Origin of the sequence: Fodinibius salicampi, from assembly GCF_039545095.1 — a bacterium.
Classification (GTDB): domain Bacteria; phylum Bacteroidota; class Rhodothermia; order Balneolales; family Balneolaceae; genus Fodinibius; species Fodinibius salicampi.
Genome location: NZ_BAABRS010000003.1, coordinates 173015 through 230685, shown reverse-complemented (window position 1 = coordinate 230685; position 57671 = coordinate 173015). Strand labels below are relative to the sequence as shown.

Here is a 57671-nt window from a genome sequence, read left to right as displayed (position 1 = left end):
AGGAAGGGTATTTTTTTGTTAGCTAATCAAAAGTGGTAATAATTGCTATTTGGATAGCGTTTAAAAATAAACCATAGATAGAAAGACTTTTTTAGTATGAATATAGGAATCGTATGTTATCCTACCTTTGGTGGGAGTGGGGTTGTGGCAACAGAACTGGCGAAGGGATTAGCCCAGCGAGGGCATAGCGTACATATTTTGAGCTATGACCGTCCGGCGCGTCTGGATACTTTTCAGACCAATATTTCCTACCACGAAGTGAATATGAACACCTATCCGCTTTTTGAATATCCCCCCTACGATTTAGCCTTGGCAAATCAGATGGCCAATCTCATTGAATATGAAAAGATTGATGTGTTGCATGTCCACTATGCGATTCCTCATGCTACCAGTGCTTATTTGGCAAAGCAGATATTAGGTGAAAAAGCGGCTCACGTACCTCTCATTACTACGCTACACGGTACGGATATCACTATTGTGGGCAGCGATCCCAGCTATAAAAGCGTAGTTGACTTCTCAATTAATCAGAGCGATGGCGTTACTGCAGTATCTAAATATCTACGGGATGAAACCTACGAACGATTCGATATTAAGAAAGAAATTGAGGTTATTCCGAATTTTATTGATCTCGACCGTTTTAAAAAGTCCAATAAAAATCATTTTAAAAGAGCTATTTGTCCCAATGGAGAAAAGGTAGTGGTGCATGTATCTAACTTCAGGGAAGTAAAGCGTGTCCCCGAAGTGGTTACTACATTTGATTATATTCTCAAAAATGATATAGATGCAAAGCTGCTGTTGGTAGGTGATGGCCCCGACCGTCAGCGTGCTGAGCAACGATGTCGTGAGTTAGGAATATGTAATCACGTTCGATTTTTGGGTAAACAGGATCAGGTGGAAGAAGTGCTTTCTATTGCAGACCTTTTCCTGATTCCATCCGGTTCTGAGACTTTCGGGCTGGCGGCGCTTGAAGCCATGAGTTGTTCGGTACCGGTAGTCAGTTCCAATATTGGTGGGCTTCCAGAAGTGAATATACACGGAGAAACTGGTTATCTGTGCGCCTTGGATGACACTGAATGTATGGGACGCTATTCTGTCGATATTTTATCGAATCCAAAATTGCACAAAAGGATGGCTAAAAATGCACGGAAAAGGGCTGAACAATTTGAGATGAGCACGATTATAGAAACTTACGAGGAATATTACGAGAAATGTAAAAAGGAACTTCAGGCTCAATTGGCTTAGCTGAATATCCATTCTTCGCACTTCTTTTAAATGGGAAACAATACCTCGTTACACGCATTTGCTTATATTATTTTGGGTGCAACCCTGGTAAGCTTCACTTCCGTTTTGGTGGAGCTCGCTCACACGGGACCTACAGTATCTGCTTTTTACCGCATGTTTTTTGGTGGGATTATACTACTGGGTATTTCTCTTTTTCGACAAGATCGTCTCTGGATCAGTTTCAAAGGGTTAGGCATTCCTTTTCTGTGTGCTCTCTTTTTCAGTATGGATCTGTTTTTCTGGCACCGCAGTATTATTTACGTGGGACCGGGTTTGGCGACTATTCTGGGAAATATGCAGGTGTTCTTTGTGGCCTTATTTGCGGTCTGGCTGCTAAAGGAAAAACTTAGCTGGCAATTGATGGCTGCGATACCGACCGCCGTTGTTGGATTATTCCTAATTGTACGAACTGGTTGGGGGCAGCAGGACGGGGCGATTAAGTTAGGAGTCCTTTATGGAATATTGACGGCTCTTTGTTATGCCTTGTATATTCTCACTTTGCGGAAGTCCCGCTCGGATGGCAATGAGAATCTTTTCTCTATATTTTCCAATATGAGCTGGATCTGTTTGCTATCGGCGCTGTTACTGGGAATTACAGTGGTAGTTGAACCGGGAGCCGGCTTTGCAATTCCTGATTTACAGACGTGGGGCGCGTTGCTGGGACTCGGAATTGTAGGACAGGTTTTTGGATGGGTTCTAATATCCAAAGGATTGCCTGATGTAAATGCTTCTGTTGCCGGACTGGCTATCTTGCTCCAGCCAGCTTTGGCCTTTATATGGGATATTCTCTTTTTTGATCGTCCTACAACAACTCTGGAATATGTAGGGGCAGTCATTGTGTTGGCAGGTATCTACATCGGGTTTACGGGACGGAAGGAGTAGGGAAATTCAACCGTTTAATAAATGAAGGTTAGTGATATTCTAATTCCCATACCATAAGCAGCTTCCCTATTGGAATTCATAATTCACAGCAAGATATGGCAAGAAGGGGAGCTGATTAAACTGCTGATGATTGTACACATCATAGTAGAAGAGGTTGGTTTGATTATAGGTATTTATTGCTCCTCCTCTAAGAGTGAGCTGGTTGTTTTGAAAGTGAAAACTACGCTTCAGGGAAAGATCAAGGCGGTGGAAGGAAGGCATGCGCGCGTTGTTGGGCTTTTCGATAATAACGCGGGTTGTACCGTGTTCTCGTTTGACATCGGGTAGTTTTTCTTCGAATCTAAGGAGTTCGTCAAATCCCATCGGACTACTGAAGGGAAGTCCGCTACCGAATTGCCAGTTAATAGCTGCCGAAAAGGAGTTTATATCGAGATTTAGCTGGGCAGTAAGCTGATGGCGCCGGTCGTGGCTCGGATGATACTTTTGAGAAGAGGTACCAAACCAGTATTCAAATTGTTCTTGCCTTGTCTCGTACTCTGTATGGGAATACCCGTATCCGATAAAAGCGTGCAAGGAATTTCTGGCGTATTCCAGTCGAAGATCGCTGCCATACGAAACGCCATCTGCCATGGCTAAATCAGTGGTGAAACGGGCAAAATTACTCCAAACGGATACCGGTAGCCGATCTAATTTCTTATAATAAGCTTCCGCAGAAATATTGAGTCCATTTTGCCATGATTGGTTCCACCCTGCCAAGAAATGAATAGCCTCCATTTGGGCATTGCCTACCGGGGATGGCATCCATGCTGTAAATATTGAGCCGGCATCCCGCCGCCCCGTAACACCTGTAATTGGTTGTAAATAACGTCCAACTGCGGCATGAAACGATTGCTCCTCGTTTCCCCAAGGCTGCCACGAAAGCCGAAATCGTGGCTCCAGGCTTACGGGATAGTTATGTCTGTGATAAGACAGAACCAGGCCGGGTTTGGCTTCAACGTTATTGCCGATGGGGATGGTAGATTGTACAAAAGTCCCTAAACTCGGGAATAGTTCAGAACCGGTTTGCGGCCCTCCAAACTGCTCACTCATATCATAGTTGAGCGAATTAACATGCAAGAATCCACCATAATCAAATCGAATAGAACCAGAATATTGCGTGAGTTTTATATCGAGATTAAAGCGGGTAGCTTTGGCGAAGCGTTCCGGATTCTCCGCGCTTCCGGCTCCATTTGCTATATGAGAAATTCCTGCATTCATATCAAAAAGGAGGTCTGACTCTTCAGGAAGTACCACGCATCGTCCTCCAAACACCATGTTTCGCCAGTTGAAAATGTCATCTTCAACCGGATCGAGTTTGCCCCGGTCGTAGGTATGCATACCCATCATAGAACAGCGGGAGTTACCTTCACCGAAGAAGCTCATTTTTAGGTATTGGCTTTCAAAATGAAGGGGTTGTTCTTCGCCAAGGAGTGTAGGACTCGTTTGCTCGATAAGCGAGCGGCGTGTGGAGGCAATCCAGGAAGACTTGCCTTTTTTGAGTGGTCCTTCAACAACTATTTCTCCCAAAAGAGGACTCAGAGATGCCGATCCTTTGGTGTTATTTCGGTCACCATCTTTCATTTTAACATCTATAACTGAGGAGATACGTCCGGCATATTGTGACCCAAACCCACCGGCATAAAAGTCAGCTCCCGAGACCAATTTTTCTGGGAAGACAGAGAAGAAACCGAGTATATGAAAAGGTTTGTAGATTAGCGTTCCATCTACCAGAACCATGTTTTGGGTCGGAGTGCCACCCCGTATAAACAATTGTCCTCCGCGGTCCCCGGTGGATACAACGCCCGGAAGCGTCTGGATGTAGCTGGCCAGATCTCCACTACCCGCGGGAGTCGGAACTCGTCCTAAATCGCTTGCGGATAGTTGTTGCCGCCCTGCTTCTACCTGTGTGGTTTGCTCAAGTGAGACAACCACTTCCTCTAGCTCTTCGGTATCCGGCTGCAAGCTGATGTTTATATTTTGGCGATCGTTTTCTTTTAGGGAAAGAGTATCTTCATAGGGCATGTGTCCTACAAAAGTAATGCGGAGCAGGTAGGTATCGGGATGAATATTACCGATTTGATAGAAACCATTACCGTCGGTTGCTATTCCATGGAGGGTTTCATCTGAAAGGTTTTTCAGGAGAATATTTGCACCTTCAAGCGGCTGTCCGCTGGCAGAATCAGTTATGATACCCTGTATGGAAGCTTGTTGTGCCTTTACATTTGGTATACCCCAAAGGGTAAGGTAGAAGATAATCAGAATAAAAAATATTCCTGACTTAGCAGTCCTTCCCCTTTGTTGATTACAATACCCAGTACTCAGTATATACTTTAGCTTGGTCATGTGCATTTATTTAATCAGGGGACAAGGAGTGCGTTTTAGGTTGTTGTTAAAGCAACTTCGATAAGGGATTGTTTTGCTGACTATGCCAGCCACATAACCTACTCCATTTTCTACATTAGATACTCCCCCCGGAAAGGTGATAGTTATTTCATCTATGGTTGCAAAATCCGGAAATTCATTGGTTGCAGCAGCTACAAATATTTTTAGATCTTCATTGGGGATTGCATCGAGGGTTGTCCCGATAGATTCATAATTTATCCACGGTTGAATGAGTACTTGATAGGATCTATCAGGGACTACAACGGTATCTTTTATGAAATTTATAGTGGAGCGTTGATCTTGGGTTTGATGAATAACCTGAGCATCCACCAATTTTTCAATATCTTTAATATCTATTCTATCGGGAGTGAAATCGTCCGGTTCCCAGATATAGGCAATGGGAGTGGGATAGTCTGTGGGCAAAGTGATGGTGGTATGGCTTGCTGCACCATCGGATCGTTCTGCTTTTAGGCGATACGTTCTAGACGGCTCCAGTGGCTGGGTTGTCCAGAAATTATGGGCATATCGATTATTGGAAAAGTGAAAAAGAGAGTCGTTCAGTGTTATAGTTTTCCCGGTTTCTAGCTCTTCCAATGTAACGGTGGCATCTATTTCGTGCGGCTGGTGCAGCAGAGAATCCCGCACGGGCATTATGCGAACCCATTGAGTATCGGCAGAGGCATCAAGATAACCGAACATGGAGAAGTAATAGCGACTATTCTCTTGGTGAGGCTCAAAAGATGAATCGCATCCTGAGAGTAATAATAGAGCCCCCAACAGGCAGTAGACCAATCGAATATATATGGAGGAAAAAAATTTCAAAGGGTATTACATTGTTATTAGGGCATTAGATGAATTAAAAAAAGAAGTTACTAATTGCAAATGAAAGGAAATAAAAAAGGGACGCGATTTATCGCGTCCCTTGGGTGTAAATAAGAAGGATTGTTTGGATTACGCCGCCAGCACCTTGGAAACTTCTTCCGCAGCATCTTTAAGCAGCACGGCAGAGATGACATTCAAGTCTGAATTGTCAATGATCTCCTTCGCTTCCTCGGCATTGGTTCCCTGCAGGCGGACGATAATGGGTACATCCTGAACCTTCTCTGCGATTTCAGGATCTTTGACCGCTTCAATGACTCCATTTGCTACACGGTCGCATCGTACAATTCCACCAAAAATATTAATCAAAATCGCTTTCACGTTTTTATCTTCAAGGATAATACGGAAGCCGTTTTTCACGGTTTCCACATTGGCGCTTCCGCCCACATCCAGGAAGTTAGCCGGATCGCCGCCGGAAAGCTTGATGATATCCATGGTCGCCATGGCAAGTCCCGCACCGTTGACCATACAACCAACATTACCGTCGAGCTTAATATAATTCAGCCCGTATTCGGAAGCTTCAAGCTCTACCGGATTTTCTTCCGATTTATCACGCAGTTCCTCAATTTCCGGGTGGCGGAAGAGCGCGTTGTCATCAAAAGTCATCTTGGCATCGAGGGCCATCACATCGCCAGAGGGAGTGAGTACCAGCGGGTTGATTTCGACCATATTTGCATCGGTTTCTTCATAGCACTTATACAATGCCATGATAAATTTCACGGCTTTTTTAAAGGCATCGCCTTCGAGCCCGAGGGCAAAAGCGAGACGGCGTGCCTGGTTGTGTTGCAGGTCCATACCCGGTTCTATCCATTCCTTGATAATTTTGTCGGGTGTTTCTTCAGCAACTTTTTCGATTTCCACTCCGCCTTCGGTAGATACCATAATTACATTCTTGCTCTTTGAGCGGTCGAGCAGAATACCGAGATAGAACTCCTGCTCAATATCGACGCCATCAGTTACATAAATACGCTGAACCTTCTGACCCTCTTCTCCGGTTTGTTTGGTAACCAGTACATCACCAAGCAGCGATTCGGCGGCATCACGGACTTCATCAATGGTATCGCAGAGAATAACACCGCTGACTCCACTGTTTTTCGTTTTCCCTTTGCCGCGTCCACCGGCATGGATTTGGGCTTTTACGACAAATAGTGTAGCGCCATCCGCTTTCATTTCTTCAGCAGCTTTTACGGCCTCATCTGCCGAGGTTGCCGAAACGCCTGCTGGCACGGCTACATCATATTTTTTTAGTAAATCCTTCGCTTGATACTCATGAATTTTCATAACGACAATCTGTATGGTTAAATGTTACTGCAAGGTTTTAAAGTGGTCAACTGTAATCCGAAGTCCGACCGATGATAAATATAGTACGGTATAATTCGATCGCTTAATATAACAAATGAATGGCAAGAAATTCAGCCGGATATATAATTAGTAATTTAGTTATACCGGAAAGGTCTTGAATTATGAACTATTGGTATCGGTTGATTTTTATTTTTCTCAAATCTGTTCCGTCTTTGTTCATGATATAGATTTCATCCGGACCGGAACGATCGGAACAAAACAGAATTTCTTGTCCGTTGGGCGACCAAGAAGCGTAGTAATCTTTTGCAGAATGAGCAGTAAGCTGCTTCATGGTTTTATTCCTAATATCGATAGTGAAAAGATCGAAGCTTCCGAAGCGATTGGAGGTAAAAAGGAGAGTGTGTCCATCCGGCGCCCATTGCGGTCCGAGATCAAAATGAGGATCGGTTGTAAGTTGCCTTTGATTTGAACCGTCTTTATCCATGACATACAGGTCAAAGTTGTCATTGCGATCAGAAGAAAAGGCGATTTTTTCACCATCAGGTGACCAGACCGGATCTACTTCATAGGAATGGGGAGAGTAGGTGAGTCGTGTTTGATTACGCCCGTCGGGTTCCATAGTATAAATTTCGAAATTGCCATCCCGGTCTGTTAAGAATAAAATATCTTTACCGCTGGGCGAAAAGAAGGGGTAAACATCGGTCGCTTCATTGGAGGTCAGTTTTCGTATATCCTTTGCTCTGTAGTTGCGGAGATAGATTTCCATATCACCGTCTTCACTGGAATGATAAAGCAGATTCTGGCTATCCGGCGACCATGAAGGCAGGTCTCCATCACGTGCCGAACTGATGGGAAACTGCTCCGATTTCTTGCTGGCATGGCGCATATCATAATACTGCTCCCGCTCTCTTTCTGAGAAATAGGCGATATAATTACCATTGGGTGACCAGGCCGGATAGTAATCATTGGCAGGATGGGAGCTCACCTGCCGGATTTCCTTCCTGCGTAAGTTGATTGAAAAAATATCAAAATTGTCTTCAATTGCTGTTGCAAAAGCGATGTGTTGTCCGTCGGGTGACCAGTATGGGTGGATATACGAGAGCGTGTCCGAATTTTGCGGCTGGCACACTGCTGCTTTACTACTTAACAGCAAGAAGATGAGAACTACGAGTGATTGTTTCATATTTGCCTCCCCTACTTTTATTACTTTAAGAGTAATAAAAAAGAGAGATTAAATCACTTTTTATAGGGGATAACAGACTCTTGGCCGCTTTATAAACAAATTTGGTGTTTGAAAGCCAGAAGAAAAGACTGTTTCCCATACAGAATGTCTTAAATATCATTTCTTGTAGACATTCTGCAGAAGCTTAGTCAAGAGTCTGGATAGCATCAAAGAGCGTGTTGTGTCGGACAAGGTTGTGTTTCTCGAGCCATCGCCCATCCTGATTGGCTTCGTGGCGGGAGCGTATAAAGAAGGGAGTCATTCCCAGCTCAATAGCCGGTTTGAGATCTGTTATTTTATCTCCGGCCATATATGATTTACTAAAATCGATATTATGCTTTTGGGCGGCTTTTTCAAACATGCCCGTACCGGGTTTGCGGTCTTCGGGCGCATATTCCTTGTCGGGGTCGTGCGTGGGATGGTGAGGAGCATAATACCAGCCGTCAATGGAGATATTTTGTTCAGCAAGTTGTTTATCGGCCCATTTGTGCAAGCTTTGAACCTGTTCTTCGGTATACCTGCCCCGGGCAATACCCGACTGATTAGTGACGACAATAATCTTATAGCTGTGGTTCTGTATCCATTGCAAAGCTTTAATTGCATTATCGCACCAGGTCCATTCTTCGGGACGGTGTACATAGTTATAGTCTACATTAATGGTTCCGTCGCGATCCAGAAAAAAAGCTTTATTCATGTCAGAAAAATCAATTAACCATAAGTAAGCCTAAAGAAACATATTTACGATTAACCCCGCAATTACTTTTTGTGGATACGATATTTGAGGGGTAGTGAATACTGTTTTAAAAATGAAAAGGCCGTTGCAGACCCTCCAATTAAGGAGGAAGCAACGACCTTTTCCGGCTATCATCCGGCTATCAGATGAAATTGTATGAAGTTTAAAATCCTACCTGAAGGATAGCCAAAAAGTTTGAGTATTCGATACTATCGTTGGTTGGTAATACGTAATTTAGCTTTAGCTTTGTAAAGCTGTTGGGGGTATGGTTGAAGCCAACAAGAATCTGCTCTGTATCCTGAGTTAAATTATCTCCTTCAAAAGCATCCCATCGAATCAACAGGCGGCTGCTGTCTGTGACTAAATATCCTGCTGTGAAATAATAGCCATAGGGATTACTATCGGGACCAACGTCTGGATTTCGCCATCCGTGAATAAACTCACCGTCCAGCAGTAGCTTATTCTGGGTAAGGCTGGCGTATGTTGTAAGAAGAGTTTGTTTTCCTATATACCCCGTGGACAAGTTCCCGGCTCCCGGTGCGTCTTTTGTCTCATGTGCAATGCTGACTCCAAGTTTTGTTTGGTTGCTGTCGTCGCCCAGATAGCTTTCGATTCGACCAACGTATAGAAATTTATTGTCATCATTGCTATTGCCACTGTAATTATTGCCATTAAAAATACCGCCCGTAAAACGGAATGTTTTTTCGGAAGTATAGGTATCGATCTGAAAACCTACCTGTCGCTTGGTCCCCAATTGATTAACTACGGTAGATCGGCTTGCAAAGAGAATTGATCCCGCTCCGGTCAGGTATTCATGCGTAAAGGGCGATTTAAAAATTCCGCCTTTGATTGAGAAGTTAACCGTTGGTTTGTAATAAACGTTTGCATCCAGGATAGAAGGACTCTTCAACATAGTTGCCTGGAGGTTATACCCAAACTGGTTGTCAAATATGCCAGATATTTTAAATCGACCTTTGGATGCCTTGAATCCATTATAACCGGCCATTCTTTCCGGTTGAAAGTCTGCCAGGCCCTGCACTAACAGACCAAAAGAAAAATAATCGTTTTTAAGGTTTTCCTGCAGCTGCTTAAGCTGACCATCTTGGGATTTATGTTCCTGAGCATAGCTCAATGCTGTGAGAGCAAAAGTAAATAGAGCTACTGAAAAAAGATGTCTCAAAAGGTATTTCAAGGTATGCATGATGTAGCGTAGTTAAATGTATTTAAAATTACAGGTAGAATAATTGACCCTTGGTTTGTATTGCTATTTGTCACCATGCTTATCGTATAGAATGGATAATTCTTAAGTATGAACTTTCACAAAGTTAGGGGTGGCTACGTAAAATAGAGAAGCTGGGAATCCATTAGTCTAATTGGAATTGAATTTTGGATAGATCTGTAAACAGCTGTAAGCAAAATGAAAAGAAGTTAGAAGGAAATGAAAGGGATTATTAAAAAAAGGGGAACAAAAAGGAGTGACCTCAATTTAAAAGGATACTCTATAGGGCATATAGAATAACAAATCAATTATTATTAAATAGGAGAAAAGTATCATGATGAATATATCAAATCTTAAATCTACAGTACCCCGTGTTTTAAAAGGGCTATTTGCATTTGCACTGATAGTCTCAGTAGCAGTTTCTTGCAATGATGTGAATTTTGGTGGAGCGGAAAATGGAAAGGCACATATGAAGGTAAAACTCACTGATGCACCCGGTGATTATCAGGAAGTGAATATAGATGTGCAGGCCATGCGCATACACTATACTCCATTTAGCAGCGATACCGCAAGTGATCCCTCTGGTGAATGGATAGATTTACCGGTAGAGCCAATGAAGGTTGATTTATTAGAACTGACAAATGGAGTCGATACCCTTTTGGCTGACGCTGAATTGGATCCTGGACATTATAAAGAGCTGCGACTGATCCTCGGAAGTGATAATACCGTTATGGTAGATAGTATGCTTAAGGATTTAAAAGTACCAAGTGGACAACAATCCGGTTACAAAATTAAATTCAAGACAGAGCTTGAAGCTGGTGAAAATATCGATGTAGTAGTTGACTTTGATGCTGGCCGGTCCGTACATAAAGCCGGTAAGAGTGGAAAGTATATCCTTAAACCCGTACTCAAGGCTTTTGTAGAAAGTGGAGAGGAAGTTGAAGTAGGATCAATATCCGGAGCAGTAGAGCCTTCCGAGTCTACCCCCAATATTTTTGCGATTGTGGGTGAAGATACTAGCGCCACTACTCAGGCAGATGAGGACGGTGAATTCTTACTGCAGGGATTAGAGAGCGGTCAATATGATTTGAGTATTGAACCAACCAATGATCAGTATGCTGACACGACCTTGTTTGATGTCATGGTCGAAGAAGGTGAACAAACGGAAGTGGGCGTTATCACCTTAGAAGAAGTTGAATAAGTTTTTTAAAATCCTCGTTTGTGTATAGTAACACACGTTAACGTAACGTATCAAGCCCGGCTGCATCTTATTGCAGCCGGGCTTTTTTGTTATTAGGGGCGAATAAGTAAATATTATCTTTTCTGGGTTACCGCAATTGAGAAAGGCGATAGCGAAGAGCAAAGGCTATTCCCAAATGGTTTTTATCATTTTTATAGATATAATGATCATTAAGTTCCCGCCGATAGGTAAAGCCAATCTCCGTTTCTATCTGTTTGTAAAAATAGGTATAGGAAGCACCGAATCGGAATTCAATATTATGTAACCAGTATTTTGGATTATCGGGGCTTTGTATGTTTGCATTGAGCATAGCATCTGACTGGTAGAGGAAGTCGTTATTTTGGGCTACACGCTGCCCAAAAACTTTTAACCGTCCCCTATCAAAGTATAACGTTCCATCAAGATATTGACTGCTGGATCCGGGTCCAATTGAAGCTCCCAGCAGTTGTCCCCGGTTGGTATACCCTTGCCGGGCAGTTCCGTGGACATAAAAAGTCGGGTCTGGCCTAAAATGTCCTGTTTTGCTTGATTCAAGTTGAGTTAATTCCCCGTTTATAGACAATATCCTATTATTACTTAAGGATATTGTTTTTTCAAGACCAAGAGTATATCCACGACTGTGCTCCGGTTCCGTAAAAAAATCACGCCAATTCCAGCTGTGGTCGGTCCGTGCCCATTCTCCATAAATTTCTAAGCCGCTCTCCGGAAATCGCCATTGCCCAAATAAAGATAAGAGTTGGTCTGATTGGTCATTGCCACCCGCATTGGAATTGTTGGCAAAGTTGATTTTTGTGAGAGCTTCGAAAATCTTAAAGAGATCACCTACAGGTATTCCTTCGGGAGGGATCGTTTCATAAAAGATTCTGTTAATACCCAGCTTTAGACCCGGAGCGGGCTTGGGAGAAATCGATAAAGTAAGGCCGGTTATGTAACGCTTATTATTGAATTGATTATTATCAAAATAGTCCGACTCTTTTAGTCTTCCCCAGAATAGTTTGGTTTGCAATTCGCCTATATAGATATCCTTAGGTTTGGAAGTGCCGATAAAGAAGTGTCGGAATCCCGGGGCGTTACTGTCCAGAAGAAGTGCATTTTTCCGAGCCGGCCCCCATCGCATGAGTTCATTGGATATGCCTGTCATCCATCCATTGTAATCAGCGCGGATATAGGAATTTCCGGGATATAAGCTCCAGTAGCTGCTATTTCCAAAGCGTTGTGGCCAGTCAATATTTCCCAGCGGATAGGAATACTCAGATCTGTTTGGGTTTGTGGAATAGGGAGAAAGCGTAAAACTTTTATTTTGAGTAAAAATAACATGAGGTCTGATAGATGCCGAAAAGATTCCATAGCTGGCAAAAAAGCCTGCCGAAAGATCATTTGTAAAACCTCTTCCCTGCCAAACAGGGCCATCCTGATTGCCGCTTGGCTCGAGAGACTGCCAATAGTTGCGAATAATGGGATCATGGGGAATAAAAACAAGGGAGCCGGATGAATTATCGTGGGCTAAAGTTTCCGGTGGCAAATTATTCCAGGGATGAGGTCCCAAACGATTAAGAACAGTGATTAGAGAATCTGCATTGGTATAAGGATCAGAGTACTCTCCTGAGGATGAAAATGTACCACTGATTTGCAGTGTACACAGGTAATCCTGGTAAATGTCATTTATCGGAATTTGTTGGGCATATAAAGAGGATGGGCGAACAGTCATGAAACTTACGCAAAAGAATAAAGAAAAGATGAGCAGGTGCAGTTTCCTGCGGATTGTATACCGCGATAATCTTATTTTATACATTATTTTTATACCCTAAAGAGTGGAATATTTGTGATGGCTACAAGTGATATGGAAATATAGGAGCTTTGTTCCGGGATTGACGGCGTAAAATTAGACTTACAGGGAGTATGATTATAGAAACGCCGTAGTTTAATATTATAAAACAGCTAAGTCCTAAGACGATTCTTAATAAAAAGAATTGGCTGTAAGAGAAGTACAGATAGTATTCATCAACTTATTGTAACTTCCTGCCCCTTTTTGAACAACCGCATCAACATATTTATCCGAGAGTTTGCGCTCTTTCTTAGATAACTTTTTACCGGTATAAATAATAATAGGGATATCTGAATATCCCGTCTTCTTTCTCAAATATTTTGCCACATCTATCCCACTTTGATCAGCTAAAACTAAATCGAGGACAATACAATCTACCGATTGTTCCTGGAGAATGCTGTAAGCCTCATTAGTAGAGCTGGCAGTAAAGCAATGGTTTATCTTATAGCTTAAAAATTCTTTGATAGCCAGGTTATGCATCCTACTGTCGTCTACAACCAGAACCGTATTATCTAATTTTTCTACAGACCCAGGCAGTATAGAGTGCTCATTTTTCCGAGAAATTTTGGGTTTTTCTGGATGAGGTGATAGGTAGCCGGCCGGTAGGTAGAGCGTGAATGTGCTACCGGTGCCGACTTCACTTTCTATATGCAGCTCTCCTTCTAATATATTTGTTAACTGTTGACAAATATCTAATCCAAGGCCATGGCCCATAGTCTCTTGGTTTTCTGATTGGCTTCCCCGGTTGTATCGGTTAAATATTTGTTTTTGTTGTTTTTCGGGAATGCCTATTCCAGTATCATTTACTTGAAAGGCAACAATATTGTTGGATTCTTGTTTAATTTTGGCATCTGGTGAATAGGTATTAAAAGTTACGTTGCCCTTTTGTGTATATTTAAACGCATTTGATAAAATATTGGTTAAAATACGTTCCAAATAAATAGCATTTGTTTGGATTTGGGAGGGGCAGTGCTTTCCTATCTTATATTCAAACTGGATGTCCTTTTCTTTGGCAATAGGTAAGAATATTTGATACATATTCTTGCAAAATGAATGGAGATCAATGGTATTTAGGTTTTCTTTTGTGGCATAGACCCCACCATCATCTTCGGGTTCTAAAAATGATTCAATATATCGGAGCAAATGATGACCGGAGTGGTATATCGCATTTGTAAACTTACGCTGCTCTAGTTTTAAATCATCATGGTCATGTTCAATCAGTAATTTACTTGATAAAATAATTGAATTTATGCCGGTACGCATGTCATGAGCGGCATTAGCGAGATAGTCGGTTTTCCGTTTATTTTTTAATTCCCTTTTAGCAACAGGTAATAATCGTTCTATATGTTCTTTTGATACACAATCATTTGCTCCTTTCTCCATCGCAGATATAGCGACCCTCTTATAATTTTCTTGCTCTGTTAGGGTTATAACAGGAACCTTTCTATTCTGCTTTTTAATAAGCTCAAGTATAGAAAAGTTGTCGGCGGGAGGTTTTGCAGAAAGGAGAATTAAATCCCATCGCCCCTCTTTTTCTATAGCCTGTAGTATTTCTGCTTGTTTTTCAAGGGAGGTGTATTGAAACTCCATCCCATCCTGCTGTAGAATTTCGAGAGCTGCAGAAATATAGTCCTCAGAAGTATTGATGAAAAGAAATTCAATAGCTTTTTGCATAGAAATGAACTCCTTCCTCTATGGCTAGTTGAGCAAATCACTGGGAGAGAATTGGAAACCAGCAGAGGGTAAATTAAAAGATGATATATAGTTCTTTTGAAATAATTTAACTAAAAGTAAGCTATCCATTTTTAATACTTGCGACTATAATTTTATAAAATATAATTAAAGGTCTGCTGCACACTTAATCAATATTTATATTAATTATTTCTAATATTAGAATTATTTAATATATTTAAGACAGGGTTGTCCGATAAGATCCTAAACGTTGGCTAAAAATATCATTTACAATTGCTTTAATCTTATCTGGCATAAGTGTTCATGTTCATTAGACCGTTAAAGTATGATGGGTGTTACAGACGATACATTTGTTGCATTGGTTAGTAAAAATGAAGGAGACTCAAAAAAAAGGGAGGAGGATAACGGATGGGAAGGGGAACATCCCATAATAAAGCGAATGGCCATAGCAGATGAGTTCCAAAAGTTGAGGCCTGCTCTTGAATTGAGGGATAAGATGGTAAGAGAATATATGCATAATGCTATGTCTCCCATTAGTGCTATTTCAGGATACTTGGAACTCATGCAGATGTTTCTTCAGGATGAGGTTGATGCTGAACGGGTAGAAAAATATAGGTCAAAAATTCAAAAAGGGATAAGTGAGCTGAGTGACATTATTGAAGACCTCTATGATGAGTGTGATAACGAAAAAGAATTGCCAGAAAACAGTTCGGCTTCAATTGAGAATAAAAGGAATCGTCGGGCAAGTTAAATCTTCTTTAAGAAGAAGGTTTTTTTCAAATTAAAATCAAGGGAGACCAGTTGGTAAATTTTATCCAGCCAAAGTATGAGGCTATTTATTTGGGATAGCAAGGAATGTCAAATTCTTGAGCTGTGATTATTTCCTTTCGACATATTGAAAAGCAGCATTTGAAGCTGATAGTAATGTCGGCGAAGTGCCTGAACCTTTTGATTATCAATATCGCCTAAGACAAGAGCAGAATGATTATTGGGATCTTTAGGTTTTCGTATTTTCGTTTGAAGCATCAGGAGTTGCTTATGTCCTAAAACAAAAAAACGATTAAAGAGTTCTTGAAAATTTTTCCGGGGAACGAGGAGTTCTAAATCCGGGCTGTCGTTACTGGGGGATTGTCCCTGTGCTTCTTTTTCTGAAGAAGAACTGTGATCTTTCCCATGACTTCCCTTTTCCTCTTCAATAGATGGGAAGTCTGTGGGTGCATGTACGTCGGAGAGGTATTCTTGTACGTATTGAACTTTACCAGGCGATTGTACTGCAGAGGAGGATTTTATTTTGGATGAACGTGATAGCATGTACCCGGATTACTGTACTAAATATTATAGTTATATAATGCCTTCCCTTTTTTATCGACCCCCAAAGAGTAAGCTTTAAAAAAAGTTTTCGGTAGATTTATTCCTGCTCTGACTTCTAATATCTCAATTAGAAAAAGCTATATCAAAATAATAATGGAGATCTCAGCGACGAATGAAGAAATCCCCAATAAAATAGTTTAAGAATTTGTCACTTCAACCGATAAATAAACCCGAAAGGTAAAATTAATATCAGTTGGCAACTTTTGGGTCAGTTAAAGTATTCAGCCGTCAATAGTTAATGTTGATGGTTGAACCAGCACAAAATGTTGTTCCGAATTATCATTGATATCTAAACTCAAAGTTTAATGGAGTAAGTAATGGCTAAAATAAAGGCATTAGTAGTAGATGATTCCAAGATTATGAGAAGTGCTGTAAAGAGAGCACTTAACCAATTAATGCTTGCGGATTTTGAATATATAGAGGCCAAGGATGGAGAAGATGCACTAAGTAAGTTCAATGACGATATAGAAATCTTATTCGTTGATTGGAATATGCCCAATATGACGGGCGTAGAGTTCGCAAGAGCAGTACGCGACCAAGGGAGGAAAAACATTCCAATAATTATGGTCACCGCTGAAAAGTCGATGGGCAAAGTTGATAAAGCCTTAAATGAAGGTGGGGCTAATGAATATGTTACCAAACCCTTCACAGCAGATAAAATGCATAAGGCCATCAGCAATTATTTTGACGATGATGGAAACATAGCTGTTGGTGAGGACGAAGATGATGGAGATAAAAGCTTCTTTAAAGGTATTCTCAATTCTTAAAACGACATAGATAATAGATAAATGAATTTAGATAATTTCGATGAGTTAAATGAAATTCCTGAAGATATTGTAAAAAAGGTTCGGGAATCTGTTGTTAATACGTTTGGATCCATGCTGGGTGAAGAACCATCTTATATTCCGGGTAGCAACGGTAATGATCCCCTTAACGGAATTGTGGGGAATGTGACGGTATTTAATTCCAGCCATACCCTTTCATTAATGCTTGCAATACCCAAGGAAACGGCTGTGTACCTTTCAGAGGCTTTCATTGGTATGGAGCTACCATTTGAGAGCGATGATATGGGGGATCTTATCGGAGAGGTTTCAAACATCTTGGCCGGTGATGTAGCCGCTAATGTCGAAAAAGTAGGATTTCGGGGCCAGTCGTCTCTGCCAACGGCTACGCGGGGGAGTGATCTCACCTTATTTATGCCAAATAAGCCTCCCACCAAAAGGATGAAATTTACGAGTGCAAATACAGAGTTTTGGCTTACCATGGTATTAAGTGAATCTAAATAAAATGGCGGGATTAGAATGAGTAGCATAAAGAATGAAAGAATAGAAGATCTTGAAGGCATAATTCGTGCCCTGGCTGATGTATGGCCGGCTGACAGAGAAAATGTAGCCGTTGCAGGAGCGGAGTTTGAGGAATTTATCTCCGGCTTTGATGAAAATATCGGGCAGCTACAAAAACTTATTGATATTTCTTGGGAAGGTTTTAAGTACCTCTTCGAGAAGGACGAGTACTTTATGAGTGTAAAAACAGCTACTATGCAGGCTGTTAATACAATACGGGAATACATCGTCAATGACGGAGATATAGAGGTCAAAGACTTTGAGAAGGCTTATGATGATCTCTACGATGCACTGGCCGGGGAGAAAGAATCTGCCGATACTCTCATTGAGCTTGAAGATGAAGCTACTGAAACTTCTGATCCTGAAACAAGCGAAACGGGTACAAATGACAATATTGAACTAGAAGGAAAAACGCTGGATGATTTAGCGGCGTATATTATGGCGCTGGATGAGAGTGATATTTCAGATGAAGAGGTACGGGAGCTAAGCAAGCTGTTAGCGATCGGCATTGATCAATCTGATGAGAAGGTTTCTTCTGTATTAGAAGATGCTTTGGATCTAGTAGAAAATGCTGAATCAGGAGGTCAGTCACAGCTAAAAACGGGATTGCCTGAAATTGCAAGAATCGTTGAAGAAGCGATTACTATTGAGTCTGAGGCTCAATGGTCGGAAGGAATTTCCGACGACAATGAACTGACAGAAACTCAGATCGCGGACGATGAAATAGCCCGATCACAGGGGACAAATGATGTGGTTTTTTTCATCCCCGAGGAGATCGATGTCGTAATGGTAGGGGAATTTGTGACGGAATGTACCGAGCTGCTGGATATGGCGGAAGGAGCACTGCTTGAGCTCGAGGAAAATCCGAACGACGATGAGCTTATCAACAAGGTATTTAGAGCATTCCATACCATTAAAGGGACCTCTGCCTTTATGGGGTTACCGCCTATTTCGGATTTTACGCATCTGTTGGAAACGATGTTGAGCATGGTTCGGGATGATGAAATTGGATTTGATACCGCTTGTGCAGATATATCCCTGGAAGCCATTGATATTATCAACAATATGCTCGATGTGATAGAGGTTTCAGAAGGTGGAGACCGCCTGCCCAAACCTTTGAATTATGATCGCCTGATTATAGTCTTGGAGAGAATTGCCAGCGAGGCCATTGCCCCTGAAAAAGCACTTGCCGAGGAGGGTGGGATTCAATATAACGCTCCGGTAGAATCTAATGAAGAAGTGCTTGAAAATGGAGAGGCAAAGGCCAACGGTACGGTTAAGAATCCGTCGGATGATTCACAAACGGAAGCATCGGTACGGGTTAATATAAGTCGACTCGATCAGCTTATTGATATGATCGGCGAGCTTGTAATCGCCCATTCGGTTGTGGCACAGGATGAGAGTATCCCGGATCATTCTAAATTGCAGAAGAAAATAAATCATACCAGCAAGATTTTGCGTGAGCTGCAGGATACAAGTTTGACTCTGCGTATGGTACCGCTAAAGGGCACCTTCCATAAGATGAATAGGCTCGTTCGGGACCTGTCCAAAAAAGCCGGAAAAGAAGTTAAATTATCAACCTTTGGCGAGGATACTGAGATTGACCGGAATATGGTGGATATTATCAATGAGCCGTTGGTTCATATGGTGCGAAATGCTATTGATCATGGTATAGAGACCCCGGAAGAACGGAAGAGAAGCGGCAAGCCCGAGCAGGCCACGGTATGGCTGCGGGCCTCGCAGGAAGGCGGTAAGGTTGTGATAGAAATTGAAGATGACGGCCGGGGTATCAATAAGAAGAAAGTGTTGGAAAAAGCGGTAAATAAAGGCCTGGTAGATGCTGAGGCAAACCTGACAGATAAAGAAATTCATAATCTTATTTTCCTTCCCGGATTTTCTTCTACTGATGAAGTGACGGACTTATCAGGTCGGGGTGTAGGTATGGATGTGGTTCGAAGATCGATAGAGAATTTAAAGGGTAAAGTAGATATTGAATCAGAGGAAGGCCACGGAACAAAGATAATTATTGAACTGCCTTTTACGCTTGCTATTACGGATGGAATGCTGGTGAGAGTTGGTGGACAACGCTTTATTGTTCCAATTTTAAATATCGACCGGGCATTTAGAGCTAAGAAGAAGGATATATTTACCGTAATGGGTAATTCGGAAAAAGTTTCTATCCGGGGAGAGACCGTTCCGGTAATTCGCTTGCACGATCACTTTGGTATCACGGAGGGCACGGAAAGTCTAACGGATGGAACACTTTTGGCTATCAGAAATGCCAATAAAAAATATGCGCTCTTAGTGGATGAAGTAATCGGTCAGCAGCAGCTTGTTGGTAAATCGATCAATATGGTAAATGAAATGAAGCATATCTCCGGTGGGGCGATCCTCGGAGATGGGACCGTGGGGCTTATCCTGGATACTGCTGCATTAATGAGAAATTAATATAAGTCATTACCAGGTAAATACTTATTGGGGTAATTTTTTTAAAAAAAGAGAGCATATCCTTTGCATCAGGAATGACTCAGGATAGAGTGAGTTAGGTTTTAGCTTTAATTTAGCACCGCATTTGTGGACGGCACTATAATAAAAGGATTACTATGAGATTAGAACAGTCTGAATTCGAGAAAATACGTGAGAAGATTTATGACTATTGTGGCATAAATCTGCATGAAGGCAAACAGGCTCTCGTCCGGGCACGAGTAATGAAGCGAATCCGGAAGCTGGGGTTAAGCGGCTTTCCACAATACCTAAATTATTTACAGAAAGATAAAAGCGGACGGGAATTTCTTTCGCTCGTTGATGTTCTTACAACGAATAAAACCAGCTTCTTCAGAGAAAGTCAGCATTTCGACTTTATCAGGGATAACGTTATCCCCGCGATGAAAGGACGCCGCGTTAAGTGGTGGTCTGCGGGCTGTTCTACGGGTGAAGAGCCGGTAAGCTGTGCAATAGCTCTTCTTGAACAAAAAGTATCTTCCCGGAATGTAAAGATACTGGGTACGGATCTTTCGCGGCAAGTATTGCAGGTCGCTAAAAAGTCAATTTATTCTGCTAAGAATATGGAAAATATTTCGCCATCCCTTAAGAAAAAATATTTTCAGAAGGTTGATGAGGGATGGTATGCCGTTGATGATGAAATACGACAGATGATTACGTACGGCCGATTGAATCTTAAGACCTCCTGGCCCCTAAAAGGACCTTTCCATGTAATTATGTGTCGAAACGTGATGATCTATTTTAATCGCAGGACCCAGCAAGAACTCGTATCGCGTTTTTGTGATATCCTGGAACCGGGAGGGTATCTTTTTCTGGGTCACTCGGAAAGTGTAGCCGGAGCCAATCGCGGATTTAAAAATATTCGTCCCGCGGTTTACCAGAAGATTTAAAATTGGTGACTTTGCATGAAAACAGTTGTAGGTGTAAGTGATTTACGCATCTCCTCTAATATAAACGAGGTAATTATTACCTATGCCCTCGGAAGTTGCCTGGGTATCGCAGTCTATGATCCCATAGTAAGAGTGGGAGGGTTACTCCATGTTATGCTTCCTCTTTCTAAAGCCGATCCGGAAAAGGCACGACGAAAACCGGCTATGTATGTGGATTCTGGATTAAACTTGATGTTGAATGGAGTGTATGACCTGGGAGCGAAAAAGAATAATTTAGTTATCTCAGTAGCTGGAGGAGCAAGCATGAAGCGAAAAACAGCAGATGATTATTTCAAGATAGGAAAGAGGAACTTCACAGTTTTTAGAAAAATATTGTGGAAAAATGGATTTATGATTACCAACCAGGATGTAGGAGGTGCAATATCCCGTACGATGGCTCTTCGATTGTCAGACGGAGCCGTTACTATAAATAATAAACCAATAAGATCAAACGGCCAATCAAAATAAGAACAGATGTTAAAAGTCATCAATAATTGAAATAGATATTAAATATTTGGTCGGCATAACCGATAACAAAGAAGCTATCCAGCGACAAAAAGATTAGAACTATGAGTACAAGGTTAAAAGATAAAATATATGATATAGCAGTAAATGCCTTTGAGGTCACCTGTTTTATGTTCTCTCTTGAGGAACAGGAGATAGACGAGCCGCCAAAAATTTCTGAAAATATAAAGCGTGCTGCGGTTGACTTTAATGGCGCCGCGGAAGGTAGAATGGTTATACATCCTTCTGAAGAATTGTTGACGGCAGTAGCTGCAAATATGTTGGGAGTAGAAAATCCGAATGAGGAAGAGAAATCAGGCGCTCTCTGTGAAATTGCTAATATCATATGTGGCAATATTGTACCATTATTCGCCGATGATGATGCTATTTGCTATGTGGAGCCGCCAATTATTATAGAAGAAAATACGGCCGGTCTAAAGGATAAAGGAGATAAAGAAACAGAGAGAGTACAAATTTATTTAGATGAGGGGACTGTAGAAATATCAGTTTATTATTCAATTGAGGTGAAGCTATGATTAAGGTATTGGTAGTTGATGACTCGGCGCTGGTAAGAAAACTGTTAACGAAAGAGCTAAATAAACAGAAAGATATAGAGGTCGTGGGTACAGCCCTGAATCCTTATATAGCACGGGAAAAAATTGCCAAGCTTAAACCTGATGTTTTAACGCTCGATCTGGAAATGCCGCGGATGGACGGGCTTTCGTTTTTATCCAAATTAATGAAACATCATCCTATGCCGGTGGTGGTTGTGAGTTCATTAACTCCCCAAAATAGCGAAAATGCGTTGGAAGCTCTCCGGTTGGGCGCAGTGGACGTGATTTGTAAGCCCGGATCAGCTTATTCAACACAAAATATATCCCGGGAAATTATTCAGGCAGTACGGGCTGCTTCAGTAGCAAGATTTGATCATAATGTTAGCGTTCCGGCTCCCAAACAGGTGAGCGTCAATATTAATAATAATGACAGCTATTCATCCCAGGCCCGTCTTAAGGAAACCACAAAGAAAATTGTAGCTATTGGCGCCTCCACTGGGGGAACAAAGGCACTGGAAGTAGTGCTCCCGGCTCTGCCTTATAATCTTCCTGGTATAGTAATTGTCCAGCATATGCCTCCGGTTTTTACCAAAAGTTTCGCTGATCGTCTGGATACCATATGTAAAGTAAGTGTTAAGGAGGCGGAAGATGGAGACTGGATACGGCCGGGACAGGTACTGATTGCGCCCGGAAATTACCATATGCTTGTAGAGAAAAAGGGAGCCAAATACTATACCAAAATTAAGCAAGGGCCGCCGGTACACCATCACCGTCCCAGTGTGGATGTTATGTTTAATTCTGTCGCCAAGGCTGCCGGAATGAATGCAACGGGTGTTATTTTGACCGGGATGGGAGCGGATGGGGCAAAGGGATTATTAGCGATGAAGAAAGAGGGAGCACATACGATTGGGCAAGATGAAGATAGCTGTGTAGTATATGGAATGCCCAAGGTTGCTCATGAAGTCGGAGCAGTATTAGAAACACAGCCATTATCAAAAATTGCAGAAGCTATTATTGCAAGGACAAAAGAGAAAGTCATATAAAGTCTGGATATTCTGCCAAATTCAAAAGAAAAATTATGTCCTTTAAAATACTTGTTGTTGACGACTGTGCTGTTATGCGTAAAGTGATTGAAAAAACAATTCACATTTGTGGTCTTGATTGTGGCTCTATATTCGAGGCGAGTAATGGAGAAGAAGGACTTTCCATATTGAGTGAAAATGAGATAGACTTGCTGCTGATTGACATCAATATGCCGGTTATGGATGGAATGAAGATGTTAAGAGAGGTAAGGGAAAGGGATTATGTGAAGGATTTTCCTGTCTTAATAGTATCGGCCGAAAGCAATGAGGAACGTATTGAGGAAGTTAACCGCCAGGGAGCCGTATTTATACATAAGCCATTTACGCCAGAGAAGCTCCGTGGAAAGTTGCTGGACCTTATTGAGAATAGATGAGACAATACTATAACAACAAATGTTATTGATTTTAAATATTAAAAAAGCTTAAGAAAAGCCACTTCCCTCCGATAACAGCAATACATCGACTAAAGTTAGGGTTCATGTCTGAAGCTAATACACTTAATAAGATATGGAGAGGTCTGTGTAATCCAGAAACTGGATGTCTAAATACTAAATGATGAAAATAAGAATAGAACTATGAGTGAAACAGCAACGAAACAAATAGAACAACAGGGAGGACCAGATATAGAAGGAGGGAAATTTTTAACCTTCTTTTTAGGCGACGAAGAATACGCAATAGAAATTCTGAAGGTCCAGGAAATCATAGGTTTAATGAGTATTACACCTGTACCAAAGATGCCTCCGTATATAAGGGGAGTGTTAAATTTGAGGGGAAAAATTGTCCCCGTCATGAATCTTCGTACTCGTTTTGGTCTTGAAGAAGTCGAAGACACCGATGAGACCTGTATTATCGTTATTCAGAATAAAGAATATCTGATGGGGATCTTGGTCGATAAGGTTTCGGAAGTCGTAGATATAGAATCAGCTGAAATAGAAGAGGTGCCTTCCGTGGGTGTCGCTGAACAGAGCGAATATCTGGCGGGTATAGGAAAAGTGAATGATTCAGTAAAAATGATTTTAGAAGTACAGAAAGTACTTTTTGACGTGCCTCAGAAGGTATTGGAAAATACCGCCGGAGAATAGGGTAAAAAATAAAACAACAAGGCTCAGTAATAATAAAATCGACAGAATAACTATATGAACTTTTTTAAAAAACTTACAAACGGACTAGGTTCATCCGCAGGAAATAGTGATTGGACCATTGCAAAAAGAATTATGAGTTTAACGACAGGAGCTGTTACGATCACGCTTCTCCTCGGTGCTCTTGCGATATATGCCTTCAATATAATTGATGAATATGCAGCAGAACTTAATGCGGTAAATTTGCCGGAATGGGGAAGTTCACAGGCTTTGGATCAAGCAGTAAGAAATGCCAATACGGAGTATTTGAAATATAGCCAAACTAATGATAATAAAATATATGAGCAGGCTATAGCTCGTTTTGAGAAGATGAATGGAGAAATTCAAGAATTACAGGTTCTTACCGATAATAATGATCTTCCTGTATTGGAAGAAAAAATTCCTGGTTTAAAAGAAGAGGTCTCAGCTTTCCAAGCCAGCATTGAAAATTATAAAGAGGCTGCCGAAACTATGAAAACTAACAGGACTGAAATAGAGAACGCCTCAAAAAATGTTATTTCTTCATTGACCAGTTATGTCGAGGAGCCTGGCGCAACAGATATTTTAGATGTTGCAGTTCTTAGAATGATTATTGTTGATAACAATCGTCAGATATGGCAGGCGGCGGCAGAAAATGTTGAAGCTGATTGGCAGAATATTACTAATACCTACACAGATGTTCGTGAACAATTGGTTACCCTCCGTAACGAAATCGAGAATGGAACTAACGGAAGGGAATATATCGGCAATGCTTTGACAGCACTTGATCAGAATATTAAAGCTGTTGGGGTTATGGAACAAGCCAATAAAGTCTTAAAAACAGCAGAGTCGAATACTACTGCGTCTTATCAGAACTTAACAGAAGATGTTATGATGGTTGCTGAAGCGGCTGAAAATAGTGCACGTGAGAAGGCAACATTTACAGCGGCTACTTCTGCTCGATATATGTGGATCATAGGTATTGGTGTTATAGTGGCAGTCATTGGCGCTCTTTTGTTTGGGTTATATGTAGGAAAAACTATTAATGATGCTCTAAAGAATATGATTGTACGACTTAGTGGAGGAGCAAGCCAGGTAGATGCTTCAGCTGGTCAGCTTTCAGGAGCCAGCCAGGAACTGGCGGAAAGTGCCAGCGAACAGGCCGCGAGCCTCGAGGAAACGACCTCCTCGCTTGAAGAAATTTCTTCCCAGCTGAAGCAAACCGATGAGAATTCAGCTGAGGCCGAAACGGCCATGAATGAGGCCAAGCCTATGGTAGAAGAAGGAGTTGAAGCCATGAATCGCATGAAAAATGCCATGGAAGATATTAAGGAATCGGCTGATCAAACCTCCAAGATTATTGAGACCATTGATGATATAGCCTTCCAGACAAACCTGCTGGCTTTAAATGCAGCTGTTGAGGCCGCCCGGGCCGGGGAGGCCGGAAAGGGTTTTGCGGTTGTAGCCGAGGAAGTACGAAACTTAGCCCAGCGAAGTGCTGAAGCGGCTCAAAATACTTCAGCGCTTATAGAGAGTTCCCAGGAAAGTTCCAAACGGGGAGCCAGGGTAGCTGATGAAGTATCTAAGAATCTAGAGAAGATTGAAAAAAGTGTGAATGATGTTAGTACGTTGGTAGTGGAAATTTCTGCCGCCTCGCAGGAACAGTCAAGCGGCGTACAGCAGATTAACGCCGCAATGTCTGAAATGGATGAGGCTGTACAGGGCAATGCCTCGTCTTCTGAAGAAGCAGCCAGTTCTGCTGAAGAACTTTCCTCCCAGGCAGCTGAGCTTAACATTATAGTGAAAGAGCTGAGCCGTTTGGTTGGTGGTTTAGAAGATTCAGAGAGGCAAGAGTATCATAGCAATTCATGGAAAGCTGAAACAACGAAGCAAAACGGGCACAGTCGAAATCGGAATGGATATTCCAATGGACAGAAGAGTAGCTTATTAAATAATAAATATAATAAGAGCCAGTCTAATGGTAATGGTAGCAGTAATGGAAATGGCCGTGAGCTGATTCCTTTTGACGAGGATGATTTCAGCGATTTTTGATTACGTCTGACCTGTAAAAATAACTTATCGGTTTACTCTATTAAGGGGAATATCTTACTATAAGATGTTCCCTTTTTAGATAAATTGATTCTCAAGAGGAGCATGAAGTTATTAATTAAGGTTGCCGCAATTCAGTCGATAACAACAACAGTTGTAGAATTAAAAAAACAAAAATAAAGGTGGCCAACGGCTAAAAGTGAAGGGCTAAAAAATAATAGTAGCAAAAAATATTAATAACAAGCGAAAAGCATGGGTATCAAACAGAGTATTCGATCGGTAAAGAATTGGACGATAAAGAAGCGCCTTATTGTTATGACTATTTCATTATTAGTTATAACTGGTCTTCTTGTAACGGGTGTTACTATTTTTACGGCCAATAGTAGTTTGGAGGAACTCGCCGATCATACCTTGGACATGAAGCTGAATGGTGATATTAATGCTTTGGAAGTTTATGCGGATAATCATTTTGGAGGAGTACAGTTGTCTGATGGGGAACTGGTAGATACAAATCAGGTTCCCATTGCCGGGCGTTTTGATATTATTGACGAGTTTGCGAGCAGGCATGGAGTGACTGCCACTATTTTTCAGCGCGACGGCAATGATTTTACACGAGTTATAACCAGTATTCGAAAAGAAAATGGTCAAAGAGCAGTGGGAACCCAGCTTGGAACAGGGAGCGATGCCTACGAACCCGTTATGAATCAGTCATTATATGTTGGCCACGCCGAAATACTTGGAATTCCCTACTTAACGGCATATGATCCCATAATTAATGAAGAAAATGATATAATCGGGATTTATTATGTTGGAATTCCAATGACTGATGTAAATGCGATTATTTCTGAGTCTGAGGCTCTTATTTGGCGTAATGCCGGAATCTTTCTTCTGCTTGTGGTATTAGCTGGTTCTTTTATTGCCTGGATTTTTAGCAATTCTATCAATAAAACATTGACCCGTATCATAGAGCGTCTTTCTAATGGCGCAGACCAAGTTCATTCTTCCTCTTCTCAGCTTTCGGGTGCCAGCCAGGAGCTGGCGGAAAGTGCCAGTGAACAGGCCGCAAGCCTCGAGGAAACGACCTCTTCACTCGAAGAGATATCTTCCCAGATAAAACAATCTTCAGAAAATTCGAGCGAGGCGGAGAGCGTAATGAAAGAAACGCAACCTTTGGTTGAAAAAGGAGTAGAGGCAATGGACCGTATGCAGGGAGCAATGGATGATATTAAAGAATCTTCTGATGAGACATCAAAGATTATTAAAACCATTGATGATATTGCCTTTCAAACGAATTTATTAGCATTAAATGCAGCTGTTGAGGCCGCCCGGGCCGGAGAAGCCGGAAAGGGTTTCGCCGTTGTGGCCGAGGAAGTACGGAATTTAGCCCAGCGTAGTGCCGAAGCGGCAAATAATACTTCGGGGCTTATTGAGGCTTCTCAGGAAAATTCTGAAAAAGGGTCCAAAGTGGCCCAGGAAGTTTCACATTATTTAAAGCAGATTGAAGATAAGGTTGTTGAGGTAAGCACTTTGGTAGTAGAAATTTCTGCCGCTTCCCAGGAGCAGGCGACTGGAGTGCAGCAGATAAATTCTGCCATGTCCGAAATGGATGAGGCCGTTCAGGGCAATGCCTCAGCCTCAGAAGAGTCGGCCAGTTCTGCTGAAGAGCTTTCTTTCCAAGCTGCGGAGCTTAATAATATTGTGAGTCAATTAAACCGCTTGGTAGGCGGACTTGATATTAATAGCAGTAGTAAGGCAGTTAAGAATAATTCGGGAAAAGCCAAATCAAAGAAAAATAGCTATATGGCTAACGGGGGTAAGAGGAATGGACATTCCAATGGACAGAAGAATAAATCATTTAATAATGAATTCAATAAAGAGAGTCAGTCTAATGGCAATGGCCGTGAGTTGATTCCTTTTGACGAGGATGAGGATGATTTCGGCGATTTTTAAAAATAAATGGGAGACAGGATGGAAAGTATACCAACAGATTTAGAAATACTCGAAGAAATTTACGATCGGTATTACGATGAATTTCGAAAGTATGCCAAGAAGGAACCGGATCGTATCGCACGCATCCGGGTTCCTATAGAGGTTGAAAAGATAGCAGTAGCTTGCGGTGTTGGAGAAGATATGATTTTTGGTCGTATCTTTTACCACTTTAATAAAAAGTACAGTTATAAAGATCAAAAAGGAGAGGTAACTACTTTTTTTACTACTGAAAAGTTTGAAGGACTTAGCGTAAATTTTCCTTTGGTAGCTTCAGTTTTAGCCGACAAATACGCCGAAAAGAAAAAAATGGATACCTATATAGGATTAGCAGCCACTTCCGTTGGTATTTCTGTCTTAGCTCTTTTGGTTGCTTTCTTTATATAGATAAGAAAGAACGTGTGATTCATAAATTGTAAACGATCAAAAAGATATAAGAATGAAGATTAATGTACTAATTGTTGAGGATGACCCAACAATGCGTGTGGTTTTAAAAAACACGGTTCTATCTATTGGCATGGGAGTCGAGATAGGTAAGATATATGAAGCTGAAAATGGTGAAGAGGGAATAGAGATACTTAAGCAATACAAAGTGGATTTAATGCTCGTGGATATTTATATGCCGGTAATGGATGGAATGGATATGCTCGATCACGTGCATGATCATCCCGATTTTGATGAAATACCCGCCGTAGTAGTATCTACAGAAAATGATGAAGAACGTATAGATGCTATTATGCGTAAGGGGTTAGGATTTGTTCCCAAGCCGTTAACCCATGAACTGTTGGAAGACGAAGTTAAAAAGATGCTTGAGAAAGAAGCTGATGTATAATGACCTTCTCTGGGCTTCATCCTGGATCGGATAGAGGATAGGAGTATTTTAGAGCTCACTTTACCACTCATTAAATAAAAATACCGATCGATAAATTATAAAAAAGTAGGCGAAGACAATGAGGGCGGCAGACAGAACGTAAAGGATACGCCCCGGAATGGACTGTTATCTGTCAGAAAGATTGATCCCTTATATCTTTTGGCATAAAGCATCGCCATTGTTAGACCAATACCTAATTTAGTGGCTTTTCCAGTTACAAATGGAAAGAATAGTTGCTGAGCAATTGATTTTGGGATCGGATTCCCGTTATGTGAGACCTTTACCGCATTTGCAGAAGGCAATTCGATAGTTATTTGGTTATCCTCATTTACGGGAGCATGTTCAATAGCATTATCAATTAAGACGGAAAGAATGCGTTTAAGGTCCCCGGGGCTGCACCGCAAAAGATGGGGATTAGCCGGTAGGGTAAAAGTGATATGATCCTGAACTTTATCCGGATAGCTTGAAATAATTTCATCAATAATAGTTTCGGGATTTGCTGAATAATTATTCCGCTCGACCGTTTTCAAAGAGATTTCCTGGAGAGATTCCAAGTCATCCAAGAGGTCAAAAAGTTGTTCAATTCCTTTATTTACTTTTTCCAGATGTTTGGTATTAGATTCGTCTTCTGTTCGCTCTTCTATTATGCCCAGGTAGCCTTGGATTCCGGTTAAAGGCGATCGCAAGCGATGCAGTAAGAATCCAATCATTTTTTTAAGAGAATGCAGCGTATCAAAATCGGGAATCCCAACTCTTTGTTGTAAACTAATTTTGATGTGCGGACTCCCTTCCCATATTAATGTTTCCTGCTGAAGATTAAACCACTGGCCATTAAAGAAAGCCGGGGATAGGGCACTGCCGATATTTTTTTCAATATAGACGATGTTGTCAATATCCTTTCCGATGGGGTTATAGTTGTCACAACCGCTAATAACCGTTTCATTAACGTCACAAATTTTTCTGCTATCCATTTCTATGATAAAGGTAGGATCTGTAGTTGTACGGTTATTCATCAGTTCTGATAATTCGATAGCATTTTCCCTGTTAATCATGGTATAAAAATATTGAATAGCACTTCCATAAAGATCCCTTGTTATTACTTGGCCCTAAGACAGATATTTATGTGGCTATTATCAGTTATAATGAAGAATACTTAAAAATTCTTTTGTAAAAGTATGTGAGTGAGGAAAAAATTACCTCCCCGGCGGTTAATAATGCACTTGCCTGCCAACTACCCATCTATTTTGAAGGGCGTTAATTAATTGTTTTGACCTCTAACCCCTTCTGGCATAGCTATTGCCTGTACTATGTATGAACGGATGGTTATACCAGCATTAAGAATAATTGTTCCAAAAAAATTTGAAGTTTTTTGAATCTTATTTTTGGAGCGCCAAATGAACTAGGAATTTCTGTAATCCAAAACAAGGAAAATCATGGAGCTTATAGACAGTAGTCATAGTCAGTTATTAGCGAAGGCTATGGATAGCTATACGTTGCGGCAGCGGGTTACGTCGTCTAATATTGCCAATATTGATACCCCCGGTTATAAAAGACATGAGGTTCAATTTGAAAATGAACTTCAAAAAGTGCGGGATAAAGGAGGGGCAAAGGATATGGAAAAAGTAAATCCCAGCATCAAAGAAACCGGCGGGGATGTGGTTCTGGAAGATGAGCTGATAGAGATGGCCGATACACAAATGAGAGTGCAACTGGTTACGCGTTCATTGCGGCACCATTTCAATATGCTCAGAACCGGTATTACAAGTACTAATCGATAAATAATTTTAAATATGATTCCGGATAGAATATCATCAGCATTTCAAACTGCAGCCCAAGGTTTGGCAGTACAGCGAGAACGGATTAATGTAGCTTCGCGGAATATCGCGAATGCCCATACTACAGCCTCAGAGGGGTCGGGTAATACATATAAACCGCAGACTGTTCGATCCTCGGGCCCCCGCCCGGCTAATTTCAGACAAGCTTTGAGTGAAAGCATGTCCACTTTAAAAAGTACCCGTCCCCAGCATTTTTCGGAAGGCCATAGACCGAGAATGAAGCGGGAAAGCGCAAATATGGGGCCCTCGTTTGAGGTAGCCGAAGAAAATAATTTTCGTTTTGAATATGATCCCAGCCATCCCGATGCAAATAAAGACGGAATGGTTAAGTATCCGGATATTGATATGATTCGGGAAATGACCGAGATGGTTAGTGCAAATAAGCTATATGAGGCAAACCTGAGCAGTATTGAAGCGGAAAAAGAGATTATGAAGCGATCAATGCAGATTTAGCAAAACGTATTTTAATTAGCGTTATAAAGTAAAGTAAGAATAAAGAAAAGTTAGGTTAAAATGATAGAAGCCATTGAAGCTGGAGGTATTGTTCAGCAGACGGACAATATTGAATTTTCACCATCGCAGCGCGAGATAGAGACAGGCGAGGATGCTCAATCCTTTGCCGATGTTTTGTCGAATGCTATCAACAACGTGGATGAAACAATGAAAACATCAGATCATAAAGTACAGGAGTTTATTGCCGGGGAATCGGATAACGTGCATGATGTGATGATTTCAATGCAACGTGCTCAGATGAGTTTTGAATTAATGGTAGAAGTTCGGAACAAGGCGATAGAGACCTACCAGGAAATTAGCCGGATGCAAATTTAGGAAGTATAAATGGATAGTTTTACCGAAAGGTTTAAAGATTTTATTGATCCGCTAAGTACGGCACAGCGTACTATGTTTGCGGGTTTAGCTTTAGCTATTTTGCTTATAATAGGGGGACTCTTTTATTGGTCCCTGCGACCAAGCTATACCCTGCTTTTCGGTTCTCTTGAAAACGAAACCGCCCAGGAAATTATTCAGGAACTGGATGAGCGCGGGATAAATTATCGTCTTGAAAATGGCGGCCGTTCGGTATATGTCGAAGGGAATCGTGTGGATCAATTGCGTATCCAACTGGCGCCTATAGGAGCACCAAAGTCGGATATGAAGGGATATGAGTTATTTGATTCAAATTCTCTGGGTATGACCGACTATATGCAGCAACTAAATAACAGGAGAGCCCTTGAGGGAGAATTATCGCGTTCAGTCAATAGCTTAAGGCAGGTAGAATCTTCAAGAATTCATTTGGTATTACCAGAGCGGTCTCCTTTTGAACAAACCTCAGTATCAGCTTCGGCCTCGGTATTATTGGTACTGCAACGTGGAGAAGAACTTGATAAAAAACACGTGCAGGGAATTACATCACTAATTGCCGGGAGTGTGGAGGGACTTGACTCTGAGGATGTGACGGTAATTGATCAGGCCGGTAATCGATTAACGGATGGAAATGAAGGCGAGGCAGGTTTTGCATCCGGAGACATGCAGCTAAGGCTCGAGCAGAAGACTGAAAAATATTTGACAGAGCAGGGGCAGTCAATGTTGGATCGGGTGCTTGGGCCCGGAAACAGTATCGTCAGGGTCTCGGTGGAGCAGAATTTCGACAGTTTAGTACGGGAATCTAATGAGGTTGATCCGGAAAGCAGAACCCTGATCTCCGAGGAACAAAGCGAAGAAACCCACACACAGGAAGGGTTGGACATGGTTCCCATTGATGAATTTACACCAGTAGGAGATCGTGGCCAAACAGCAGTGACATCTACTACGGAAGATGCAGTGACTTCACGTACCCGAAATTATGAGGTGACTGAAATAAAAGAAGTTTATAAAAAAGCAGAAGGTAATATAAGTAATATTAGCGCCTCGGTGCTACTCAATCAAAAGCAAGTATTGCAAGAGAATGAGGAAGGGGAGGAAGTATGGGTGAATGAACCCTATTCGGAAGAGGAACTTCAGGAATTCCGGGAAGTTCTGGGATCGGCTCTGGGCGTTCAGCCGGACCGTGGAGATCAAATTACAATTAAACAGGTTGACTTTTGGGATCCGACAGATATGGGTCCCCGTGGAAATATAATGGAGGAACCGTGGCCATGGAGTCGAATATTTAGATGGGGATTAATTTTAGCAACGCTGGCAGCCGTTATTGCACTCCTCAACAGCCTGCGCAAACAGGCCGGTCGGGACGAGCAGGGAATGTTGCTAGATACTCCCTTTGGTGAAAATAAACAGGTCTATATGAGCAGCGGCGGACAGGATAATTTAGACGGTATGAGCAAAGAGGAATTCCAGCAGTTTATTGAAGATCAGGATGAGGAAAAGCCGGCTCTGGAAGAGAAGAAATACGATCTGGAAGAAATTGTAACCTTGGTTGAGTTAAAACCTTCTAAGGCGGCCAGAGTTGTACGGGCAATGTTAGTTTCGAATGATGAAGACGAAGATAAATAATGAAAGATACTCCTAAAGTTATTGAAAAGGCAGGTCAGCTTTCTGGTGAACAGAAGGCTGCCATATTTGTAATGAATATTGGGTCGAAAGCAGCGGGTAAGATGATGGAGCATCTCAAGCCGAAGGAGGTAGAGGCTATTACGTTGGCTATTGCCAATATGCAAAATATTAAACCTCATGTAGTGGATGCCGTAATGAATGACTATTACCGCATTATGTCTAATGATGCATTTGTATTGGAAGGAGGCGCGGATTATGCAAATGAGTTGTTGGATGTGCTCGGAGATAATATAGATAAAGATAAAGTCCGGCAAAAGCTCAGGGCTAGCTCGGAATCTACTGCCTTTGATGAGTTTCAGGAAAGTAAAATGACCCAGATCACCAATTTTTTGGAGAAAGAACATCCCCAGGTAGCGGCGCTTATTTTTTCACAGCTGGAAGAGAAGAAAACCGCCGAAATATTAAGTCACCTGGATGAAAATTTAAGGGGAGAAATTATATACCGTCTTTCGTCTATGGAGAAGATATCTACAGAAGTAATTAAAGAGATAGAAGAGGTCATAAAAGAGCAGATGGGTGGTATGTATACAGTTGGAGATCGCCTTAAAAGTGGAACTTCTGCGGTGGCTCAAATCCTTAATGAAGCTGAAATATCGGTTGAGCGCCATATTTTGGGCATTATCCAAGAACGAGATCCCCAAATGGCAGATGAGATCAAGCAGCAAATGTTCCTTTTCGAGGATATTATTCACTTCAATGATCGCACTGTTCAAACCATTATCAACGAGATGGAAAAAAGTGATCTTGTTATGGGACTCAAGGGTGTGGATGATAAGGTAAAAAATAAGTTTATGGAAAATATGTCGGAACGAGCGGCTGGCATGTTGCAGGAAGACATGGATGCGCTGGGGCCTGTTCCGCTGAAAGACGTAAAAGAAGCTCAGCAGCGTATTATAAGAAATATTAAACAACTCGAAGAAGATGGACAGATTACCACGCGTAAGATGTCGGAAGAAGAGATTGTAGAATAAGTATTTATGGAAGACCAAAAAATACTTAACAACGAACAAGTTAAATGGTATGAGGATGATGATACCAGGCTTGACTATCAAGTAGCTTTTGAAGGTCCGGGCCATACTCGTAACCAAGAGAAGAAGAGGCAAGATAAAGCGTCTAAAGAAAAGAAGGTCGATATAAAGGCACTGCTCCGTGAACGGGATACAAAATGGAAAAAACGTTTGCAGGATGCCAGGAAAGCGGCATATGCCAAAGGATTTGAAGAAGGAAAGGAAGATGGACTACAGCAGGCACGCAAAGAAATTGACCAGAAGATAGAAGGGTTGGAAGATATGATGGACCAGGCCCACCAGGAATGGAAGCAAAGACAGGAAGCCATAAATCCAGGATTGCTTGATCTGGTTTTTGAGCTAGTTGAAACTATTGTGGGTCTTCCTGTCGGAAATCCTCAGATACGGGAGAATCTCGATGATGAGTTATCCGTCCTCCTTCATGAAACGAGCAAGGAAGTGAAGCCGGTAATATGGATTTGTAACGAGGATTATGAGTATGTGGAAGGCCTGGTAGAAAAATATGCGCCGGAGTTGACAGTCAGGATTCGTTCACATGATGAGTATAATCCCGGGGAATTTGCTTTTGAGACCGATAAGGAAACGGTAGTCTATAATTATAAGGAAATGCTCAACGATTTCCGGGAAAATGTATCGGTGCCTTCATGGAAGTAAGTACTCCACCCAGCATATCGACCCATATCGATGAAATACGACAGAAAATGGATCACTATGAGAAAAAAAGCAAGCGATATGGAAAAGTATCTTCCATTGTAGGTACGATTATTCAGTGTACAGGATTACATGCCAGCGTGGGCGAAGTCTATGGTATCGAAACAATTATGGGAAGTACGATCGCAGCCGAAGTTGTGGGACTTAAGGAGGGGCGGGCTCTTTTAATGCCTTATGATCGTATTAAGGGAATGCAGGCGGGATGTAAGGTAGAATATCTTGGACAATCATTAACAGTGTCTGTTGGAGAGGAAATGCTGGGACGCGTGATAGATGCTGATGGGGATCCTATCGATAAAAAAGGGGCCATATTATGCAGCGACCAACAACCTGTCCATAACGATCCTCCTTCTCCTATGGACCGCCAGTCAATTGATGAGGTAATGTACACCGGCATTCGGGCGATTGACGCTCTTAATACCATTGGAAAAGGGCAGCGTATTGGATTATTTGCCGGATCGGGAGTTGGGAAAAGTGTGCTGCTGGCAATGATTGCCCGACATTCTGATGCGGATATTAATGTTATTGCCCTTATCGGTGAGCGGGGCCGGGAGGTACAGGAATTTCTGGATGATACGCTTGATGATGAGCTTATGCAGCGTTCAATTGTAGTGGCAGAAACCTCCGATAAGTCAGCAATGAGTCGGATAAAAGCCGCCTACACGGCTACAGCTGTTGCAGAATATTTCCGTGACAGAGGAAAAAATGTCCTTTTAATGATGGATTCCGTTACGCGGGTAGCGATGGCTCAAAGAGAAGTGGGACTGGCTTCAGGAGAACCTCCTACCACCAAGGGTTATACGCCGAGCGTATTTTCGATGCTGCCTGAATTTTTGGAAAGGGTAGGCAAAACGGAAGAGGGAAGTATAACAGGAATTTATACCGTGCTCGTTGATAATGATGACATGAATGAGCCTATAGCTGATGCCGTTCGATCCATTTTAGATGGCCATATTGTTCTTTCAAGGCGATTAGCCCATAAAAATCACTATCCCGCTATTGATGTTCCCGAAAGTATATCCCGGGTTATGCCGAATGTGGTAACACCCGAACAACGTAAATTAGCGGGAGAAGTACGGGATCTGATTGCCACCTATAGAGAGGCCGAAAACTTAATCAATATCGGAGCCTATGTAGAAGGCTCAAACCCTAAAATTGATAAAGCCATAGAAAAGCGACCGGATTTGGAATCATTTTTGATACAAGATATACATGAGGCAGATTTCGGGGGCGATATCTGGAAGTCACTGAAAAAGATTATCAAATAAAGATGTGTAGAATGCTATGAAATTTAATTTTTCTCTTGAATCGGTTTTAAGGGTACGTGAGCACGAAGAAAAGGTTCAGAAACAGAAGCTAGCCAAAAAGATATCTGAGAAAAAACAGCTCAGTGAGCAGAGGCTACGGCTTGAAGAAAAACTGAAGGGCCATCTTGATGAGGAAGGCAGTGAAGAATTTAAGAGTCTGCACAATCTTAAAAGGCACAGAGAATATATACACCAGGTACACCAAAAGATGGAAAAGCTTAATGGAAGTCTGGAAATTGTTGAGAATGCAGTAGATCAGGAGCGTGATAAACTGGCTGCGGTCCATAAGGAGCGGCATATAATGGAAAAGGTAAAGGAAGAGGAGCGGGAAGAGTTTTTAGAAAAAGTATCCCGTTATCAGCAGAAAGTTATGGATGAAATCGCGACCCAAAGTTTTAGTCGATAAGAAGCAATGAATATAAAGAAGCTGTTAAAAATAATAGGATTTATTATAGGGCCATTAATCCCTCTGGCTATCGTCATCTATTTCCTGTTTCCTTATATCAATGAAGAAAAATATGAACAGGTGGCTGAGAGTAATCAGAACCTCGGAATAGCTGCCGAGAACATTGATGTAGCTCCGGTTGGAGCAGATTTTGAAACCCTTAAAAAGCAGGCAGCAAAATTTTATGAGGATAACCAAGAGATGAAAAAAGTTTTGGATTCACTTCGTACAGTGAATGATTCTCTGGAAAATGAACTGGTAATAAAGATCGAAGAAATAGAGAAGCTGACCGCAGCTCCAGCAGAAGGAGAAGGTTCTGAGGAAGCGGAAACCCTTGCGAATGCTTCGGATGAAAATAATGAAGAGTTCAAAGAAAATATTAAAAGCTTTTTGAGTCTTGATGATGAAAATCTGGCGCCAATTATTAATGAAATGAGTGATGAGCAGCTGGTCCGGTTGTACAGGGGCGGAAGTTCTTTGCAGCGGAGGAAGTTGCTGCGATCACTTGAATCCAAGCGTGCTGCTAAATTAATGACGGAGGTAATGTAATGATAGGAAAGATTATATCTAACGCCGGAAAGGATGAGAAGGCGGCACTGTTAAAGAATAGCTCTGATAGTAATAATGGAGAAGGAGAAAAAATTTCTTCCGAAAAGCTTTTTCAATCGTTGTTAAATTCCTTGAAAGGAAAAGGAGACGACGAGACGAAGCAGGATGTATTAGCTAGCCTGATACCTGAAGAGAGTACTGGATCTGTAGATAAGGATAATGGAGAAGAAAAGAATGAGCTTTTGCCAAATGTATTGATGGGCAATATTTCCAATGAATTGTCAGGCAGTAATTCAGAGAATGAAAACCTAAAAAAAGAAATGAAACAGCTGTTTCAACAGCTGAAACAAAGCGAACAGGGTCCTGTTTCGAAGTTGCAAAACATTGAAGATGTGGGAACTGAAAGTAAAGAAGTAGTAAGCGATGGAAGTAATCACATCCAGCAGTCTGAATCTGAAAAAGAAGCTCTCAATGACCAACTAATGTCTCCCCTAAAAGGGAATATCTCAGGCGATAATGGCAATGGTGAGAGTTTAGTAGATCAGTTATCGAAAACAGAGATCACTGCATTAAAACAGGCGTTATCGTCAGATCGGGCTCAAACAGTAGCCGCTAATTTATCTCAGGTATTATCGGATGAGAGTTTGAATGATGAAGATTTGATAACCCGGCTGAAAAGAGTACTAAATAAATTGGGCCAAGAAGGGCAGTCCCGTTTATCATTGTCCGGTGAAGCCGATAGTGACGTCTCAAATGCTGGGGTGTCTAAAAAAGAAGAGGCTGCCATCAGCGGAAAAAGCGGAGATAAAGTATCCAATTTCAATGAGTCTGCAAAGGAAATTAAAGGACAGGAAAAGACTATTGAAGAGAATAAGCCTGCCGAGCAAAAGGAAGATCCTGTGGTGAATAACAGGGATAATGAAAAGGAAATACGTTCTACCGATAGGGGTGTTGATTCTTTTTCCGGAAAGGAAAATAAAGAAGGAGTTTCACAGAGTCGGCCAGAACAGATAGCGAGCAGGGGTAAAAGTAGAATGGAGCGTTTCTCCTCCTCTGAAGGGGAAGCTGTACCAGATCGGGAAGCAACCTCAAAAGGAATGAGAATTTCAGAGAAGCAGAGAGAAATTATAGATGATTTATCCCTGAAAAGCACTTCCGCAGGAGCCTCCGAAAAGGGATTGGAAATGAAAAGTGCACTGGTGGATAAAGACCGGCAGAAAGAAAATAGCAATGCGGAAAATCGTTTTTTAAGTCTGACGGAAAGAGCAGAAGGCAGAGGAAATACATTTTCGGGTCGCGTACCCTTTTCAGGCATAAGAAATCCGGGTGAATCTTCTCAACCAAATACAGCAGGTAGTTCAAATGGGAGTGTTGGTCAGGAAGATGCGACATTTCTTATGGATGGAGAAGATATAATATGGAAGGAGCACACAGCTGACTCTGTCGAAAGTGACGATGATAAAGAAACGATTCAGCAAAACGCTTCTTCAGCAGCATTTAAATTGGGTCAGGTTCCAATAGCCAATGGTTCTCTAAAGAAAAGGATTTTACCGGCATTAACTCAGAATGTATTGAAAGCCGCTTCGGAAGCGAAAAAGAATCCTGAAAATTGGCAAAAGCATAATTTCGTGCTGGATGATGGAAAGAAACTTCAGCTTTCCGTTCGGGAAGCTAAAGGCGTGCTACAGGTAAAGCTGGGAGCAATGAATCTGGATCTGAGTAAACTTCTGCAACAGAATCTGCAACAGATTCGGGAGCATTTGAAGCAGGAGTTCGGTTCGCAGATAGACCTCCAGTTTGAACAAAACGGACAGGAAGATACCGCCTCGCAATTCTCAGATAGCCCTTCAGCCTCTCACAACAGGAAGGGAGGTCGGGCTGGAGTTGGGGGCAGTGAGGTCGGATCTGGGGAGACAGGAAAAGCAAACTTTAAAGCTGTCCGAAACTTCGGATATAATCAAATGGAATGGACAGCATAATTAACAAGGAGTAAAGATTATGGATATAGGAGCAATAAGTGCTCAGGCACAAGCACAAGCAAATAGTACTAAAGTTGAAGATGGTAACAGTTTTGGAAAGGATAAGTTTCTACAACTATTAGTGGCTCAAATGAAGAATCAGGATCCTATTAATCCGATGGACGGTAAGGAGTTTGCATCCCAGCTAGCCGAGTTTAATTCAGTGGAGCAGCTGATTGGGGTTAATGACGGCTTATCTTCATTGCAAGACAGCCAGGAAATGATGCGAACGGAAATGAGCAATTCCATGGCTGCTTCCCTGACGGGCAAGCATGTCCGAGCCTTGAGTAACAGGATTACGCTGGAAGATGGCGGAGATGTAAACATCCAGTATGAGCTGAATAATACAGCCGAAGAGATGGATATTATAGTAAAGGATGCCTCTGGAAGTGAAGTGAGAAGGGAATCATTTACAGGTGTAGGAAAAGGAGAAAACAGCTGGACTTGGGACGGTAAAAATAATGATGGTGTTTCTTTGCCCGACGGAGAATATACGGTCGAAGTGGACGCTTCTAACGGGGAGAAGGCTGTGGATTACAGGATGTTTACAGAGGGAACAGCCAATAGAGTTCGTTTTACCGGCAATGGCGTTATGCTATCTATTGATGGAGTAGAAGTGCCTATAGGAGATGTGGAAACGGTCGGCAACAGTCTTTAAGAACTTAAATAAAAATGTACGATTATCAATTTAATAAATCAGACAGCAAGAAAATTACGTTGTCTTCATTCAATAAATAAAGGAGTAGATTATGTCTTTAATAAAATCTTTGAATTCCGGGGTAAGTGGTTTGAAAAGTTTTCAAACCAAAATGGATACGATCGGTAATAATATAGCTAACGTAGATACCACTGGTTTTAAATCCTCCCGGGTATCTTTTTCAGAATTAATGAACGAAAATATCGGAGGAAATAGTGGCGGCGAGTCCGCTCCTTCTTTAAGCAACCAAGTTGGACTTGGAGTCCGTGTTGCCTCTGTAGACCGTGACTTTAGTCAAGGTACTATTGAAAATACTGGCAAAACCACAGATTTGGCTATTGAGGGGGATGGTTTTTTTGTGGTCAATAACGGAAACCAAAATTTAATGACACGGGCTGGGAACTTTACCTTCAATAAAAATGGTAACCTTGTGGACCAGTCGGGGAACTATGTGCAGGGATATAACGCCAATGATTCAGGAAATATATTAGGCGGTGGTACCACTGAAAATGTGCGTATCGATTTTGAAAATGCCTTACCTCCCCAGCAAACTGATGAAGTTAATCTTGCCGGGAATTTAAATGCTAATACCAGTACCACCCAAATTGTCCAGGCACAAAGCGCTTTTACCGATAGTAGCGGTAATATAGCTGCTGGAACAACAGATATAAATGATTTAAGCCAAACTACGTCAGATCTGGAAGTCGGTGATGTTATTGAAGTTACCTATACACAGAATGATGGTACGGCCGGAGCTACTGCAGACTTTGAATATGGGACGGATGGTACAACCCTTGATGATATGGTTGCAGCCCTAAATACAGATTTGGGAGCGCAAGGAGATCTGGCACTGGTAGATGGTATGTTACAGCTGAAATCTGGCTCGCTGGGTGATAGCGAACTGAATATCGATTCTACAAATGTTATAGATAATGCCGGTGATGCTGATGCCGTGAACTTTCCGGGTTTTCAGGTTACTCAGGAAGGCGAAACCAATACGCAAACCATGAGTACTACGGTATACGATGACCTTGGGAAAGGGCATTCCCTTTTAATTGACTTTACTCAGGTTGCAGAGAATGAATGGGAATACGAAGCGGAATTTGCCGATGGCGAAACTATCAGTAGTGGATCGACCGGTACCGTAACTTTTGATGAAATGGGACAGGTAACCTCAGGCGGAAATTTCAATATGGAATTTGAGCCCGGTAACGGAGCAGGTACAACGAATTTTGATGTAGAACTGGGAGATTCTTCTCAGGGTACTACCTTCACGCAATATTCGGGAGCAAATACGGCTAAGGTTGTAAGCCAGGATGGTTACAGTCAGGGTTCCCTGGTAGATATCAGTATTGATGGAGACGGCCGTTTACAGGGCGTATATGACAATGGTCAGAATAAGGATCTGGCACAGCTAGCGCTTGGAAACGTCCAAAACGAAGACGGATTAGAAATGGTGGGAGGGGGACTCTTCAGAGCAACCTCCGCTGCCGGAGAAGTTTTTATCGATTCAGCAGATAATCTTTCTGACAGCAGTATTAATTCAGGAGCTCTTGAGGGATCGAATGTTGATCTTGCCCAGGAGTTTACTGAAATGATTACTTCTCAGAGAGCATATCAGTCAAGTGCGAGAGTCATCAGTACATCTGATGAGATGCTTACCGAAGCAGTAAATTTGAAACGATAAGATAGCGCAAGCTGATTTCTAAGTCGCTAAAGGCTAACTAAAACGCTTCGTTCTTATATATGAGTGCAGGTCGCCATATATAAGTGCGAGGCGTTTTCTATTTCTTGCCTCCGGGAGAACATACCAGATAGCCTATAATTAAACTTTACATATAAGCTACCAACGGAATAGATAACTAGTGTAAGGTGTAGCCGATATAATAGTGGATGAATTCAGTCAACTTAACACCAGGAAAAGGATGGATTGTAAAAAATATTAAACAGGTTAAGTTTTTGCTTTCAAAGTCGATAAGAATCACATGTTAGACAGGTCAACAAATATTGGATTGTTTTCAGGCTTTTCGTTAATCATTCTGGCTATTGTACTTCAGGGCAGTATTGGTGCATTTGCAAGTGGCTCCTCTTTTGTTATTGTCGCAGGTGGAGTAATAGCCGCAACCATGGTTAACTATAGCTTTGAGGATATTAAAGGTAGCTTTATTACCATACGTAGAATGATGGGAGCGAAATCGGTGGATCTTCGCACCGATATGGAATTGATGCGTATGTTTGCACGAAGGGTACGTATGGAAGGATTGTTGATACTGGATGAGGAAATCAAGCATGTAAAGGATGATTTCCTAAAGAATGGACTCCAGCTGGCGGTAGACGGATTCCAAAAAGAAAGTTTGAATAATATTTTAAAGGATGAGATCCAGAGTAAAAAACGACAGCTGACTATTTCAGTTAAGGTACTGGATTCCATGTCGGAATATGCGCCCGCTTTCGGAATGATCGGGACGGTTATCGGTATGATCCTGATGCTTCAAAATATATCAGACCCGGAATCTTTGGGGGCAGGTTTGTCTGTGGCGTTGATTACTACTTTGTATGGGACCATACTTGCGAACATGTTATTGGGACCTCTTGCCGGGAAGTTGGAATATTTAAGTAAGATGGATCTTAACCGAAAGGAGATGTTTCGCGTGGGAATCCTTTCGATGATTGAAGGAGAAAATCCGAGAATTATGGAGAAGAAGATGCTCATTCATGTTGACCCGAAACACCGGGCAGAATATCTGAAATACCATGAAGAGCTGCCGATAAGAAATGACCGGGATCAGAAGATTTACCAACAATGGATTGAATTTCAAAATGCAGAATGGCAGAAATTGAACGAAAGTCTGGAAATGGAAACTGGTTAGTAACCTACAGCGATCTGGTTACTCTTTTACTGGTGTTTTTTGTATTGCTGTATGTCTTGACCCCTGGCATAGATGTATCGACCTTTAACGACTTTATTTCTCATTTCCAGTCATCGACCAGCGTCGTTTTTGAAAATGATGAGGCAAGTAAGCAGTCGAATAATGATACACTGCGAGAAGAATGGAATGAGATAAAACAATTTCTGGAAGAAGAAGGATTATCGTCTGAGGTTGATATTGAAAAGACCAAGGACGGAGTAAAAGTAACCTTGCGTGATTCTTTAACTTTTGACAGTGGTTCGGCTACCCTTTTACCAAGAGCAAAGGTTGTTTTAAAAGAAATTGCCAGTGTTTTTGATGATGAGGTACGGGATGTCAAGGTCCAGGGGCATACTGATAATGTTCCTATATCAAATAGAACCGGTTATCGGTCAAACTGGCACTTGGGTGCGGCCCGTGCAGTATCTGTTGTATTATTTATCCGGAATAATTCCACGGTACATCCACGAAGATTTGAGGCTAGTAGTTTCGGAGAGTACAAACCGGTTGCTACAAACGAAACTCCGCAAGGTCGCCGTCAAAACCGACGGGTCGAAATATATGTACGGTATAAAGACAATAACATGAATATAATTGAAGCTTTAAATAGCATTAATACTGACACGGTAAGTGTACAAGGATGAATTCGTTAAAAGTTTAAAAAACTGAGTTATGGCTGATAGTACGATAGAACAAGGATCCGGCAGTAAAAAAAGGAGCAGATTCAAAGCGTTAAAATTTCAACACTTAGGAAAATATTTCCTGTTTGTTCTACTGTTAGTGATACAGTCTTTTGTTGCCTATACGATTATTGAAAGAAATTACGAGTCAATTTATAGTTATACTACCAGCTTTTTTCCCACAGAATCGGGTAAATATGAGTTGGAACAGATCATTGTAAATCCTGCCGATACAAATGGTCAGCGGTATCTTTTGGTTGAATTATCCCTTGAATTGGTTGATAAGGAGGATGAACAGCTTATTGAGGTGAATATATCCAAGATCAGAAATAATTTGATTGAGTATTTGTCGTCTCGTTCCGTATCACAGTTAGAGGGGATAGAAAAAAAAGAAAATCTTCGGTTCGAGCTGGTCAGCATAATAAATAGTACAATTGAGAGGCGTTCGGTACGCAATTTGTATTACTCTAAGTATGTAATGCAATGATGATTAAGAACAACCGAACGGAACGAAGTATATGGAATCTAAGCGGCGCGAGCAGAAGCTTGGAAAAGTAAAATATGTAGAATCTTACGATTTCAGGCATCCGAAACTTTTTAGTAAGGAGATCATGCGAAATCTTCGCTCTCTCCACGATATGTTTGCACGGAGCTTGAGCCGGGTTTTTAGCAGTGCACTGCGTCATAAGGTAGATGTAAGTCTCCAAAAGATTGATCAGCTCTCAACTAGTGAGTTCATCAACCGGATTAAAAGTCCCAGTGTAATTTATTTGCTTTCTATTGAGGAGTTCAGTGGAAATGTAATCATGGTGATGCCTCCGGGTTTTTGTATCCATCTGGTAGAGCGACAAAGTGGTGGATACGGAGGGGATCTCACCGAAGTACGGACCATGACAACTATAGAGGAAAAAATTATTTCTCGTATTGTTAGAGGCATTAACCGGGAAATTATTATTGCCTGGGAGCCCTATATGGATTTCAACATCTCTTCTTCTACTTATGAGAGTAAGCCTGAAAATATACATTTGGCTTCGGTTGATCCTACTATTGTTGTTGAGCTTTTGATTGATCTGGGGGACAAACAGGTCAGTATTCAAATTTCCTACCCGTATAGCATGCTCAAGCAGGCAATGAATAATTCCGTTCTAAAAAAAGGCAAAAAAACTGAGACGGAAGACTTGTCTGAGGAAGCATTTGAATCATATAAGCGTACCCTCAGTGATGCCAGTGTGCATATCAGGCCATTGCTGGGAACTACAAAACTTTCGATTAAGAATATCCTGGACCTTGAGGAAGGAGATGTTATTCCGCTTAAACAGCGCACTGATCATCCTCTAGAGGTTAAAGTTAATAATGTGCATAAAATGTCGGGTTATCCCGGAGTGGTACGGGGAAGGCGAGCGGTTAAAATTTTTGAAATGGTTGAAGAAATTAACGAACAAGAGGTCATATAAACTGAATTATGGAAAACGTGAAAGAAGAATTTAAGCAATACCTGCCTGCGATCGAGGAGTTTTTAACTTCGGTATTGCTTGAGGAAACGCACATAGAAATTGCAAATTCTGATAGTCCGGAAAATGAGTCAGCGCTGGAGCATTTAAAAGAAACAGATATTGTCTTATATGCCCGGGATCAGGTGCATGATGCTGATGTTATCATAGTACTGGATCCGGAATGGTATGGATTGCTTTCGAGTATTATGCTGGGCATCGAGGAAAAGGAGAAAAATGATACAACTATAGAGTTGTTAGAAGAGTTTTCTGACGACCTATCTGATGTGGTATTCAAAAAATTAAAGGAAAATGAAATAGAGCCGGAGCTCACCAAAGTTCAGGTTCTGTCTAAGTCAGAGATGCAGGAGCAGCTGGCTCATAGTGAGTATTTTTGGATTAATTTGGAAATAGAAGGACTGGCCGATAATAAGGTGCGAGCTGAGTTTCTATTGGGAGATCCGGCTACAAAGATTGAACCAGAAGAAACTGATGAAGTTCAGGATGTAGATGAGCAGACGGATACCACTTCCGAACGGATAAGCCCCATTGTGGAAACAGAAAAAGATTCTTTGGAATCTGGTAAAGAAAAAGGAGCGCCCAAGGAAGCAAGACAAGAGCAAGTGATATCGGCACGGCATATTGAGTTTGCTGAATTTTCGGAGGAGGATGAGCAGGAAAATGGAGAGACTCACAGTATGGATCTGCTGAAAGATGTGGAGCTTGATGTCTCAGTAGAATTAGGGAGGATAGAATTGCCCCTAGGAAAGGTCTTGCAGTTGGCTAAAGGGTCTGTTGTGGAGCTTGAAAAGTTAGCCGGTGAGCCGGTTGATATACTGGTCAATGGCAATCGAATTGCTCTCGGCGAGGTGGTAGTTATTGATGAACATTTCGGAGTTCGAATTTCAAGCTTGGTAACCACAAAGAAACGTCTTGCTAAAATAAGTAATGGATCTTAGAGAGAAACTGTCATCACTTTCAATTAGCCCTAAAAAAGTTTTAAAGATCGTCATTGGGCTGTCTGTTGTCCTGTTACTGATGTGGCTGTTTACATTGTCACAAATCGATTATGCAGAGAACACCGGAAACCGACAGGTTTTTAATAGTGAACAGGCGATCGATTCACTTTCAGTGAAATCAGATACTTCAAGTTCGGAAGCAACTGAAGTAAGCCGGTATAATGATTCCTCAAACCTTTTTACAAATGGACTGTTAACCTTTTTTGTACTGGTCGTAATTTTAGGACTTATTTGGTTTTGGGCCGATCGGTCAGGGGGAGGTTCGGTTAGGAGTAATAAAGGACGGCAGGTAGACAACCAGGTATTGGGAGAAGGCGCACAGCTACAGATAATAAGAATGAATAATGAGAAAGAAGTCTGGGTTTTGGGAGTGACTTCCAGCTCGGTAAATTTACTGCATCGTTATACAAACGAGGAATGGGAAGAATCGGAAAAGGAGCATGGAAAAACAGCTTCTGATACTTTTTCAAAGCTCTTCAGGAGTAAATTATGATACAGAAGTATATGAATAAATATTCCTGGGGAAAGGTTGCTCTTACCATAGCTTTATTTTCACTTTTTTTACCGGCCAGCCTGTTGGCTAATTCTGTATCAATATCAATACCTTCTGCTTTTAGTTTTCCGGCTCTGATACAGACTTCTCCTCTCGATTTAGGAGGAGATGTGGAAGACCTGTCGGTTGCGATCCAGGCACTAATTTTGGTCACGGTTCTTTCGTTTGGATCCGCATTTATAACCATGATGACCAGTTTTACCCGTATTGTAGTAGTATTCTTTTTTCTGAGAATGGGGCTCGGTACCCAGCAGTCGCCCCCTAATAAGGTATTGATCGGGCTGGCTCTTTTCTTAACCATTTTTATTATGATGCCCACTTTTGAAACGGTAAATGAAGAGGCCGTTCAACCGTATCTGAATGATGAAATAACACAGATGGAAGCCCTGAGCGAGGCCTCGCTGCCCCTAAAAGAGTTCATGGTACGACAAACCCGGGAGAAGGATTTGCTCTTCTTTATGGATATGGCAGAGGTAGAAACGGTGGCTGCTGTTGATGATGTACCCTTTTACGTGGTTGTGCCCTCTTTTGTAATGAGCGAGCTGCGCATAGCCTTCCAAATCGGTTTTATGATCTATCTGCCCTTTGTAGTCGTTGATATTGTTGTTTCGGCTGTTTTGTTATCTATGGGGATCATGTTTTTGCCACCGGTCTTGGTATCGCTGCCCTTTAAAATATTAATATTTGTTCTTACCGATGGCTGGTATATGCTGGTGCAGTCGCTGGTGGAAAGTTTTAACTAAAAAGTTGAGTTATCTATGAATATTGAAACAGCTTTACATTGGGTGCAAGAAATGCTTACGGCTGTGGTGACACTCTCTGCCCCGCCATTAATAGGGGCCCTTATTGTAGGACTGGCAGTGGCCATTTTCCAGGCGGCTACTTCCATTCAGGAATTGACGCTCAGCTATGTGCCCAAGATGGTAGTTGTTGCACTTATTCTTTTCTTTTCGTTTGGGTTTATGCTGAATTATGCGGTAGGATTTATGGAGAGCATATTTGAAATAATCCCTGAACTCGCCAATTAGCTATAATCAATCATAGTCACTTTTCAGCAAGCATAAAGACAGGATGTCCCTTTTAACGCCAGAATATATATTAGCGGCATTCCTGATCTTTGTACGAGTCAGCAGCTTGGTGATGACAGCTCCTTTCTTTAATTCTGCGGCTTTTCCGGCCCGGGTAAAGTTATTTTTTGCGCTAGTAATCAGTTTCATTCTTTCTTTTATCATTCCGGCAGATAGTGTTTTAATCCCCTTGGAAACGGGGCTTCCCTTTTTAGTTACGGCTATCATACTTGAAATCCTAGTAGGCGTTGCATTGGGATTGGTGGGCCAGCTCATATTTGCAGGTATTGAAATGGCGGGACAGCTGATAAGTCTCAAGATAACGTTGAGCTTTGCCCAGATTGTAAATACAATGACGCAGCAGAAGAGTGATGTGGTAGGTAACTTATTTAGCATGCTGGCTGTCTTGGTTTTTCTTGCCATGGAGGGAGATAAAATCTATTTAAGCGGATTGGTCAAAAGCTTTGAGTTGATACCTATTAACCAGGCAGAATTGCAGCATGCAGGACCCTTTATGCTTGAAGTAGCAAACTACCTATTTATTATTGGTGTCCAGCTGGCCGCTCCATTTCTGATTGTGCTCTTTCTGCTCGATTTGACGCTGGCTATATTTGCACGCGTAATGCCCCAGGCGAACATATTGTTTATTGCGCTTCCTATTAAGCTTTTGTTGGGTTTTGTACTCTTATCCTGGCTGTTGCCTTATATGCCTGATGCCTTCAGCAGGATATTTCAACACCTATATGACTATTTGATAGAAATTATAGGGATTTTAATGCCTTAAATAGGTGCAGACGAGAGAGGTAGATGTATGTATATTAATGATGGATTTCTGGTCTGGACCTGGAAATAGGAATGTGACAGGCTAAAATCCAATACTAATGACTAGGTGACTATTTAGTGAGAATAGGAAAAGAATAGAAGAGGGGGAAAATATGAGCCATTTTAATCACTAACTACTCAACTTAATCAGCTTAAGATCTTCTCTTCAGCCAGCTCATGTTTTAGTTGAATCAAAAGCTTGCCAATAATTTGGGAAATTCTTGCTTCCGATAATTCCAATAATAACGCTACTTCATTCATGGTCATATCCTCATAAAAATAGAGAGTAAGAATTAAGCGATTTTTTTCATTAAGTTCGCCAATCTTCTTCTTGAGAATTTCAGCCCGTTCCTTATCTACAAGATTTTGATCCGGCCATTCAACATCGGTATTCTCGTGAATTTCATAAAAGGAATTGGAGTCGTCGTTATTGAGGGAGTTGTCGAGGGAAAGCGCATTGCGCGTTTGTACGTTTGAAAGAAGCTGTCGGTAGCTTCCAAGATCCATATCAAGTTCCTGTGCCACCTCCTCATCTGAGGGCTCCCTGCCTAACTCTTGGGAGAGTTGCTGAATAATCTGTTTAACCTCGCCGTAATCCTTGCGTTTTTGTCGGGGCAATTGATCAATTTTACGAAGGTAATCAATAATATTGCCCCGAATTCTATAATAAACAAAAGTATTGAACTTAATATTTCGATCACTCTCATAGGAATCCATGGCCTGCAGTAGTCCGCTTATTCCGGCACTTTCAATATCTTCCTGCTGGGTCAAAGGTTGATCGGGAATATTTATTTTGCCAATAATACTGCGAATTAAAGGCATGGATTTGCTAATAATGGCATTGCGCAATCCACTAGTGGGATCCTCACAGTACAATTCAGCAAGTTCCTGAAGCGTTTTATTAGCCATCATTATTTATCATTTTTGTTCTGCGGTTGACTTCCTCCCTCCGCTGTCGCCGATTTGCCGGATACAGCCTTACTATCCTGAATAATATTCAGAAGGAAAATTGAAAGGTATACAAGGGAGAAAAGAATTAAAAATACGAGAAGGCTTCTGTATAGAGCAATATTAATACTCTCTCCGGAGACCATCAGTAATAAGAACTGTATAAGCGATATAACCGAAACTAAACGTAATAACATAATATTCAATAATTTAATTATGGTTCATAATGTAGCCAAGCGAACGACTGTGATCATAAATCCGCAGCTTGTTTATACAGCCAGCTCCCACATCAAGAAATAGCATTCTCGTGTTTCCCTGTAAGTTTATTTTTTTAAGTGTTTGCATGTCTACAATTTTTTAATTGAGGAGCTTTTTGGCAAATAATTCAGGTCTAAATATGTCAATTCCTTCTTCTAAAGATTCACTGCTATTGATAAAGCGCAGCCCATAATCTGATTGTATAAGAAGCTGAACTGTTTTTCCCCATCTATTCGATTGATCGATATGAGTGAGAGCAAGGCTATCCGCTTTTACCTGGACGGCTAGAGGATCATTAAAAGCTACTCCATTGACAGCCGTATTCACCAAATAATGTGTTTCAGCTTCATAAAGTGATTGTAACTTCTGTTTGATATTTACAAACTGTTTAAAAAAGAACTCATCAATCAACTCTATAGAAGGCGTATCAATAAGAATATGGTCAAAAGACTTCCATTCATTGGATAAGCTATTAAGTTCTTGCTCATCCTTCAGACGATAATAGGGGATCCCATGATCTCTGCAAAAAGGTTCTAGAATGGTATAGTAATTCATTTTCGCATAATCATCAGGCACAATCGATACAACTGCAATATCTTGCCCTCCAAAGAGGTGGGTTTTTTGACTTAGTTTCATAACTAAGCTGGTTTTGCCCGAACCCGACCTCCCCGTAAAAAGCAACAGCTTTTTAGGATCACCGGGATGTACTTCGGATATTGCTTCCTGAATAATGGACGATAGCTTTGACTGGAAAAGTTCTTCCTGTTTATTCGGATGAATGCCCTGTTCGGAAATGATATGAAACCATTTCGAAATTAAACGCTTAGGTACTCCTTTGTGAAGCAGCTTGTGAAAAGCCGGATGAGAAGCATAGCTAAGATCATCGGAAGATAAAGTCAGATGCATGAGGGATTCCAATCGGTCAAGTCGCTGATGCAGGCTTCGTTTATTCTCCTCTTTTTGAGGTTTAGATTTGTGGTTGAAGGAGGATTGTTCCCTGTCTATTGAGCTTACTGTTCTGGAAGGACCACCGTGATCCTTGCTCTTCATCGCTGATATCCTGTCATCCGTTTTTTGGGCCCGTGGGCGTATATCTTTCCTGCTGTAAAGCTGGCTGGAAGGAGTATTTTGTTTTAATTTTGAAGTTTCTTTTTGCGACCCATTATCCTCAACTGAATCTCCTTTCCAGTGACTTATTTCTTCCTCATTCGAGGCGGTTTGTTCTGCGGCATATTTCCGAATCGCCGTCAGTTTAGATTCGATATTATTCTTATCTCCATTCGTATTATTCTTTGAGTCTGATGGTGTTGCGGACCGCTCGAAGGTAACTCCAGTCCTTTTTCTTTGACCAGTGGAGAGGTATTTTTTGTAGCTTTTCTCCTGTTGAGAAAAGTTGTTTCTGCTTTCCCCATCCTCACTTTCACCCTTGTCATGAAGGATGCTTTTTAATTCCGTTAGATTATAGCCATACATCTGCAGCGCACTTTGCTTGGCTGTTTCAATGGTTTTATCTAAAAATTTATTCAGTATCATACCGATGCAGGTTCATTTAATTCAGCATGTTGTATACTAAGTCGGTCAAATGTTTTAAACTGTACATCCTGACTAATGTCGTTATACGACAGTACATTTATTTCAGGCAAAATTGGTGCCAAAAATTCAAAGAGGGTATGTCGCAATACCGGGGAGGTTAATAAAATGGGATCGTATCCCTGGCGAATCATGTTTTCAAAAATCTCGGAAGCGTTTTTATAAAGTACCTCAACCGTACCCGGATCTAGCCCCAACGTATTGGAGTTAAGATTACCCTGCTGGGCCTGCTCAATTAATCGGGATTCAAGATTGGAATCCATCATCACCACTACCACCTCGTTCTCTTCACTTACAAATTTCTGAGTAATGATTTCCGCCAGAGCGGCCCTGCAGTATTCCGTAAGCACATCTGTGTTATTGGTTTGCTGGCAATGGTCAGCCAGTGTTTCCAGGATCGTAACAAGATTATTGATAGGAATACGTTCCCGCAACAAGCGCTTTAGTACTTTCTGTATTTCTCCTAATTGCATACCATCGGGCACGAGCTCTTCAATAAGCGCAGGAGATTGTTCCTCGATATTGTCAATTAGTCGTTTCACCATCTGCCGGTCAATCAGCTTATGGGCATTTTTCTTCAGTACTTCCATAAGGTGGGTAGTAATGACTGCTCCGGCCTCAATGACCGAAAGACCAAATTTTTCCGCCTGAGATTTATTTTTTCCGCTTACCCAGATGGCATCCATCCCGAAAGTGGGATCTTTGGTTTCAATTCCCTGAATATTAGCATCGAAATCGGAAGGTATCAGCGCCAGATGGTAATCGGGAAGTAATTCCCCCTCTCCCTGCTGTATGCCTCGCATCTTAATCGTATAGTGGTTTGCATCAAGCTGAACATTGTCGCGTACCCTTACAGAAGGAATGATAATTCCCAGCTCGGTTGCGAGCTGTTTTCTTAGTGAGGTAATGCGATCTAAAAGGTCACCGCCCTGCTGTTCTTCTACCATAGAGATTAAGCTGTATCCTATTTCGAGTTCGAGAGTGTCGAGCAGCAGATAATCTTCAACCCGGTCTTCCTGTTTCTCAGGCAGCTCGTTTTGCTTCTTGACCTCGTCTCTTTTTTCCTGTTCTTCCGCGGCATTTCTTTTATAGGCAAGGTAGAGAAAAAGTCCGGACATGGCCCAGAAAGGCAGTGCCGGCATACCGGGCATAGCTCCGAGGAAGAAAATAAAGAAAGAACCGATTACCAGTGTTTTGGGATCGCCTAACAGCTGAGAGGTAAGCTCTTTACTTAAGTTGCCTTCTGAAGCAGCACGAGAGACAATAATTCCGGCCGCTGTAGAAATGAGAAGAGCCGGTATTTGTGAAACCAAGCCATCACCAATAGTCATTAAGGTATAAACCCTGGCTGCTTCTCCGATATCCATCCCGTTTTGCATGGTCCCTATAACAAGTCCGCCAATAATATTTATGAATGTGATCAGGAGTCCCGCAATAACATCACCACGGACGAACTTACTGGCTCCGTCCATAGCTCCATAGAAGTCAGCTTCCCGTGCAATTTCCTCGCGTCGTTCTTTGGCTTCCTGATCCGTTATAAGTCCGGCACTGAGATCAGCATCAATAGACATTTGTTTACCCGGCATGGCATCAAGAGTAAAACGGGCGGCGACTTCGGCAATTCGGGTAGCCCCTTTGGTAATAACCACAAAGTTAATAATGATAAGCACTGCAAAAATAATAATCCCGATAACATAGTTTCCCTGTACGATAAACCCGCCAAAGGATTCGATAATCGAGCCCGCATAGCCTTCACTTAAGATAAGTCGTGTAGTACCGATATTAAGGGAAAGACGAAAGAGTGTTAAAATAAGCAGCATCCCGGGGAAAACAGCAAACTCCAGTGGTTTAAGGGTATAGAAAGCCACCAGCAGTACAATAATAGAGAGTGAAATGTTAAGCGCCAGGAAAAAATCCATTAGTCCTGCCGGAAAGGGTAGAATCATTATCAGAAGAATAACAATGATACTGGAGGAAATGAGGACATCGGTCTGTAAAAACCGGTCCTTAAGCATGGTCGTATTGATATCGTTAAATGCCATTCTTATTGCTATATGTTGTGTTTATTTTTGAGCTTATAAACGTACGCTAGAATTTCGGCTACGGCCCTAAACAGATCTTCGGGGATATACTCGTCAACGTCAGCTGAGGCAAAAAGTGCCTGTGCCACCGGCTTGTTCTCCACAACGGGGATATCCAGTTCTTTTGCCAATTTCTTTATCTTCTGGGCCCTTAATCGCTGCCCCTTGGCCATTACAATGGGCGCTTTGCTTTCGTCAGGATCGTACTGCAGAGCAATAGCGTAGTGGATTGGGTTGGTTACCACCACATCCGATTCCAGTACAGCATGGTCGAGACGCTTTTTTCGCATGGACATCCCCATCGCTTTACGTTTGCTCTTCATTTGAGGATCCCCTTCGCTTTGCTTGCGTTCATCTTTTACCTCCTGCTTCGACATCTTCAGGTCTTGCTTATGTTGATACTGCTGGTATGCCGCATCAGCTATCGACATAATAAGTAGGGCTGCAAGAATTCTGCCAATAAACAGAAGAATATGAGATCCCGATTCACTGAGACTATATTCTATAGGCATTATAGAGAAAGAGACGAAATGACTGATGTTTGCTTCAATAGTGAAATAGACAATCAGACCCATGACGAAAAGCTTAAAGAGTCCTTTTACGAGTTCTACCAATCCACGCTTTGAAAAGACCCGCTTAATTCCGTTAACAGGATTAATTTTGCTTCCCTTGGGTTGAATGGCCTTAAGGGAAAAAGCGCCCTTTGTTTGGATAAGATTTACAACAAGAGCGGTCACAATGAGTACGATAAATAATGGCAGCATAAGCTGGATGGCATGGTTGCCAGCTACATTCAGATACATAAGAGCCTGTTCCTGGTTATTTACAGGCATACCGGCATTCCAGAAAAAGCTTTCGAAGATCGTTTTCATATGGTGATACATAAGTCCACCCATCCCTACAAAGGTTATGGTGGAAACTAGCATGATCATTACGGATGATATCTCCGTACTCACACTGACGTTCCCCTCCTCGCGGGCTTTTTCTATCCGTCGTTGGGTGGGTTCTTCTGTTTTTTCCTGCGCTGAGTTTTGATCTGACATGATGTGTTATATGAAACAAATACAGTACCAGTTATTATGTTGCCGATCTTTGCGGTTGAATGATGGGTTTTATTTATCAAAAGGGAGAAAACATCCACAAGAGCGGAAAACATTTCCATTTTTTTCGGATGCCTCATATACGAATGTCTCTATGCCTGTAAAGGCAACGTATAATTTTTAATACAGGGGATAACTCCCAATAAATAAGATAGAAAGCAGCATATAATGCGATTGGGAGAGGAAACCAGTGTACAAACTTTAGGGGCTTTTCTTAGTCGTTACTATCGCTATGGATGTGCAAAATGGGTAAGTGGCACAGAATTTGAAGGTATATACTATCCGGGCTGGCGGGAGCCGGTTGATGAATTCTAAACAAGACCTAGCTAGGATACTATGATAGAAAGATTAGAAGCCCAGATGCGGGCCATGCAGATGTTATCGAAGACACAGGACATCACTGCTGACAACCTTGCCAATATAAATACACCGGGATTTAAGGGAAACAAGGTATTTTATCAGATGGTTAAAGAGCAGGTCGACGGTAAAGAAGTTACCAGAACCGTTCCCATGCAGCAGGTAGATATGACCCAGGGAGTACTGGAAGCTACTGATAATAAGTTCGATTTCGCTATCAAGGGCGAAGGATTCTTTATGGTAGAAGGGCAGAATGGAAGGCAACTAACCCGGGATGGAAGGTTTAGCATCGATACAGATGGGTACTTGGTTGATGGGAATGGCGGCCGTGTCATAGGCAATTCAGGTCCTATTAATATGCCCGATTATATCAAGGCCAGTGGTCGTAATAACAAGAGTGCAGAGATTGAGGTTGCCACTGATGGGACAATCCGTATTGATGAAGAGGTTTTTGATAAGATTATGACCGTTGAAGTTAAAGACACTTCGAGACTTGAACGCCAGGGGAGTAATTATTTTGCGGTTAGGGAAGAACAGCTGGTAGAAGATCACTCAAGCAGCATTATGCAGGGGTACTATGAAAAGGGAAATGTTAATCCCCTGAATGAAATGGTTGATATGATGAAGACAGTAAAGATGTTTGAGTCACAACAACGAGCAATTAGAACTACAGATGAAATGTTAAGTCAGGCTACATCAAAGCTTGGCCAATTTTAAATTACAACAAAATATATAAGATATGTTTAGAGCATTAAGTACGGCGGCACTTGGAATGAGTGCTCAGCAAAAATCCGTAGATAATATTGCCAATAACATGGCAAACGTAGGTACAACGGGATTTAAGCGGAGCACTATCGCATTCCAGGATATGTTTTATGAAAACGTTGCTGTTTCAAAACCTGGAGCAGCAGCGAACAGGATATCAAACGATAGTCCCGATTTGCAAATAGGACACGGAGCCCGGGCGGTTGCTACTATTCGCAATTATACACAGGGGGCAATGACCGAAACGGGGAATCCTTTGGATATGGGAATCAACGGCGAAGGATTCTTTCAGGTAGAAATGCCGGACGGTTCTATTGGCTATACCCGCGATGGTAATATAAGTAGAGATTCCAGCGGAATGCTTATAACCAATTCAGGATTACCGCTTGCAGATCAGATAGAAGTGCCGCAGGAGGCAAAAGCCATAGAAATCGCACAGGATGGAACCGTAACGGCTCTGATGGCCGGAGATAACCAGGAAATTGAACTCGGACAGATCGAACTTGCCAAGTTTTCAAATCCCGGTGGACTCGAAGCAAAGGGGAACAATATTTTTATGGAAACCGAAGCATCGGGTATGCCCTTTATTGATCGTCCGGGAGCTGAAGGCTTTGGAACCGTACAGCAAGGGTTTCTGGAGAGTTCTAATGTAGATGTTGTAACGGAGATGGTAAGGCTTATTGAGGCTCAGCGAGCTTACGAGACCAACTCGAAAATGGTGCAGTCCGCTGAAGACATGATGTCCGTTACCAATTCCATTAAGCGATAATAAAGTTGGTGAAAAGAACGGTTTTCATAGCGTCAGTATTAACTCTCAGCCTTGCTATATCGGTAATAACCGCAGCAAAGGCTGAGAGTATGCCGTTTTTATTATTGGGAGAGACAGAACGGTTTAATTGGTCAGCTGGAACTTATCTTGGTGAGGTGCAAGAAAAAGGCGCAGATGCCAAAGACATAATTCTTGAAAAGGCCAGAGAAGGACTGACAAATTATTATTCATCCGGGAAATATCGTTTTAATATTGCGCCACGATGGATTCCACAGCGTCTATTGAATATGGAATCCGAGGATATCCTCTCCGTTGAGCTAAAGGGAGAAGTACGGCGATATACTGATTTCGAGGTGTTATATAAGAACCGGGGAAACAGGGAAAAGGCCAGTATTCAACTGACGGTAAAAGTAGAGCAGCAGATACCGGTGGTAAGCCGCCGTGTTTCCCGGGGAGAAGTGATTAAAGAAGAGGATCTCCAGGAACGCTGGGTCTCATTAATGCGCAACAAAGGAGATCTGATGGAAGATATTAACGCAATGAAGGGGAAAATCCTGCGCAGGACCCTTCTCGCAGGCCAGCCAGTACGAAAATCTTATGTAAGCAGAGAATATATCATAGAGGCGGGCGATCGGGTAAAACTTATTATTGAGAAGCAGGGCATTCAGGTTCAGTTGGTGGGTGAAGCGCGTGAACCCGGTGCCAAAGGAGATAAAATCAGAATTTACAGCGAAGAAACAAGAAAAAAATATAAGGGCGAAGTTATCAGCCCGGGAGTAACAAAATGGAAAAATACACTTTAATAATGATTAGAAATACCGCATCGGTAACACTTTTGTTAATGGTAATAGCCACACCGGTATGGGCACAAAATTCTATGTACCAGGATAATGCCGCCAGTCAGGTTGGGGATATCATAACCGTTATACTTCAGGAAAACATTTCGGGCAGTACCAGTTCTGAGGCAGAGAATTCTTCTAATGCTGCTGGGGCTGCAGGGGGATCAACATCCAGCAATTTTTTGCCTTTCCAGCCAACCTTTGGGACTAATGCAGAGGTTAACTACGATTCTGATGAACGGGTTCGGACAGATCAGGGGCAATTGCTTGAGGGTATAATGAGTGTTGAAGTGACAGATATCA

General features: G+C 41.8%; 57 protein-coding genes (1 of these 57 cut by a window edge). 43 read left to right on the top strand and 14 right to left on the bottom strand.

What is annotated here, in order from left to right:
- The first annotated feature begins 96 nt into the window (after positions 1-96).
- Positions 97-1242 carry an N-acetyl-alpha-D-glucosaminyl L-malate synthase BshA gene (gene bshA / locus ABEB05_RS12175; protein ID WP_265790485.1) on the top strand — a complete coding sequence of 382 codons (1146 nt, stop codon included), beginning with the start codon at positions 97-99 and terminating at the stop codon, positions 1240-1242.
- 30 nt (positions 1243-1272) lie between these two features.
- Entirely contained in the window at positions 1273-2163 is an 891-nt protein-coding gene (locus tag ABEB05_RS12170; protein ID WP_265790483.1) for a DMT family transporter, read from the top strand.
- Between the two features lie 66 nt (positions 2164-2229).
- Here ABEB05_RS12170 and ABEB05_RS12165 read toward each other — a convergent pair whose 3' ends face one another.
- The 6 genes from ABEB05_RS12165 to ABEB05_RS12140 form a co-directional block, all read right to left on the bottom strand.
- Positions 2230-4545, bottom strand: coding sequence for a TonB-dependent receptor (locus ABEB05_RS12165; protein ID WP_265790481.1), 2316 nt, complete (start codon positions 4543-4545; stop codon positions 2230-2232).
- 6 nt (positions 4546-4551) lie between these two features.
- On the bottom strand, positions 4552-5406 hold the full coding sequence (locus ABEB05_RS12160; protein WP_265790479.1) for a hypothetical protein: 855 nt from the start codon (positions 5404-5406) through the stop codon (positions 4552-4554).
- Between the two features lie 129 nt (positions 5407-5535).
- Positions 5536-6744 carry an ADP-forming succinate--CoA ligase subunit beta gene (gene sucC, locus ABEB05_RS12155; protein WP_265790477.1) on the bottom strand — a complete coding sequence of 403 codons (1209 nt, stop codon included), beginning with the start codon at positions 6742-6744 and terminating at the stop codon, positions 5536-5538.
- A gap of 187 nt (positions 6745-6931) precedes the next feature.
- Positions 6932-7948, bottom strand: coding sequence for a TolB family protein (locus ABEB05_RS12150; RefSeq protein WP_265790475.1), 1017 nt, complete (start codon positions 7946-7948; stop codon positions 6932-6934).
- Positions 7949-8132: 184 nt separating this feature from the next.
- A complete protein-coding gene (locus ABEB05_RS12145) occupies positions 8133-8681 on the bottom strand; it encodes a D-glycero-alpha-D-manno-heptose-1,7-bisphosphate 7-phosphatase (protein WP_265790473.1) in 549 nt (182 codons plus the stop codon).
- 202 nt (positions 8682-8883) lie between these two features.
- Complete coding sequence (locus ABEB05_RS12140) at positions 8884-9921, bottom strand: porin (protein WP_265790471.1); 1038 nt, start codon at positions 9919-9921, stop codon at positions 8884-8886.
- A 352-nt stretch (positions 9922-10273) separates the two neighbouring features.
- Between ABEB05_RS12140 and ABEB05_RS12135 the strand changes: the two genes are divergently transcribed.
- The gene (locus ABEB05_RS12135) at positions 10274-11140 is read left to right on the top strand and encodes a DUF4382 domain-containing protein (protein WP_265790469.1); all 867 of its coding nucleotides are present in this window, start codon (positions 10274-10276) and stop codon (positions 11138-11140) included.
- Positions 11141-11267: 127 nt separating this feature from the next.
- On the opposite strand, the gene ABEB05_RS12130 is transcribed toward ABEB05_RS12135, so the two are convergent.
- Positions 11268-12887 (bottom strand): capsule assembly Wzi family protein, encoded by a 1620-nt coding sequence (locus tag ABEB05_RS12130; RefSeq protein ID WP_265790467.1) that lies wholly within the window; start codon positions 12885-12887, stop codon positions 11268-11270.
- 249 nt (positions 12888-13136) lie between these two features.
- On the bottom strand, positions 13137-14678 hold the full coding sequence (locus tag ABEB05_RS12125) for an ATP-binding response regulator (RefSeq protein WP_265790466.1): 1542 nt from the start codon (positions 14676-14678) through the stop codon (positions 13137-13139).
- Positions 14679-15021: 343 nt separating this feature from the next.
- Here ABEB05_RS12125 and ABEB05_RS12120 point away from each other — a divergent pair, with 343 nt between their 5' ends.
- Positions 15022-15447 (top strand): histidine kinase dimerization/phospho-acceptor domain-containing protein, encoded by a 426-nt coding sequence (locus ABEB05_RS12120; RefSeq protein WP_265790465.1) that lies wholly within the window; start codon positions 15022-15024, stop codon positions 15445-15447.
- A 107-nt stretch (positions 15448-15554) separates the two neighbouring features.
- Here ABEB05_RS12120 and ABEB05_RS12115 read toward each other — a convergent pair whose 3' ends face one another.
- Positions 15555-16007, bottom strand: coding sequence for a hypothetical protein (locus ABEB05_RS12115; protein WP_265790464.1), 453 nt, complete (start codon positions 16005-16007; stop codon positions 15555-15557).
- A gap of 377 nt (positions 16008-16384) precedes the next feature.
- Between ABEB05_RS12115 and ABEB05_RS12110 the strand changes: the two genes are divergently transcribed.
- The 13 genes from ABEB05_RS12110 to ABEB05_RS12050 all read left to right on the top strand — a co-directional run bounded on the left by ABEB05_RS12110 (position 16385) and on the right by ABEB05_RS12050 (position 28945).
- Positions 16385-16834 (top strand): response regulator, encoded by a 450-nt coding sequence (locus ABEB05_RS12110; protein ID WP_265790463.1) that lies wholly within the window; start codon positions 16385-16387, stop codon positions 16832-16834.
- 21 nt (positions 16835-16855) lie between these two features.
- Entirely contained in the window at positions 16856-17353 is a 498-nt protein-coding gene (locus tag ABEB05_RS12105; RefSeq protein WP_265790462.1) for a chemotaxis protein CheX, read from the top strand.
- A gap of 15 nt (positions 17354-17368) precedes the next feature.
- A complete protein-coding gene (locus tag ABEB05_RS12100; protein WP_265790461.1) occupies positions 17369-19858 on the top strand; it encodes a chemotaxis protein CheA in 2490 nt (829 codons plus the stop codon).
- Positions 19859-20013: 155 nt separating this feature from the next.
- A complete protein-coding gene (locus ABEB05_RS12095) occupies positions 20014-20802 on the top strand; it encodes a CheR family methyltransferase (protein WP_265790460.1) in 789 nt (262 codons plus the stop codon).
- A gap of 15 nt (positions 20803-20817) precedes the next feature.
- On the top strand, positions 20818-21309 hold the full coding sequence (locus tag ABEB05_RS12090; protein ID WP_265790459.1) for a chemotaxis protein CheD: 492 nt from the start codon (positions 20818-20820) through the stop codon (positions 21307-21309).
- A 101-nt stretch (positions 21310-21410) separates the two neighbouring features.
- Complete coding sequence (locus ABEB05_RS12085) at positions 21411-21881, top strand: chemotaxis protein CheX (RefSeq protein WP_265790458.1); 471 nt, start codon at positions 21411-21413, stop codon at positions 21879-21881.
- A complete protein-coding gene (locus tag ABEB05_RS12080) occupies positions 21878-22942 on the top strand; it encodes a protein-glutamate methylesterase/protein-glutamine glutaminase (RefSeq protein ID WP_265790457.1) in 1065 nt (354 codons plus the stop codon). The genes ABEB05_RS12085 and ABEB05_RS12080 overlap by 4 nt, the downstream gene beginning before the upstream one ends.
- 35 nt (positions 22943-22977) lie before the next feature.
- Positions 22978-23355: a response regulator gene (locus ABEB05_RS12075; protein ID WP_265790456.1), complete on the top strand. Its 378-nt coding sequence runs from the start codon at positions 22978-22980 to the stop codon at positions 23353-23355.
- Between the two features lie 201 nt (positions 23356-23556).
- Positions 23557-24063: a chemotaxis protein CheW gene (locus ABEB05_RS12070; protein ID WP_265790455.1), complete on the top strand. Its 507-nt coding sequence runs from the start codon at positions 23557-23559 to the stop codon at positions 24061-24063.
- Positions 24064-24117: 54 nt separating this feature from the next.
- A complete protein-coding gene (locus ABEB05_RS12065; protein WP_265790454.1) occupies positions 24118-26130 on the top strand; it encodes a methyl-accepting chemotaxis protein in 2013 nt (670 codons plus the stop codon).
- Between the two features lie 249 nt (positions 26131-26379).
- Positions 26380-28077, top strand: coding sequence for a methyl-accepting chemotaxis protein (locus tag ABEB05_RS12060; protein WP_265790453.1), 1698 nt, complete (start codon positions 26380-26382; stop codon positions 28075-28077).
- Between the two features lie 18 nt (positions 28078-28095).
- Positions 28096-28500 carry a hypothetical protein gene (locus ABEB05_RS12055; protein WP_265790452.1) on the top strand — a complete coding sequence of 135 codons (405 nt, stop codon included), beginning with the start codon at positions 28096-28098 and terminating at the stop codon, positions 28498-28500.
- Between the two features lie 52 nt (positions 28501-28552).
- On the top strand, positions 28553-28945 hold the full coding sequence (locus ABEB05_RS12050; RefSeq protein WP_265790450.1) for a response regulator: 393 nt from the start codon (positions 28553-28555) through the stop codon (positions 28943-28945).
- Between the two features lie 95 nt (positions 28946-29040).
- Here ABEB05_RS12050 and ABEB05_RS12045 read toward each other — a convergent pair whose 3' ends face one another.
- The gene (locus ABEB05_RS12045) at positions 29041-30036 is read right to left on the bottom strand and encodes a sensor histidine kinase (protein WP_265790448.1); all 996 of its coding nucleotides are present in this window, start codon (positions 30034-30036) and stop codon (positions 29041-29043) included.
- 381 nt (positions 30037-30417) lie between these two features.
- Here ABEB05_RS12045 and flgB point away from each other — a divergent pair, with 381 nt between their 5' ends.
- The 21 genes from flgB (at position 30418) to fliR (ending at position 48623) form a co-directional block, all read left to right on the top strand.
- Positions 30418-30762: a flagellar basal body rod protein FlgB gene (gene flgB / locus ABEB05_RS12040; protein ID WP_265790447.1), complete on the top strand. Its 345-nt coding sequence runs from the start codon at positions 30418-30420 to the stop codon at positions 30760-30762.
- A 60-nt stretch (positions 30763-30822) separates the two neighbouring features.
- Positions 30823-31272: a flagellar basal body rod protein FlgC gene (locus ABEB05_RS12035; RefSeq protein WP_265790446.1), complete on the top strand. Its 450-nt coding sequence runs from the start codon at positions 30823-30825 to the stop codon at positions 31270-31272.
- Positions 31273-31332: 60 nt separating this feature from the next.
- Positions 31333-31647: a flagellar hook-basal body complex protein FliE gene (gene fliE, locus ABEB05_RS12030; RefSeq protein WP_265790445.1), complete on the top strand. Its 315-nt coding sequence runs from the start codon at positions 31333-31335 to the stop codon at positions 31645-31647.
- A 9-nt stretch (positions 31648-31656) separates the two neighbouring features.
- Positions 31657-33306 carry a flagellar basal-body MS-ring/collar protein FliF gene (fliF, locus tag ABEB05_RS12025; RefSeq protein WP_265790444.1) on the top strand — a complete coding sequence of 550 codons (1650 nt, stop codon included), beginning with the start codon at positions 31657-31659 and terminating at the stop codon, positions 33304-33306.
- Entirely contained in the window at positions 33306-34337 is a 1032-nt protein-coding gene (gene fliG, locus ABEB05_RS12020) for a flagellar motor switch protein FliG (RefSeq protein WP_265790443.1), read from the top strand. Before fliF ends, fliG begins: the two co-directional genes overlap by 1 nt.
- Before the next feature lie 6 nt (positions 34338-34343).
- A complete protein-coding gene (locus ABEB05_RS12015) occupies positions 34344-35048 on the top strand; it encodes a FliH/SctL family protein (RefSeq protein WP_265790441.1) in 705 nt (234 codons plus the stop codon).
- Positions 35039-36373 carry a FliI/YscN family ATPase gene (locus tag ABEB05_RS12010; RefSeq protein ID WP_265790439.1) on the top strand — a complete coding sequence of 445 codons (1335 nt, stop codon included), beginning with the start codon at positions 35039-35041 and terminating at the stop codon, positions 36371-36373. Before ABEB05_RS12015 ends, ABEB05_RS12010 begins: the two co-directional genes overlap by 10 nt.
- A 16-nt stretch (positions 36374-36389) precedes the next feature.
- Positions 36390-36818 (top strand): flagellar export protein FliJ, encoded by a 429-nt coding sequence (gene fliJ, locus ABEB05_RS12005; RefSeq protein ID WP_265790438.1) that lies wholly within the window; start codon positions 36390-36392, stop codon positions 36816-36818.
- A 6-nt stretch (positions 36819-36824) separates the two neighbouring features.
- On the top strand, positions 36825-37406 hold the full coding sequence (locus tag ABEB05_RS12000; protein ID WP_265790437.1) for a hypothetical protein: 582 nt from the start codon (positions 36825-36827) through the stop codon (positions 37404-37406).
- Entirely contained in the window at positions 37406-39385 is a 1980-nt protein-coding gene (locus ABEB05_RS11995) for a hypothetical protein (protein WP_265790435.1), read from the top strand. The genes ABEB05_RS12000 and ABEB05_RS11995 overlap by 1 nt, the downstream gene beginning before the upstream one ends.
- A 19-nt stretch (positions 39386-39404) precedes the next feature.
- Positions 39405-40082 carry a flagellar hook assembly protein FlgD gene (locus ABEB05_RS11990; protein ID WP_265790433.1) on the top strand — a complete coding sequence of 226 codons (678 nt, stop codon included), beginning with the start codon at positions 39405-39407 and terminating at the stop codon, positions 40080-40082.
- 91 nt (positions 40083-40173) lie between these two features.
- On the top strand, positions 40174-41808 hold the full coding sequence (gene flgF, locus ABEB05_RS11985; RefSeq protein ID WP_265790431.1) for a flagellar basal-body rod protein FlgF: 1635 nt from the start codon (positions 40174-40176) through the stop codon (positions 41806-41808).
- Positions 41809-42106: 298 nt separating this feature from the next.
- Complete coding sequence (locus ABEB05_RS11980; protein WP_265790429.1) at positions 42107-42991, top strand: motility protein A; 885 nt, start codon at positions 42107-42109, stop codon at positions 42989-42991.
- A complete protein-coding gene (locus ABEB05_RS11975) occupies positions 42949-43674 on the top strand; it encodes an OmpA/MotB family protein (protein ID WP_265790427.1) in 726 nt (241 codons plus the stop codon). The genes ABEB05_RS11980 and ABEB05_RS11975 overlap by 43 nt, the downstream gene beginning before the upstream one ends.
- 28 nt (positions 43675-43702) lie before the next feature.
- On the top strand, positions 43703-44197 hold the full coding sequence (locus ABEB05_RS11970) for a flagellar basal body-associated FliL family protein (RefSeq protein WP_265790426.1): 495 nt from the start codon (positions 43703-43705) through the stop codon (positions 44195-44197).
- Between the two features lie 31 nt (positions 44198-44228).
- A complete protein-coding gene (locus tag ABEB05_RS11965; RefSeq protein ID WP_265790425.1) occupies positions 44229-45164 on the top strand; it encodes a flagellar motor switch protein FliM in 936 nt (311 codons plus the stop codon).
- Between the two features lie 8 nt (positions 45165-45172).
- Positions 45173-46159 carry a flagellar motor switch protein FliN gene (fliN, locus tag ABEB05_RS11960; protein WP_265790424.1) on the top strand — a complete coding sequence of 329 codons (987 nt, stop codon included), beginning with the start codon at positions 45173-45175 and terminating at the stop codon, positions 46157-46159.
- Positions 46149-46712 (top strand): flagellar biosynthetic protein FliO, encoded by a 564-nt coding sequence (locus tag ABEB05_RS11955; RefSeq protein WP_265790423.1) that lies wholly within the window; start codon positions 46149-46151, stop codon positions 46710-46712. Before fliN ends, ABEB05_RS11955 begins: the two co-directional genes overlap by 11 nt.
- Positions 46709-47515: a flagellar type III secretion system pore protein FliP gene (gene fliP, locus ABEB05_RS11950; protein WP_265790422.1), complete on the top strand. Its 807-nt coding sequence runs from the start codon at positions 46709-46711 to the stop codon at positions 47513-47515. Before ABEB05_RS11955 ends, fliP begins: the two co-directional genes overlap by 4 nt.
- A 15-nt stretch (positions 47516-47530) precedes the next feature.
- The gene (gene fliQ, locus ABEB05_RS11945; RefSeq protein WP_265790421.1) at positions 47531-47800 is read left to right on the top strand and encodes a flagellar biosynthesis protein FliQ; all 270 of its coding nucleotides are present in this window, start codon (positions 47531-47533) and stop codon (positions 47798-47800) included.
- A 43-nt stretch (positions 47801-47843) separates the two neighbouring features.
- Positions 47844-48623 (top strand): flagellar biosynthetic protein FliR, encoded by a 780-nt coding sequence (fliR, locus tag ABEB05_RS11940; protein ID WP_265790420.1) that lies wholly within the window; start codon positions 47844-47846, stop codon positions 48621-48623.
- A 185-nt stretch (positions 48624-48808) separates the two neighbouring features.
- On the opposite strand, the gene ABEB05_RS11935 is transcribed toward fliR, so the two are convergent.
- The 4 genes from ABEB05_RS11935 to flhB all read right to left on the bottom strand — a co-directional run bounded on the left by ABEB05_RS11935 (position 48809) and on the right by flhB (position 54581).
- Complete coding sequence (locus ABEB05_RS11935) at positions 48809-49573, bottom strand: sigma-70 family RNA polymerase sigma factor (protein WP_265790419.1); 765 nt, start codon at positions 49571-49573, stop codon at positions 48809-48811.
- Positions 49574-49966: 393 nt separating this feature from the next.
- Positions 49967-51400, bottom strand: a complete 1434-nt coding sequence (locus ABEB05_RS11930; protein ID WP_265790418.1) for a hypothetical protein — start codon at positions 51398-51400, stop codon at positions 49967-49969.
- Positions 51397-53499 (bottom strand): flagellar biosynthesis protein FlhA, encoded by a 2103-nt coding sequence (flhA, locus tag ABEB05_RS11925; RefSeq protein ID WP_265790417.1) that lies wholly within the window; start codon positions 53497-53499, stop codon positions 51397-51399. Before flhA ends, ABEB05_RS11930 begins: the two co-directional genes overlap by 4 nt.
- An 8-nt stretch (positions 53500-53507) precedes the next feature.
- Positions 53508-54581: a flagellar biosynthesis protein FlhB gene (flhB, locus tag ABEB05_RS11920; protein ID WP_265790416.1), complete on the bottom strand. Its 1074-nt coding sequence runs from the start codon at positions 54579-54581 to the stop codon at positions 53508-53510.
- Between the two features lie 225 nt (positions 54582-54806).
- Between flhB and ABEB05_RS11915 the strand changes: the two genes are divergently transcribed.
- The 5 genes from ABEB05_RS11915 to ABEB05_RS11895 all read left to right on the top strand — a co-directional run.
- The gene (locus tag ABEB05_RS11915) at positions 54807-54953 is read left to right on the top strand and encodes a hypothetical protein (RefSeq protein ID WP_265790415.1); all 147 of its coding nucleotides are present in this window, start codon (positions 54807-54809) and stop codon (positions 54951-54953) included.
- Positions 54954-54974: 21 nt separating this feature from the next.
- The gene (locus tag ABEB05_RS11910; RefSeq protein WP_265790413.1) at positions 54975-55712 is read left to right on the top strand and encodes a flagellar hook-basal body protein; all 738 of its coding nucleotides are present in this window, start codon (positions 54975-54977) and stop codon (positions 55710-55712) included.
- A 22-nt stretch (positions 55713-55734) separates the two neighbouring features.
- Positions 55735-56529, top strand: coding sequence for a flagellar basal-body rod protein FlgG (gene flgG, locus ABEB05_RS11905; protein ID WP_265790412.1), 795 nt, complete (start codon positions 55735-55737; stop codon positions 56527-56529).
- Between the two features lie 89 nt (positions 56530-56618).
- Complete coding sequence (flgA, locus tag ABEB05_RS11900; RefSeq protein WP_265790410.1) at positions 56619-57332, top strand: flagellar basal body P-ring formation chaperone FlgA; 714 nt, start codon at positions 56619-56621, stop codon at positions 57330-57332.
- A 2-nt stretch (positions 57333-57334) separates the two neighbouring features.
- Positions 57335-57671 carry the 5' portion of a flagellar basal body L-ring protein FlgH gene (locus tag ABEB05_RS11895; RefSeq protein WP_265790408.1) on the top strand. Its footprint extends 272 nt past the window's final position, so only the first 337 of its 609 coding nucleotides appear in the window; the start codon lies at positions 57335-57337; the stop codon falls past the right edge of the window.

Excerpts from the sequence above, each read along its gene's own strand:
- ABEB05_RS12140 (WP_265790471.1), bottom strand. The coding sequence starts at position 9,921 with ATGCATACCTTGAAATACCTTTTGAGACATCTTTTTTCAGTAGCTCTA.
- ABEB05_RS11975 (WP_265790427.1), top strand. The coding sequence starts at position 42,949 with ATGGCAGAAATTGAACGAAAGTCTGGAAATGGAAACTGGTTAGTAACC.
- ABEB05_RS12075 (WP_265790456.1), top strand. The coding sequence starts at position 22,978 with ATGTCCTTTAAAATACTTGTTGTTGACGACTGTGCTGTTATGCGTAAA.
- ABEB05_RS12120 (WP_265790465.1), top strand. The coding sequence starts at position 15,022 with ATGATGGGTGTTACAGACGATACATTTGTTGCATTGGTTAGTAAAAAT.
- ABEB05_RS12070 (WP_265790455.1), top strand. The coding sequence starts at position 23,557 with ATGAGTGAAACAGCAACGAAACAAATAGAACAACAGGGAGGACCAGAT.
- ABEB05_RS11995 (WP_265790435.1), top strand. The coding sequence starts at position 37,406 with ATGATAGGAAAGATTATATCTAACGCCGGAAAGGATGAGAAGGCGGCA.
- flgA (WP_265790410.1), top strand. The coding sequence starts at position 56,619 with ATGCCGTTTTTATTATTGGGAGAGACAGAACGGTTTAATTGGTCAGCT.
- fliP (WP_265790422.1), top strand. The coding sequence starts at position 46,709 with ATGATACAGAAGTATATGAATAAATATTCCTGGGGAAAGGTTGCTCTT.
- ABEB05_RS12045 (WP_265790448.1), bottom strand. The coding sequence starts at position 30,036 with ATGATTAACAGGGAAAATGCTATCGAATTATCAGAACTGATGAATAAC.
- ABEB05_RS11980 (WP_265790429.1), top strand. The coding sequence starts at position 42,107 with ATGTTAGACAGGTCAACAAATATTGGATTGTTTTCAGGCTTTTCGTTA.
- flgF (WP_265790431.1), top strand. The coding sequence starts at position 40,174 with ATGTCTTTAATAAAATCTTTGAATTCCGGGGTAAGTGGTTTGAAAAGT.
- ABEB05_RS12105 (WP_265790462.1), top strand. The coding sequence starts at position 16,856 with ATGAATTTAGATAATTTCGATGAGTTAAATGAAATTCCTGAAGATATT.
- ABEB05_RS12170 (WP_265790483.1), top strand. The coding sequence starts at position 1,273 with ATGGGAAACAATACCTCGTTACACGCATTTGCTTATATTATTTTGGGT.
- ABEB05_RS12110 (WP_265790463.1), top strand. The coding sequence starts at position 16,385 with ATGGCTAAAATAAAGGCATTAGTAGTAGATGATTCCAAGATTATGAGA.
- ABEB05_RS12010 (WP_265790439.1), top strand. The coding sequence starts at position 35,039 with ATGGAAGTAAGTACTCCACCCAGCATATCGACCCATATCGATGAAATA.
- ABEB05_RS12055 (WP_265790452.1), top strand. The coding sequence starts at position 28,096 with ATGGAAAGTATACCAACAGATTTAGAAATACTCGAAGAAATTTACGAT.
- fliQ (WP_265790421.1), top strand. The coding sequence starts at position 47,531 with ATGAATATTGAAACAGCTTTACATTGGGTGCAAGAAATGCTTACGGCT.
- ABEB05_RS12115 (WP_265790464.1), bottom strand. The coding sequence starts at position 16,007 with ATGCTATCACGTTCATCCAAAATAAAATCCTCCTCTGCAGTACAATCG.
- fliE (WP_265790445.1), top strand. The coding sequence starts at position 31,333 with ATGATAGAAGCCATTGAAGCTGGAGGTATTGTTCAGCAGACGGACAAT.
- ABEB05_RS12060 (WP_265790453.1), top strand. The coding sequence starts at position 26,380 with ATGGGTATCAAACAGAGTATTCGATCGGTAAAGAATTGGACGATAAAG.
- ABEB05_RS11910 (WP_265790413.1), top strand. The coding sequence starts at position 54,975 with ATGATAGAAAGATTAGAAGCCCAGATGCGGGCCATGCAGATGTTATCG.
- ABEB05_RS12130 (WP_265790467.1), bottom strand. The coding sequence starts at position 12,887 with ATGACTGTTCGCCCATCCTCTTTATATGCCCAACAAATTCCGATAAAT.
- ABEB05_RS11965 (WP_265790425.1), top strand. The coding sequence starts at position 44,229 with ATGGAATCTAAGCGGCGCGAGCAGAAGCTTGGAAAAGTAAAATATGTA.
- flgB (WP_265790447.1), top strand. The coding sequence starts at position 30,418 with ATGGAGCTTATAGACAGTAGTCATAGTCAGTTATTAGCGAAGGCTATG.
- ABEB05_RS12085 (WP_265790458.1), top strand. The coding sequence starts at position 21,411 with ATGAGTACAAGGTTAAAAGATAAAATATATGATATAGCAGTAAATGCC.
- fliF (WP_265790444.1), top strand. The coding sequence starts at position 31,657 with ATGGATAGTTTTACCGAAAGGTTTAAAGATTTTATTGATCCGCTAAGT.
- sucC (WP_265790477.1), bottom strand. The coding sequence starts at position 6,744 with ATGAAAATTCATGAGTATCAAGCGAAGGATTTACTAAAAAAATATGAT.
- ABEB05_RS12095 (WP_265790460.1), top strand. The coding sequence starts at position 20,014 with ATGAGATTAGAACAGTCTGAATTCGAGAAAATACGTGAGAAGATTTAT.
- ABEB05_RS11935 (WP_265790419.1), bottom strand. The coding sequence starts at position 49,573 with ATGATGGCTAATAAAACGCTTCAGGAACTTGCTGAATTGTACTGTGAG.
- ABEB05_RS12000 (WP_265790437.1), top strand. The coding sequence starts at position 36,825 with ATGAATATAAAGAAGCTGTTAAAAATAATAGGATTTATTATAGGGCCA.
- ABEB05_RS12150 (WP_265790475.1), bottom strand. The coding sequence starts at position 7,948 with ATGAAACAATCACTCGTAGTTCTCATCTTCTTGCTGTTAAGTAGTAAA.
- ABEB05_RS12065 (WP_265790454.1), top strand. The coding sequence starts at position 24,118 with ATGAACTTTTTTAAAAAACTTACAAACGGACTAGGTTCATCCGCAGGA.
- ABEB05_RS12100 (WP_265790461.1), top strand. The coding sequence starts at position 17,369 with ATGAGTAGCATAAAGAATGAAAGAATAGAAGATCTTGAAGGCATAATT.
- ABEB05_RS11990 (WP_265790433.1), top strand. The coding sequence starts at position 39,405 with ATGGATATAGGAGCAATAAGTGCTCAGGCACAAGCACAAGCAAATAGT.
- flhA (WP_265790417.1), bottom strand. The coding sequence starts at position 53,499 with ATGGCATTTAACGATATCAATACGACCATGCTTAAGGACCGGTTTTTA.
- bshA (WP_265790485.1), top strand. The coding sequence starts at position 97 with ATGAATATAGGAATCGTATGTTATCCTACCTTTGGTGGGAGTGGGGTT.
- ABEB05_RS12135 (WP_265790469.1), top strand. The coding sequence starts at position 10,274 with ATGATGAATATATCAAATCTTAAATCTACAGTACCCCGTGTTTTAAAA.
- ABEB05_RS12080 (WP_265790457.1), top strand. The coding sequence starts at position 21,878 with ATGATTAAGGTATTGGTAGTTGATGACTCGGCGCTGGTAAGAAAACTG.
- flhB (WP_265790416.1), bottom strand. The coding sequence starts at position 54,581 with ATGTCAGATCAAAACTCAGCGCAGGAAAAAACAGAAGAACCCACCCAA.
- ABEB05_RS12090 (WP_265790459.1), top strand. The coding sequence starts at position 20,818 with ATGAAAACAGTTGTAGGTGTAAGTGATTTACGCATCTCCTCTAATATA.
- ABEB05_RS11915 (WP_265790415.1), top strand. The coding sequence starts at position 54,807 with ATGCGATTGGGAGAGGAAACCAGTGTACAAACTTTAGGGGCTTTTCTT.
- ABEB05_RS11955 (WP_265790423.1), top strand. The coding sequence starts at position 46,149 with ATGGATCTTAGAGAGAAACTGTCATCACTTTCAATTAGCCCTAAAAAA.
- ABEB05_RS12165 (WP_265790481.1), bottom strand. The coding sequence starts at position 4,545 with ATGACCAAGCTAAAGTATATACTGAGTACTGGGTATTGTAATCAACAA.
- fliR (WP_265790420.1), top strand. The coding sequence starts at position 47,844 with ATGTCCCTTTTAACGCCAGAATATATATTAGCGGCATTCCTGATCTTT.
- ABEB05_RS11930 (WP_265790418.1), bottom strand. The coding sequence starts at position 51,400 with ATGATACTGAATAAATTTTTAGATAAAACCATTGAAACAGCCAAGCAA.
- ABEB05_RS12050 (WP_265790450.1), top strand. The coding sequence starts at position 28,553 with ATGAAGATTAATGTACTAATTGTTGAGGATGACCCAACAATGCGTGTG.
- fliN (WP_265790424.1), top strand. The coding sequence starts at position 45,173 with ATGGAAAACGTGAAAGAAGAATTTAAGCAATACCTGCCTGCGATCGAG.
- fliG (WP_265790443.1), top strand. The coding sequence starts at position 33,306 with ATGAAAGATACTCCTAAAGTTATTGAAAAGGCAGGTCAGCTTTCTGGT.
- ABEB05_RS12125 (WP_265790466.1), bottom strand. The coding sequence starts at position 14,678 with ATGCAAAAAGCTATTGAATTTCTTTTCATCAATACTTCTGAGGACTAT.
- ABEB05_RS12015 (WP_265790441.1), top strand. The coding sequence starts at position 34,344 with ATGGAAGACCAAAAAATACTTAACAACGAACAAGTTAAATGGTATGAG.
- flgG (WP_265790412.1), top strand. The coding sequence starts at position 55,735 with ATGTTTAGAGCATTAAGTACGGCGGCACTTGGAATGAGTGCTCAGCAA.
- ABEB05_RS12145 (WP_265790473.1), bottom strand. The coding sequence starts at position 8,681 with ATGAATAAAGCTTTTTTTCTGGATCGCGACGGAACCATTAATGTAGAC.
- ABEB05_RS11970 (WP_265790426.1), top strand. The coding sequence starts at position 43,703 with ATGGCTGATAGTACGATAGAACAAGGATCCGGCAGTAAAAAAAGGAGC.
- fliJ (WP_265790438.1), top strand. The coding sequence starts at position 36,390 with ATGAAATTTAATTTTTCTCTTGAATCGGTTTTAAGGGTACGTGAGCAC.